General features: G+C 59.9%; 64 protein-coding genes and 2 pseudogenes (1 of these 66 only partly in view). 10 read left to right on the top strand and 56 right to left on the bottom strand.

Features of this window, described 5'->3' with window-relative positions; translation table 11 throughout:
- Positions 1-136, top strand: a pseudogene (locus HKD24_RS06090) (IS5/IS1182 family transposase); the annotation flags it as partial.
- Positions 137-239: 103 nt separating this feature from the next.
- On the opposite strand, the gene HKD24_RS06095 reads toward HKD24_RS06090, so the two are convergent.
- The 46 genes from HKD24_RS06095 to HKD24_RS06320 all read right to left on the bottom strand — a co-directional run bounded on the left by HKD24_RS06095 (position 240) and on the right by HKD24_RS06320 (position 35,852).
- Entirely contained in the window at positions 240-695 is a 456-nt protein-coding gene (locus HKD24_RS06095; protein ID WP_194259478.1) for a hypothetical protein, read from the bottom strand.
- A gap of 27 nt (positions 696-722) precedes the next feature.
- Entirely contained in the window at positions 723-3,110 is a 2,388-nt protein-coding gene (locus HKD24_RS06100) for a hypothetical protein (RefSeq protein ID WP_194259479.1), read from the bottom strand.
- On the bottom strand, positions 3,107-3,487 hold the full coding sequence (locus HKD24_RS06105) for a hypothetical protein (protein WP_194259480.1): 381 nt from the start codon (positions 3,485-3,487) through the stop codon (positions 3,107-3,109). Before HKD24_RS06105 ends, HKD24_RS06100 begins: the two co-directional genes overlap by 4 nt.
- Positions 3,484-3,816, bottom strand: coding sequence for a hypothetical protein (locus tag HKD24_RS06110; protein WP_194259481.1), 333 nt, complete (start codon positions 3,814-3,816; stop codon positions 3,484-3,486). Before HKD24_RS06110 ends, HKD24_RS06105 begins: the two co-directional genes overlap by 4 nt.
- An 8-nt stretch (positions 3,817-3,824) precedes the next feature.
- On the bottom strand, positions 3,825-4,706 hold the full coding sequence (locus HKD24_RS06115; RefSeq protein WP_194259482.1) for a glycine-rich domain-containing protein: 882 nt from the start codon (positions 4,704-4,706) through the stop codon (positions 3,825-3,827).
- Positions 4,706-5,320, bottom strand: a complete 615-nt coding sequence (locus HKD24_RS06120) for a putative phage tail protein (protein ID WP_194259483.1) — start codon at positions 5,318-5,320, stop codon at positions 4,706-4,708. Before HKD24_RS06120 ends, HKD24_RS06115 begins: the two co-directional genes overlap by 1 nt.
- Positions 5,320-6,564 (bottom strand): hypothetical protein, encoded by a 1,245-nt coding sequence (locus HKD24_RS06125; RefSeq protein WP_194259484.1) that lies wholly within the window; start codon positions 6,562-6,564, stop codon positions 5,320-5,322. Before HKD24_RS06125 ends, HKD24_RS06120 begins: the two co-directional genes overlap by 1 nt.
- A complete protein-coding gene (locus tag HKD24_RS06130) occupies positions 6,561-7,649 on the bottom strand; it encodes a baseplate J/gp47 family protein (protein ID WP_194259485.1) in 1,089 nt (362 codons plus the stop codon). Before HKD24_RS06130 ends, HKD24_RS06125 begins: the two co-directional genes overlap by 4 nt.
- Positions 7,646-8,140, bottom strand: coding sequence for a phage GP46 family protein (locus HKD24_RS06135; RefSeq protein ID WP_194259486.1), 495 nt, complete (start codon positions 8,138-8,140; stop codon positions 7,646-7,648). Before HKD24_RS06135 ends, HKD24_RS06130 begins: the two co-directional genes overlap by 4 nt.
- A 54-nt stretch (positions 8,141-8,194) precedes the next feature.
- Positions 8,195-8,752: a phage baseplate assembly protein gene (locus HKD24_RS06140; RefSeq protein ID WP_194259487.1), complete on the bottom strand. Its 558-nt coding sequence runs from the start codon at positions 8,750-8,752 to the stop codon at positions 8,195-8,197.
- The gene (locus HKD24_RS06145; RefSeq protein ID WP_194259488.1) at positions 8,749-10,068 is read right to left on the bottom strand and encodes a phage baseplate assembly protein; all 1,320 of its coding nucleotides are present in this window, start codon (positions 10,066-10,068) and stop codon (positions 8,749-8,751) included. Before HKD24_RS06145 ends, HKD24_RS06140 begins: the two co-directional genes overlap by 4 nt.
- A complete protein-coding gene (locus HKD24_RS06150; protein WP_194259489.1) occupies positions 10,065-11,471 on the bottom strand; it encodes a DNA circularization N-terminal domain-containing protein in 1,407 nt (468 codons plus the stop codon). Before HKD24_RS06150 ends, HKD24_RS06145 begins: the two co-directional genes overlap by 4 nt.
- A gap of 1 nt (position 11,472) precedes the next feature.
- Entirely contained in the window at positions 11,473-13,578 is a 2,106-nt protein-coding gene (locus HKD24_RS06155) for a phage tail tape measure protein (RefSeq protein WP_194259490.1), read from the bottom strand.
- Positions 13,579-13,713: 135 nt separating this feature from the next.
- A complete protein-coding gene (locus tag HKD24_RS06160; protein ID WP_194259491.1) occupies positions 13,714-14,106 on the bottom strand; it encodes a hypothetical protein in 393 nt (130 codons plus the stop codon).
- On the bottom strand, positions 14,103-14,462 hold the full coding sequence (locus HKD24_RS06165) for a phage tail tube protein (RefSeq protein ID WP_194259492.1): 360 nt from the start codon (positions 14,460-14,462) through the stop codon (positions 14,103-14,105). The genes HKD24_RS06160 and HKD24_RS06165 overlap by 4 nt, the downstream gene beginning before the upstream one ends.
- 3 nt (positions 14,463-14,465) lie before the next feature.
- A complete protein-coding gene (locus HKD24_RS06170; RefSeq protein WP_194259493.1) occupies positions 14,466-15,965 on the bottom strand; it encodes a phage tail sheath subtilisin-like domain-containing protein in 1,500 nt (499 codons plus the stop codon).
- Complete coding sequence (locus HKD24_RS06175) at positions 15,965-16,177, bottom strand: DUF2635 domain-containing protein (RefSeq protein WP_194259494.1); 213 nt, start codon at positions 16,175-16,177, stop codon at positions 15,965-15,967. The genes HKD24_RS06170 and HKD24_RS06175 overlap by 1 nt, the downstream gene beginning before the upstream one ends.
- Positions 16,174-16,752 carry a hypothetical protein gene (locus tag HKD24_RS06180; protein ID WP_194259495.1) on the bottom strand — a complete coding sequence of 193 codons (579 nt, stop codon included), beginning with the start codon at positions 16,750-16,752 and terminating at the stop codon, positions 16,174-16,176. Before HKD24_RS06180 ends, HKD24_RS06175 begins: the two co-directional genes overlap by 4 nt.
- The gene (locus HKD24_RS06185) at positions 16,749-17,171 is read right to left on the bottom strand and encodes a gp436 family protein (protein ID WP_194259496.1); all 423 of its coding nucleotides are present in this window, start codon (positions 17,169-17,171) and stop codon (positions 16,749-16,751) included. The genes HKD24_RS06180 and HKD24_RS06185 overlap by 4 nt, the downstream gene beginning before the upstream one ends.
- Positions 17,171-17,437, bottom strand: coding sequence for an HI1506-related protein (locus HKD24_RS06190; RefSeq protein WP_194259497.1), 267 nt, complete (start codon positions 17,435-17,437; stop codon positions 17,171-17,173). Before HKD24_RS06190 ends, HKD24_RS06185 begins: the two co-directional genes overlap by 1 nt.
- A gap of 8 nt (positions 17,438-17,445) precedes the next feature.
- On the bottom strand, positions 17,446-18,381 hold the full coding sequence (locus tag HKD24_RS06195) for a Mu-like prophage major head subunit gpT family protein (RefSeq protein WP_194259498.1): 936 nt from the start codon (positions 18,379-18,381) through the stop codon (positions 17,446-17,448).
- A gap of 3 nt (positions 18,382-18,384) precedes the next feature.
- Complete coding sequence (locus HKD24_RS06200; protein ID WP_194259499.1) at positions 18,385-18,834, bottom strand: hypothetical protein; 450 nt, start codon at positions 18,832-18,834, stop codon at positions 18,385-18,387.
- The gene (locus HKD24_RS06205; protein ID WP_194259500.1) at positions 18,834-19,778 is read right to left on the bottom strand and encodes a phage protease; all 945 of its coding nucleotides are present in this window, start codon (positions 19,776-19,778) and stop codon (positions 18,834-18,836) included. Before HKD24_RS06205 ends, HKD24_RS06200 begins: the two co-directional genes overlap by 1 nt.
- 204 nt (positions 19,779-19,982) lie before the next feature.
- A complete protein-coding gene (locus tag HKD24_RS06210) occupies positions 19,983-20,492 on the bottom strand; it encodes a phage virion morphogenesis protein (RefSeq protein ID WP_194259501.1) in 510 nt (169 codons plus the stop codon).
- Between the two features lie 134 nt (positions 20,493-20,626).
- Positions 20,627-21,847 (bottom strand): phage head morphogenesis protein, encoded by a 1,221-nt coding sequence (locus HKD24_RS06215; protein WP_194259502.1) that lies wholly within the window; start codon positions 21,845-21,847, stop codon positions 20,627-20,629.
- Positions 21,840-23,570 carry a DUF935 domain-containing protein gene (locus HKD24_RS06220; protein ID WP_322783288.1) on the bottom strand — a complete coding sequence of 577 codons (1,731 nt, stop codon included), beginning with the start codon at positions 23,568-23,570 and terminating at the stop codon, positions 21,840-21,842. The genes HKD24_RS06215 and HKD24_RS06220 overlap by 8 nt, the downstream gene beginning before the upstream one ends.
- 2 nt (positions 23,571-23,572) lie before the next feature.
- Positions 23,573-24,016, bottom strand: coding sequence for a hypothetical protein (locus tag HKD24_RS06225; protein WP_194259503.1), 444 nt, complete (start codon positions 24,014-24,016; stop codon positions 23,573-23,575).
- Positions 24,013-25,578 (bottom strand): hypothetical protein, encoded by a 1,566-nt coding sequence (locus tag HKD24_RS06230; RefSeq protein ID WP_194259504.1) that lies wholly within the window; start codon positions 25,576-25,578, stop codon positions 24,013-24,015. The genes HKD24_RS06225 and HKD24_RS06230 overlap by 4 nt, the downstream gene beginning before the upstream one ends.
- Complete coding sequence (locus HKD24_RS06235) at positions 25,575-26,147, bottom strand: DUF3486 family protein (protein WP_194259505.1); 573 nt, start codon at positions 26,145-26,147, stop codon at positions 25,575-25,577. The genes HKD24_RS06230 and HKD24_RS06235 overlap by 4 nt, the downstream gene beginning before the upstream one ends.
- 3 nt (positions 26,148-26,150) lie before the next feature.
- Positions 26,151-26,465: a hypothetical protein gene (locus tag HKD24_RS06240; RefSeq protein WP_194259506.1), complete on the bottom strand. Its 315-nt coding sequence runs from the start codon at positions 26,463-26,465 to the stop codon at positions 26,151-26,153.
- Positions 26,466-26,585: 120 nt separating this feature from the next.
- Positions 26,586-26,885, bottom strand: coding sequence for a hypothetical protein (locus HKD24_RS06245; RefSeq protein WP_194259507.1), 300 nt, complete (start codon positions 26,883-26,885; stop codon positions 26,586-26,588).
- Positions 26,885-27,271, bottom strand: coding sequence for a hypothetical protein (locus tag HKD24_RS06250; RefSeq protein ID WP_194259508.1), 387 nt, complete (start codon positions 27,269-27,271; stop codon positions 26,885-26,887). The genes HKD24_RS06245 and HKD24_RS06250 overlap by 1 nt, the downstream gene beginning before the upstream one ends.
- An 83-nt stretch (positions 27,272-27,354) precedes the next feature.
- Complete coding sequence (locus HKD24_RS06255; protein ID WP_194259509.1) at positions 27,355-28,059, bottom strand: glycosyl hydrolase 108 family protein; 705 nt, start codon at positions 28,057-28,059, stop codon at positions 27,355-27,357.
- A 58-nt stretch (positions 28,060-28,117) separates the two neighbouring features.
- Complete coding sequence (locus tag HKD24_RS06260; protein WP_194259510.1) at positions 28,118-28,615, bottom strand: helix-turn-helix domain-containing protein; 498 nt, start codon at positions 28,613-28,615, stop codon at positions 28,118-28,120.
- Positions 28,612-28,857 carry a hypothetical protein gene (locus tag HKD24_RS06265; RefSeq protein WP_194259511.1) on the bottom strand — a complete coding sequence of 82 codons (246 nt, stop codon included), beginning with the start codon at positions 28,855-28,857 and terminating at the stop codon, positions 28,612-28,614. Before HKD24_RS06265 ends, HKD24_RS06260 begins: the two co-directional genes overlap by 4 nt.
- On the bottom strand, positions 28,854-29,177 hold the full coding sequence (locus tag HKD24_RS06270; protein ID WP_194259512.1) for a hypothetical protein: 324 nt from the start codon (positions 29,175-29,177) through the stop codon (positions 28,854-28,856). The genes HKD24_RS06265 and HKD24_RS06270 overlap by 4 nt, the downstream gene beginning before the upstream one ends.
- On the bottom strand, positions 29,170-29,577 hold the full coding sequence (locus HKD24_RS06275) for a gp16 family protein (protein ID WP_194259513.1): 408 nt from the start codon (positions 29,575-29,577) through the stop codon (positions 29,170-29,172). Before HKD24_RS06275 ends, HKD24_RS06270 begins: the two co-directional genes overlap by 8 nt.
- Complete coding sequence (locus HKD24_RS06280) at positions 29,577-30,254, bottom strand: hypothetical protein (protein ID WP_194259514.1); 678 nt, start codon at positions 30,252-30,254, stop codon at positions 29,577-29,579. Before HKD24_RS06280 ends, HKD24_RS06275 begins: the two co-directional genes overlap by 1 nt.
- A 7-nt stretch (positions 30,255-30,261) precedes the next feature.
- Complete coding sequence (locus HKD24_RS06285; RefSeq protein ID WP_194259515.1) at positions 30,262-30,870, bottom strand: DUF3164 family protein; 609 nt, start codon at positions 30,868-30,870, stop codon at positions 30,262-30,264.
- A 10-nt stretch (positions 30,871-30,880) separates the two neighbouring features.
- On the bottom strand, positions 30,881-31,144 hold the full coding sequence (locus tag HKD24_RS06290) for a hypothetical protein (RefSeq protein ID WP_194259516.1): 264 nt from the start codon (positions 31,142-31,144) through the stop codon (positions 30,881-30,883).
- The gene (locus HKD24_RS06295; RefSeq protein WP_194259517.1) at positions 31,141-31,698 is read right to left on the bottom strand and encodes a hypothetical protein; all 558 of its coding nucleotides are present in this window, start codon (positions 31,696-31,698) and stop codon (positions 31,141-31,143) included. Before HKD24_RS06295 ends, HKD24_RS06290 begins: the two co-directional genes overlap by 4 nt.
- Positions 31,695-31,958: a hypothetical protein gene (locus HKD24_RS06300; protein WP_194259518.1), complete on the bottom strand. Its 264-nt coding sequence runs from the start codon at positions 31,956-31,958 to the stop codon at positions 31,695-31,697. Before HKD24_RS06300 ends, HKD24_RS06295 begins: the two co-directional genes overlap by 4 nt.
- A complete protein-coding gene (locus HKD24_RS15570; RefSeq protein ID WP_194259519.1) occupies positions 31,946-32,632 on the bottom strand; it encodes a transposase in 687 nt (228 codons plus the stop codon). Before HKD24_RS15570 ends, HKD24_RS06300 begins: the two co-directional genes overlap by 13 nt.
- Positions 32,629-32,847: a hypothetical protein gene (locus HKD24_RS06310; protein WP_194259520.1), complete on the bottom strand. Its 219-nt coding sequence runs from the start codon at positions 32,845-32,847 to the stop codon at positions 32,629-32,631. Before HKD24_RS06310 ends, HKD24_RS15570 begins: the two co-directional genes overlap by 4 nt.
- A 5-nt stretch (positions 32,848-32,852) precedes the next feature.
- Positions 32,853-33,851, bottom strand: a complete 999-nt coding sequence (locus tag HKD24_RS06315; RefSeq protein WP_194259521.1) for an AAA family ATPase — start codon at positions 33,849-33,851, stop codon at positions 32,853-32,855.
- Positions 33,852-33,884: 33 nt separating this feature from the next.
- Complete coding sequence (locus HKD24_RS06320) at positions 33,885-35,852, bottom strand: transposase domain-containing protein (RefSeq protein WP_194259522.1); 1,968 nt, start codon at positions 35,850-35,852, stop codon at positions 33,885-33,887.
- A 96-nt stretch (positions 35,853-35,948) separates the two neighbouring features.
- Between HKD24_RS06320 and HKD24_RS06325 the strand changes: the two genes are divergently transcribed.
- Positions 35,949-36,260 carry a hypothetical protein gene (locus HKD24_RS06325; RefSeq protein WP_194259523.1) on the top strand — a complete coding sequence of 104 codons (312 nt, stop codon included), beginning with the start codon at positions 35,949-35,951 and terminating at the stop codon, positions 36,258-36,260.
- A gap of 81 nt (positions 36,261-36,341) precedes the next feature.
- Here HKD24_RS06325 and HKD24_RS06330 read toward each other — a convergent pair whose 3' ends face one another.
- From HKD24_RS06330 to HKD24_RS06340, 3 genes are read right to left on the bottom strand one after another with little or no spacing between them, the layout of a single operon-like run.
- Positions 36,342-36,794, bottom strand: coding sequence for a hypothetical protein (locus HKD24_RS06330; RefSeq protein WP_194259524.1), 453 nt, complete (start codon positions 36,792-36,794; stop codon positions 36,342-36,344).
- Complete coding sequence (locus HKD24_RS06335) at positions 36,791-37,684, bottom strand: ParB/RepB/Spo0J family partition protein (RefSeq protein WP_194259525.1); 894 nt, start codon at positions 37,682-37,684, stop codon at positions 36,791-36,793. Before HKD24_RS06335 ends, HKD24_RS06330 begins: the two co-directional genes overlap by 4 nt.
- Positions 37,681-37,986 (bottom strand): helix-turn-helix domain-containing protein, encoded by a 306-nt coding sequence (locus HKD24_RS06340; RefSeq protein WP_228124216.1) that lies wholly within the window; start codon positions 37,984-37,986, stop codon positions 37,681-37,683. The genes HKD24_RS06335 and HKD24_RS06340 overlap by 4 nt, the downstream gene beginning before the upstream one ends.
- Positions 37,987-38,185: 199 nt before the next feature.
- Between HKD24_RS06340 and HKD24_RS06345 the strand changes: the two genes are divergently transcribed.
- From HKD24_RS06345 to HKD24_RS06360, 4 genes and pseudogenes are all read left to right on the top strand, one after another.
- A complete protein-coding gene (locus HKD24_RS06345; protein WP_194259526.1) occupies positions 38,186-38,974 on the top strand; it encodes a LexA family transcriptional regulator in 789 nt (262 codons plus the stop codon).
- A gap of 32 nt (positions 38,975-39,006) precedes the next feature.
- Positions 39,007-39,666 (top strand): hypothetical protein, encoded by a 660-nt coding sequence (locus HKD24_RS06350; protein ID WP_194259527.1) that lies wholly within the window; start codon positions 39,007-39,009, stop codon positions 39,664-39,666.
- Between the two features lie 233 nt (positions 39,667-39,899).
- Positions 39,900-40,001 (top strand): annotated as a pseudogene (locus HKD24_RS06355) (IS5/IS1182 family transposase); the annotation flags it as partial.
- Between the two features lie 380 nt (positions 40,002-40,381).
- On the top strand, positions 40,382-41,473 hold the full coding sequence (locus HKD24_RS06360) for an AI-2E family transporter (RefSeq protein WP_194259528.1): 1,092 nt from the start codon (positions 40,382-40,384) through the stop codon (positions 41,471-41,473).
- Positions 41,474-41,481: 8 nt separating this feature from the next.
- On the opposite strand, the gene HKD24_RS06365 is transcribed toward HKD24_RS06360, so the two are convergent.
- Positions 41,482-42,408, bottom strand: a complete 927-nt coding sequence (locus HKD24_RS06365) for a LysR family transcriptional regulator (RefSeq protein WP_194259529.1) — start codon at positions 42,406-42,408, stop codon at positions 41,482-41,484.
- 113 nt (positions 42,409-42,521) lie between these two features.
- Between HKD24_RS06365 and HKD24_RS06370 the strand changes: the two genes are divergently transcribed.
- Together HKD24_RS06370 and acnA are read left to right on the top strand one after the other, a co-directional pair.
- Positions 42,522-43,544, top strand: coding sequence for an isocitrate/isopropylmalate dehydrogenase family protein (locus HKD24_RS06370; protein ID WP_194259530.1), 1,023 nt, complete (start codon positions 42,522-42,524; stop codon positions 43,542-43,544).
- A 33-nt stretch (positions 43,545-43,577) separates the two neighbouring features.
- Positions 43,578-46,271: an aconitate hydratase AcnA gene (gene acnA, locus HKD24_RS06375; RefSeq protein WP_194259531.1), complete on the top strand. Its 2,694-nt coding sequence runs from the start codon at positions 43,578-43,580 to the stop codon at positions 46,269-46,271.
- A 116-nt stretch (positions 46,272-46,387) separates the two neighbouring features.
- On the opposite strand, the gene HKD24_RS06380 is transcribed toward acnA, so the two are convergent.
- The 3 genes from HKD24_RS06380 to ahpC form a co-directional block, all read right to left on the bottom strand.
- Positions 46,388-47,020 (bottom strand): LysE family translocator, encoded by a 633-nt coding sequence (locus tag HKD24_RS06380; protein WP_194259532.1) that lies wholly within the window; start codon positions 47,018-47,020, stop codon positions 46,388-46,390.
- Positions 47,021-47,067: 47 nt separating this feature from the next.
- Positions 47,068-48,639 carry an alkyl hydroperoxide reductase subunit F gene (gene ahpF / locus HKD24_RS06385; protein WP_194259533.1) on the bottom strand — a complete coding sequence of 524 codons (1,572 nt, stop codon included), beginning with the start codon at positions 48,637-48,639 and terminating at the stop codon, positions 47,068-47,070.
- A gap of 126 nt (positions 48,640-48,765) precedes the next feature.
- A complete protein-coding gene (ahpC, locus tag HKD24_RS06390) occupies positions 48,766-49,329 on the bottom strand; it encodes an alkyl hydroperoxide reductase subunit C (protein ID WP_194259534.1) in 564 nt (187 codons plus the stop codon).
- A 249-nt stretch (positions 49,330-49,578) separates the two neighbouring features.
- Here ahpC and HKD24_RS06395 point away from each other — a divergent pair, with 249 nt between their 5' ends.
- Together HKD24_RS06395 and HKD24_RS06400 are read left to right on the top strand one after the other, a co-directional pair.
- Positions 49,579-50,508, top strand: coding sequence for a hydrogen peroxide-inducible genes activator (locus HKD24_RS06395; RefSeq protein WP_194259535.1), 930 nt, complete (start codon positions 49,579-49,581; stop codon positions 50,506-50,508).
- A gap of 115 nt (positions 50,509-50,623) precedes the next feature.
- Positions 50,624-52,063: a hypothetical protein gene (locus HKD24_RS06400; protein ID WP_194259536.1), complete on the top strand. Its 1,440-nt coding sequence runs from the start codon at positions 50,624-50,626 to the stop codon at positions 52,061-52,063.
- 36 nt (positions 52,064-52,099) lie between these two features.
- Here the strand turns inward: HKD24_RS06400 and HKD24_RS06405 are convergent, their stop codons facing one another.
- The 3 genes from HKD24_RS06405 to HKD24_RS06415 form a co-directional block, all read right to left on the bottom strand.
- Positions 52,100-52,564 (bottom strand): hypothetical protein, encoded by a 465-nt coding sequence (locus tag HKD24_RS06405; RefSeq protein ID WP_194259537.1) that lies wholly within the window; start codon positions 52,562-52,564, stop codon positions 52,100-52,102.
- A 99-nt stretch (positions 52,565-52,663) separates the two neighbouring features.
- A complete protein-coding gene (locus tag HKD24_RS06410) occupies positions 52,664-53,923 on the bottom strand; it encodes a cation:proton antiporter (RefSeq protein ID WP_194259538.1) in 1,260 nt (419 codons plus the stop codon).
- A gap of 133 nt (positions 53,924-54,056) precedes the next feature.
- A protein-coding gene (locus tag HKD24_RS06415; RefSeq protein WP_194259539.1) for an SMP-30/gluconolactonase/LRE family protein crosses the window boundary here: on the bottom strand, positions 54,057-54,786 show its 3' portion. The gene runs 452 nt beyond the window's last position; only the last 730 of its 1,182 coding nucleotides appear in the window; its start codon lies off the right edge, out of view; its stop codon occupies positions 54,057-54,059.

Below are 54,786 nucleotides of genomic sequence, written 5' to 3' on the forward strand. Positions count from 1 at the left end.
GAAAGGGATAAAGCCCTGCATTCCAGGACGAAAATCTCGCGGAAAGCCGGTCAAATACGACAAGAGAAAATATAAACGCCGCAATCGCATCGAGATGATGTTCGGACGGCTGAAGCGCGACAGTCGGTTTGGAACTAGCGGACAGACGGTTTGGAACCCCTTTGGGACAAAACGCGCCAGCCTTTAACGACCATCTAAGACGCGTTTTATCTACCAATTAGACCCAGAATAAATTCCGATCAGCCGTGCTTTGGTGCGGCAGATGCAGCCTGATCCCCCGTCACAACAGTCACGTCTGACGTTGTGATCAGGGTATTCTGTGCGGGCGCATCCACCGGCGGATAGCCCGGTAGCGGATCGAACGCCGTTTGCGGCCTGTTCTGCGCGGCTTCCATCTCATGCACCTTCAGACGCGCACCGATCGCGGCGGCATGATATTCGATCAGCACGGCTTCGCGCTGGTAGAGAATGCGCCACGTTGCCTGCATCTGTGCGGCATAGGTCAGCACGCGTTCTGTCAGAGAGCGTTCCCGATCCAGTGACAGGCGCATCCGCTCGGTTTCTGCCTGACTGGCATCAATCGTGTTGCGCTGCGCCTGAAGACGGTTTGCTGCGGCCTTGGCCCACCACCCTCCAACTGCAGCAGCTCCCCATTCAACTGTGGAACCCCACTCATGCCAAAGTTCAATCAGCATCAGACCGTCATCCTGCGCCAGAGTTGATCAGTGCCCCGGAGCGTATCCCAGAGCGTCAACCCATTTTGTGCCGTTGAAGTTGACGGAGATGCCGAGCGTTTTATTGGTGTTCGCAGTCGAATAGCAGTCCGTGCAGAAGGCCCGCGCCCCGGTCGGAGCCGTGGCAGGCAGACTGGCGTAACCCTCCGCTGTATCCGCAAAACCGGTGTAACCGTTCTGACCTGCGCTGTTATAATCAGCAACAGCCACCCAACCCTTGTTATTGGTCACATAGGCGCTGTTCGGCTGTGTCCCGCCAGCCGTGTCAGTGCCCTGCAAATCCAGCGACTTGCCTGTCTGCACGATGATGTTGTCGGTAGCGATCAGCCCGTTGAACGTGCTGCCCCACGCTGTCGCCATGATGTTCCCACCGGTGATTGTCGTGCCAGTAACAGGCGCTGCAAAATCTGTGGCGGTGTTAAACTTCATGTGGCCGCCGTTGTCGGTTTGGAAATACAGGTTGCCGCCGCTGTCTGCGCCTATATGTGCCTGCGACGTGGTTCCCGCCTGAAAATACGCATTGGCACGAAAATAACTCGTGCTTGTGCTGATAAGCGACGATGCCGTGAAGTTGCCTGTTGCGGCACCATCTCCCTCGATCTGGATATGGCCGCCATTATCAGATTGCAGATACAGGATACCGTTTGCATCCGACGCGATATGCGCCTGAACCGCAGACCCGCTGGTAGGGTAGTAGTAGATCGTCCCATTTACCTGCACACCGGGAACCGTGATGCGGTCATTCGTCACACGAAGAGCATCCGCGCCGGTGTTCGTGACGACATCCAGACCGCCGGTGTTGCCCTGATAGCCCCACACAAGACGCGCAATCGCGCTGCCGGAGCTGCCGAGACTCCCCTTGGTCCCATCCACGTTGCCGCCAAGGTTCAGAGAAGTAGTCGTCCAGCCGGATGATGCATCTGTTTCGCGGTTCAACCACATACCCCAATGCATGTTGTTGCCGTTCGCAAACAGGTTATATTCGAACGCTTCCGCCTTGTTGTTCAGGGCCGTCCCGAGCATACAGCCGCCCGGAAGATGGTAGCCACCACTGTCGATTGCGTTCGATCCGCAAGCGTCTGCGATTTCCAGATAGTTGGGGAGGCTGTCAGCCAGCAGCAGACCGTAGCTTTCGCTGGTTAGAATGTTGGGGTTCATGTTGGAACCGCCCAAAGTCCAGCCGTGAAATGACACGCTGTGGTCAGGCGTCTTGTCTGCGTTGGACGTGTTGAAATCCATTTCCTCGCCCTCGAACTGTCGGACAGAGGATGTCGCAGGCTGCCCCGTATCGCCCGTGCGAGAGCCGTCATAGGTCATGTAGGTGTTCCGCCCGAACATCTTGGTCGGGGCGCCGATGAACACATAGGGCGTGGTGTAATTCTGCCAGTAATAGCTTTCGAGCGATGTGGTGCTCGGAACGTCACCTGCGGACTGCGTACCTGTGGCCGCCCATCCATAGACCGTGATTGTCAGCCCATCGGAGGAAACGCTCTGCACGATACCGGCATAATAATCTTTCACAGGAAGCTGCGCGTCCCCGATCACGGTCGGTCCGCGTCCGGGGACGAGAGAGTTCGTGGAGATGAACATGCCCTGCTTGACGTGCAGCAACTGGTCCGGTGTCAGCGCGGTCGAAAGCACAACCGTGTTCTTCGTGTAGGACGCGACCGGGAGCGCAAGACGCGCGTTCTGCGTTCCGGCTGATGCGAAGAACGCCGCTACGTCGAAACCCGACGAGACATAGCCGCCCGAATAGTCGTCGCCGGAGAGAGCCGCGACGAGCTTGTTCTGGAATGAGGCGTCCGTGTAAACGCAGAGCGAACACCCCGCATTGTAAGGGCCGGAAGGACTGCCACCAACAATAAGGTTGACCGGAAAGGCCGCCCAGTATCCGAGAGGGCTGCCAGCCAGATTTGGCTGTGGATATCCACCGAGGTAGACGTCGGAATTGCCGCCAAACAGGAATGGCTGCTTTGTGGTCGGATCCACAGCCTGAGGATCCAGACCGAGTCTAACCGAAGGGATGGCGGCCCCGCCAAGCAACGGACCTGCGGCAACAGGCTCTGCCATGCTTCCAGCAGCGTTCAGGCCTGCCACGCCGTTGGGATTGTTGACGAGATCCTTGGTCACGGCATTCTGCACCCCAGCCACCGCAGCGTTGACCTGGGCCATGATGTCGCCAAGGTTCTGGCCACCGATGACCGTAGTCGGATCAAGAGCCGCGAAATGGGCGATCCCGTCTGGTCCGATTTTCCAGGTCGAGTTCGTGGCCTGCCCCTGAATACCTCCGCCACGGGTCTGCACAGGTGCCTGGGCCAGAGCAGTCCCGGTGAAAAGGAGAGCGATGGCCGACAAGCCGATAAGACGCAGATTCATTGTGCAACTCCCAGCGAGCCCGCCTGTGAATAGATTTCGTTTGTCCCGGAAACCGGCGTGTAATCGGCCGTACTGTCCGGAACCGGTGTCGGAAGGGTCAGATTGCCTGCGCCCGAAATGCCGAGGCGCGGCTTGCCGCCCAGAATGAGAGACCCACCAACATCCAGAACAGCCAGCGATGCGCCGCCCAGTGACTGCGCAATCGCCTCAGCCAGCCCGGTAACGGAGATCTGGGACCCGTCACTGAATGTGAAAACCAGCTCGGCAGTATCGGCATTGAAACCGATGGCAGTGATCGTCGGAGCTGCGTCCTGCGCCGATCCGGAAGATACGGTCACGGCCGCTGGCGTACTGTTTGACGTCGCATCAACACTCATGAGGTCGCTCCCGGCCGCGTAATCGGAGCGGCCACAATGATCGAGAAAGTTTCGGTGAACTGGATGACACCGTCCGGACGGACAAAGTGCAGGTCACAGAACAGCCGGCCGACCGGCCAGCCTGTGGTTCCGGTGTCGCTCCAGAGGTTCACGACCCCCACACGGCCAACCGGAAGGCGGCTTTTCAGCGTGTCCACCTGATTGCCCAGGGCGTCCCGGATCTGCGACGAGATCTGATAACCGGACAGGCCCACCACCGCGCCATTCCGGTCGCTGATGGTGGCATGAAAGACGAAGGTCTGGCCTTGCTTGACGATCAGGGCGCTCATGCCGGGCCTCAATACGTCAGCCACAGCGCGCCCGGGCCGCCGTTGCCTCCGCGATCCGTGCCTGTCCCGCCCGATCCGCCATGGCCATAGGCCGTCGCATCAAGACCGACCGACGCATTCCCGTTCGTGACCGCTGGCCCCTGACCGCCAAACGGCACGCCACCGAAGCCACCGATGGCCGTGGTGGCATTCTCGTAAATGCCGTAAGAGCCGCCGCCGCCAAACAGGCCAACGCCATTAAACCCGGAACCCCACGTGACCGTGCCGCCAGTTCCACCGGCCGCCTGCTGGCCCTCCTGGGAGTTCGCGCCGCCCTTTCCGCCACCAAGTGTTACGACCTGCGCGCCGTTCTTCAGGATGGTGAGGCTGCCGCCATCCGTGCCGCTGGTGCTGTTGTTGATGCCACCAAGACCGGCCATCCCGATCGTGCCGGATATGACATCGCCTGGCACAACGGAAAGGTAGAAGTCCTCAAGGGACGCGCCTGATCCGCCGCCACCGCCAGCGCCTGGCGCGGACGAGCTGTTGCCGCCACCCGCTCCGGCCCCTGCACCCGCTGCAAATCCTTTCAGCCGGATCCGGTAAACCCCTGGCGGAACCGTAAAGCTCCAGGCGACGTTCGAACCCGTCGATCCAGCATTTCCCTGATAGAAATTGGTGCGGGTCAGTGCCGTCGACGCCAGCGCGAGGAGTGCTTGCCAAAGCTGGGTCTCATCCCCGGCATTCGGTGCCAGACCCGCCTGCCTTATGACGTTGACGATCTCGTTTGTCGGTGGATTGAACACGGCAGCGCACAGATCTGTTCCATCCTGCTGGCCCGGCTCGACGTCGGCAAACTGCCGTCTGCCGGATGCGTCGACAATCGTTCCTGCCGCTGTCGGGTAATCCATCAGATCCAGTTCCCATTGACTCGAAAATAGACGGTAGTGTCTGCCGGAGCGGCCGCACGAATGGCCGTGACAAGGCCGGAGTTGCTGGCGTCCAGATCTACGATCCAGCAGAAACGCAGCGTGTGCTGGCTGGCCCGGGCTGCCCCGCAACGTGCAGCTCCGCAGATCGCCGGCTGCGGCTCGGTGATCGAGACTCCAACGCCGAACGATGCGCCCAAAGCCACAAAGTCCGAGATCCGGGCACCCCCGGTTCCAATCCACCGCGACTGCAGCAGTTCCTGCCACTGTGTCGTCGTCAGACTGCCAGTATCGCGCCCGTCCGGATCTGGTCCGAGCAGGGTTTTATAGTCGTCCAGAAGAACAACACTGGTCTTAGGAGAAATCTCCTGCCTCAGCGCAGCGACGTCCGCTTCCAGGACAGCACGAGGCTCAGAGAACGCCTGAATGAGCGCTGCCAGATTAGGGCCGCCCCAGGCACTTCCTGGCCCAAGGAGGGAAAGCCGTTCCCAGGCAATCTGCTCGGCAGTGCGGGAGCCTGCGGTCCCCGTGTCCTGCAGAAGCTGACCGGCGGTATCGACCACCGGGAAACCCTGCTGATCAACGATCATGGTCATCAGCCACCCGCCTGTGCAGCGCTGAACAGCGGAATGCGGTAGTCGGTGCCGTTGATATTGATATGAAGCCAGCCCTGGGGCACCTCGTTGTTCGCCAGCGACGAACCCGACCCGGTCACAGGTGATGTGATCTGCAATTCGCCGCCATCAGCCGGATACAGCCCGAGATTGCCGGACCCCCCAGAACCTTCCGCGACATACAGCCCCGCAGCCTGCTGCCCGACCCCTGCCTGAACCTGAAGGGTGTTCGTCGGAGTGCCGTCGGGCATGATCACCGAGGCAACCGCATTGCCCTCGGATGTGGTGATGCTGACACTGCCGTCCTGCGCGATGATGCGGGATCCCTTGGTGGCGGTCTTTACCTGACTCTGGATCGTGAAGCCGCCTTCCGCGCCCTGCACGTTCTGAACGGTTTCGGGCGTACACCAGCCGATGATGTGCCCGGGAGCCAGATTGACGGCCATGCCCGCGCCATCGCCAGACCCGCTGTCATCTCCCGTCAGGGATCCGGCAGCGAAGATGACACCTGTCCGGTAACGGTTCGGGTTGGAGACGAGTACAATCCCGGCTTCGGCGTCGGAGGTACCCGAGGTCTGACCTCCGCCGGAACCAAGCTGGATGCCATAGGTTCCGCCGCCATTGTTCGGATGAAACGGCGTTGACTCTCCGGTCGGGACACCACCGAAATTGACGGCCTCCAACTCCATGCCGAAGGTGGGCTGATAGTTGACGCCCGCCATGCGCCATGCCTCGCCGTAATAGGCGTAGGCCGTTGCATTCGTCGGGTTGGTGGTATCATCCGCTACGCCCCAGCTCGCAATGCCGATCGAACTGGGCAGATAGCCCAGCATTGCCTTGTTGGCGGCAACCTGACTGGTGTGTGACGCAGCGAGAAACCCGATGCTGCCAAACCTGGTGAGGCTCGCAGCAGTCGCTCCCCAGACCGGCCATGCCCCGATGGATGTGCTTGCCATCAACGCTGACAGCCAGTCCGTCTGCGTCGTATCGCGGGTCGAGGATGCCTCATTGTCGGCAGCTGCGCCGATGAGCAGGCGATCGGCCCGACGGGAGATGCCCGCGCCACGATCAGCGTAAAACTGCCCCGATGCCTCACTGGTGGCCGGGGCTCCCGCGATCTGGCCCAAGGTAATCGTCACCGTCTGTGTGCCCTGAGCATCTGACGCCACGAGCAGTTCATTGCCGGTTACAGCGGCCAGACGTGGATATCTCCAGAAACCGCTCATGATGCGTCTCCCCAGTTGATCGCACCCAGAACAGGCTGCTGGTTTGCTGCCAGCGTGAAATCCTGGGTTGGCGAAACGAGCGTATTTTTCTGTCCGGCCGCCGTTGAAATCTGTGCCTGAAGCGCTTCGACGTAGACACGGCCGCCAAGCCCGACGCTCAGGTAATATGGCGCCAAAGCGTCCTGAACGGCCGTTCTTGCGGCGGCCGTATCCGGGTTAAGCTGGATCTGAGGGTTCTGTGGAACGACCTCGGCCGCATAGACCGTGGCATTGCCCCGAACGGGTCGCTTTGCATCAATCGCCGCCTGCATCGCCGTGACCTGGGCCGGTGATGGCACAGCGTAATCAGAGGCAAGGAACAGGATTCCAACGGTTCCCGGCCCCGTATAGGCAGGCACGACATTGACGACGAGCGCGCCTGCGTCCTTCGCCCATTTCGTATAATCCGCAACCGTCCCCGCGCCTGGCGGGTTCCGGATCTCGTCGATAATCCGCGCCCGCCAGCTTTCCACGCCCTCCACCGGTGCGCCGCCTGTCAGTCCGTTCTGATCGGACACCACAGTCCCGATGCCACTGACCGGTGACACAAGCGTTGCGACGGTATTCGGGGCCAGATTGCCTGCAACATCCGTCACCGTTGCCGTGACTGCCACCGAAACCGTAGCGCCCGCAGCCACCGTCACGGCGTTGTCGGTCGTCCACTGGACGGTTCCATCCACCGTGATCGCCGTCCCGGCCGGGACCGTGACAGGCGCGGTGGCCGTTGACGCCATCAGAAAATACCCGACAGCCGCTGTGGCTCCGACGCGGGGCACGCCCCAGATCTTCGCATGCTGGGGGAGCAGACCCGTGCCGGGCGTGACGGTCGCCGTCGTTACCATCAGCTCCAGCAGCTGATCGCGCAGATAGAGATAGATCTCGTAATCCGTCAGGCCGGCAAGGATCGCCAGTGCGCTTTCAAACGTTGCCGGCGCCATCGCATCCAGCGTCACCGTCGTACCATCACTGGCTATGAACTGCTGTGCGCTCAGAGCCGCGATGAACCGTTGGGCCAGAGCAGATGGTGTCGGGATCTGCGCGCTCACAGGGTCCGCACCTGCGTTGAAACCGTCACACCCAGAGCACTGACAGTCGCGGTCAGCAGATCCCGCCGGTTCGTGCTCCACTGCGCAGTCACACTGATATCGATGCCGTGGTAGTCCTCGATCGCCGCGACGCCTTCCGTCAGGGCCTCGACAATTCCTGTCCGGGTCGCCTCGTCGCGTTTACCGCGGTCGTAAAGCCATGCACGTGTTCCCAGCCTCTGACCCGCTGGCAGAAGAATGTCTCCAGGCCATCCCCGCCGCGAAAACGTCGCAGTCGTTGTTCCGGCCGGAGCTGTCTGCATGTCGGGTGTGATGTCATCGGGATCCGCACGGCGGTCCGTGCCCAGGGTGATCAGCAGGGCGGACGCCGGCGTGCGGTCAATACCGATCCGCCCGCGTCCGTTGCCGGACGGCGCGATCACGAGATCACATTCGCCCGTGAGCGGATTGATCCCCATCTGCATTGTGCAAAACTGCGTCGTCGTAGGCATTCGGGCATCATGCCCGCGAGCGAGTTCCGCCTTCAGGGATGCCAATGCACCCCGTTACTTTGGTTTTCCGCTCGTACCGTTTCCGCTCATAACCTGCGTGGTGAGGTGGTTCTGCAAAGATATGGATCCTGCCACGACATCGTCACCGGCCTTGATCCCCTTGCTGACGATCAGGCCTCCCGTGATCGTCACACCCTCGGGCGTGACATCCAGAACCGTCTGACCGCCTATTGAAACACGCATCTCTTCCAGCGCGTCAATGCGGACAATTTTCCCACCCTGAAGATAAACCTTCTGCCCGGTCGCATCATACAGGATCGTCTCACCCTCCTGAATGCCGCTCATCCGCGCCGCAGACGGATTGGCCGGAGGCAATGCGAAGAGATCAGACGGATCTCCGCCGTTCTGGACGACATGTGTGACAGCCCCGTCAACCGGAGCATGACTGGAAAAGCCGAATGGCTGATGAACCGGAACGGATGAGCGCTCCTGCCCGTAATGCATCTGCACGGAAACCGTCTGGTCCGGACCGGTATCATTCACGTCCTGGACAACGCCGCGGAGGGTCTGCGACCGCTGTGCGTAATGCAGTTCCGTCAGCGGATCACTCATGCCGCCCCTCCGTAAGACTGCGACAGCCGCGTACTGCGACGCCCCGATGTCGCCGGCGCATCCGCTTCTCCCGTCAGATCATAGGCGTCGGGCGGAACCACCGAGATCCGCGTCTCTTCCAGATTTCCCTGCGCCACCCATGTCACAGCGCCGATCAGCATGTCGCCATCAATGCCGTTGTACAGATCCCGCACCGGTACGAGCTGATTGGCGCGCCACAGTTCATGCGCGGCATTCAGAACCCCGGGCACCGTGTAGACATAGGCCGTGGCATGCGCCCGGGCGGTCCGCATGCGCCACAGCGCCTGATCCTGCAGCGTCCAGGGATCGGAGCCTTGCCGTGGTGGCGTCGCGGTCCGTTTCATCCTGCGGCTTCCAGCGCGATACGCCGATCCGGCCGGTGCATCCTGGGCTGTTCCCTGTGCCGTGCTGTCGAGGGCAGGATTGGCACTGTCCTGTGCCGCCACAGATCCGCCCGACTGCGATTTCGCCAGGTGAACGATCGGCCGGTAGCGATGCACATCCGGGTCCACGCAATGACCGTACTTGCAGGATGCTCCCAGTTCCTTCTTTGACAGACCACCAGGAGGCGAGAATGCAGAGGGGGCTGAAGACGCATTCAAGGCCCCCTTAGTGCCCCTTGAGAGGCTGTTGAACTGCCCCTTGACCCAGGTGTCGGAATGACGCTGCGACACCCGCGCTTCCATGCGCCGCACATTCCCGCCCGGCCAGACAAGCCGGTCCTGCGCCCGCGTCTGTCCCGCTTTCGTCAGGATCAGACCCGAAATACCGTCCGAAGTCACCAGAACGCCACGTTGACGTGACAGCCGCTCGATCGCGCCCAGCACGGTATCGGAAGGCTCCAGCGCCACAAGCGTGAAAGGCGCGCCTGTCTCGATCTGACGATCAATGGAAATCCCGAAAGGCTGGGTCAGGTGGCCCACCACCGTCTCCAGAAGGATTTTCCGATACTCGGCCGGCCCGGTGGGATTGGCGGCACAATCCACCAGATCGCCCGTGACATCCCGCCCCGAAGCCACCGTCCGGAGCGACCGCTCATCCGCCGTGACGTTCAGGGCCTCGACATACCCCCGGAGCACCACCACGGAAGCAATCTCGATCTCGATGCGGTCATGAACCCGGACAGTCGGAGAAAAACTGTCACCGTCAGGGACGCTCTCCACAAATTCCAGCCGAAAGACGCCGGAGATTTCTCCAAGATCCACCCCAGCTTCGCAGGACGTCCAGTTATGAATGATGTGCCCGTTGATCCGGACAATCCAGCGCCGCCCGTGAACCGTGACTGACTGGCTCATGTCGACTGCTCCAGAACCTGAATGTCTCCTGGACCTACAAGCGCCGGATGACCGATCGCATTCCGGCTGATCAGGTCGTCGAAAATGCCCTGCACCTGCGAAACATCATCCCCCGCCACCGCATAGGCCAGCGCCCATCCGGAAACGGTTGCGGCCACCGGAACCGCCACCACCCGGGGCAGCCGTCCGACCTGCGAGGAACAGTCTGCTACCAGAGCCATGCGGGCCGACTGGACGCTGCCCCACAGCCCCGACAGCGAAACTGACGATCCGGCGGACGCCGCATTTTCCAGATCTGTCTTCAGGGCATCAATGGCCGCGATGAGCTGATCCCGTGCTGCCACGGCATCCGCGCCGCTCACGAACTCCAGACCGCCCCACGCCCCCAGCATCTGCGAGACGATCAGCGCCCGCGCCGCCACGCCAAGCGTCAGAGCCTCGGCCGGGACGGTGGACGTATTCGACAGCGTGTCCGCAACCGCGCCGATCTGCACCGCCGCTGACAACAGCAGCGCCATGACGGTGGTGGCATCGACGATCTCGGCCGCATCGCCCGTGATCTGCTGTGCCGGAGCGACGACCGAGAGGGACGGATCCGTGATTGCGGTCACAGCCGCAGCCGGCACAGCCGCCAGCGCCGCCGTCACAGCATCAGCATAGGCCGTATCTCCATTGCTGCTCGGCACGCTGACGCCTGCGGCCAGAACGGCCCGGGCCTGTAAGACTCCGGTCTGAAGGGGCTGCGGCGCGCTGGCTGTCAGGGCGTCCCACACGCCGGACGCCTGCGACAGAAACGATCCCACAACCCCGGAAAGCGCCAGAGGAATGGCGAGCGGAGCCAGAACAGCCTGGACCGTCAACGTCACATCGTCGACAATCGCGTCCGCCTGTTCCAGCAGATTGGTCAGCGTGTCAGTGATCCTCTGGAGCAGACCGCCAGTCGCAGAGGGCTCGGGATCCCGAACCAGCGTGACCTGAAACTGCGCAATTCGCAGCCGTGTCGCCGAGAACTGGATCTCGCCCGGCTCCAGAACACGAACCTTCAGTCGCCCCCACCACGGATGCACCAGCGTCTGCCGCCCGGCCTTGAGCAGAACCTTACGCATGCGGTCCGCCCGCAGGACATAATCGTCACCCGCCAGATATCCCGTGATCCGGATCGGCTGATCGATCGTGCCGAAGTCCTGGAATTTCTGATCCTCGACCGGCCGGTTCGGGAACAGGAACCGTGACACGCGCCGCCCCGCCGCCTCACGGCTGTCGATGATGTCGAACGTGACACCCCCGAGTGCCGCCGTCCCCAGAAGCCGGGACAGTTCACCCGACACCAGATTGCCCCCGGCCGCACCCGACAGCACATTGGCAAAAGACCCAAGCCCCAGAGTGCTGAGAGTTCCACTCATGTCAGGGCCTGTTCATCATGCGGCCGCCTGACGGCAGCACCGTTGCGTGGATCGCCGGATGCGGAGACGCCGTGACATGCAGCCCCGGAGCGTGGGTGATATCGACCTTCAGGGGAGGATGGCTTCCGCCCGGATTCCATCCTGGTCCAGTCGTCGGCACGACCAGCGGCCCCGACATCGAGGACGAGCCCGGGAAATGGGGGAACATGTGTGTAAACGCACCTGACACCATGCCTGAAACCCGGTCGCCCCAGCCTGATATCCAGTGCTCGAACGAGACGAACATTCCTTTGATGTGGTCCCAGTTGTGATAGATCGCGTATCCGGCCGCCGCCATGCCAGCCACAAAGATTCCGACTTCGAACGTCGCCGCCAGTCCGGCGACGCCGATCCCCTCGAAGGCTGTCGTGATGATCGCGCTACCCGCTTTCATCGGACCAGCCGCAGCTCCCAAAACTCCCACTCCTGTTCCAAGAGCCAGCGCACCAGCCGTCACCGTCAGAAATGCAGTGTCGACGCCAGGGGCTTTCTTGTCGAGTTCGTCCCATGCATCCAGCAGGTGATGGAACCCAGTGGTCAGAACGTCCATCGTTGGAACGAATCCGGTCCCGATATGACGTCCAGTCTGGGTCAGACTATCCTCGAACGCGTTGAGCTGCGTCAGCTGTGAATTGGAGCGCGCCGTATCATAATCATCCTTGATCATGGCTGGGCTAGTCCCACGGATTTCGTCTCGATAGCTCCTGTAACTCAGAATATTTCCAGAGAGAGCGCGCGCAAACCCCTGATCCTGCTGGTTCGCAAACAAGGATGTCACTACCCTCAAGCGCTTCTCCGGGTCGTGGATGGCTGCAATTTCGTCAATGAAATGTTCAAGTGGATCTCGACCAGCCTTAACATCCGTGACGATCTGATGAACTGAATCGACATGGAGAACTTTCCCCATGCGCTGAATGCCATGTTGAGATGTCAGCGTTTGCATGAAATTCGTCAGATCGGCTGTCGCAGATCCTGCCTGACCAACAGACTTGCGCGCCACTGCAAGCATTGCACCAAGATCTGCAACATCGCGAAGCCCGTGCATTCCCAACCCCCCTGCATGGGCTGCCACTTCTGGGAAAAGTGGAGCGAGCTCTGACATATCGAGTGCAGAAATCTTTCCGACCCGCGCCAAATCAGCCAGTCCTTGCGGCAGCTCGGAACTGTTGATTCCCAGGCTGTGTTCAAGAGAAAATGCAGTGCGTCCCACAGGGTCTGGCCGAGCATTATAGGCAGTTGAAATTTCTGCAATTGTCGGCAAAAACGCCCGCAGTCGCTGTTCTGAGTAACCTTCCATGCTCAGGAAAGAACTGCTTTCCATCAGCTCACTGGAATTCTGACCATAAGCTCGCGCCATTCGATCAATGTCGCGCTCCCACTCCTGAGCAAATGTATAGTCAGCCGTACCATGTTTCCCGAGCGTGATGCCGATATGTGTGGCGTTGTTCTGGTAATCAGCCGACGCGTGGATGGGTTCGATAAACATCAACCCTGTTCCAGCAGCTCCCATCAACTGCATGCCGGAGTGCTCGGCCGCATGGCCGAATTCATGAACAGAGCCCCAGACCCTGCGCCCATACCCCGGACGTTCCTCGCTTTCGCCTGGCGGCGCATCTCCGGGGAAACGCGGCGCACCGAAACCCGGTGTCCGGGATGCCCGGTCGATCGCGGCGCTCGTACGCTCGGCCGCCTCGGTCACGGCGTTCAGCCCGATCACGGCCGCATCGCTGCCAGTTCCGGTCCGTGCCAGGGCCGCGTCAAGCACACCTGCGCCCTCGGCCGCCATCTCCATGGCGCTGCCAGCTTCGGTGGCCGCCGTGGCTGCAACTTCCAACCCTTCGCCCAGCACCGTGGCGGCAGACGTGGCCTGTTCCAGCGTTTCAGAAAGAGCAGTGGTCTGTTCCACACAGCGCGGAACGGGCTCCCAGACCTCATCAAAGGCCGGGTTATGCGCCAGTTTGTCCAGGAACGAATTTAGCCGGTCGAGACCCTGCTCGATCTTCTCGACCGGGCCGGACATCTGATCGACCAGCGTCAGTTCAAACTGTGCCGTCAGACTGCCCGACATGATCCGCCTCTTGCTTCAACTTCGCCCGGACTTCCTGTGAATACTGATGGCCGGACGCGCACCAGAACATCAGTTCACCCAGCCGCAATGCCCGAAGGTCAGAGCGGCCGAAGTGCAGATTATTGGCAATCCCGACTAAACTGACGTTCCAGTCTGGGGGCCATCGCTGATAAAAACTTCGATGATGAGGACCGCCTTTTTGTAATCGCGCGCCGTCATACTGCGCAGAAGGTTCTCCCCCGCCGGACCACGACGTCCGGTGGATGCGCAGAGCAGAAACAGGGTTTTCGTGCCGGGCGTCCGATACTCGGTGCTGTCGATCAGATCTCCCGCGGTCAGTTCCTGAAAGACCAGCTCCGGAATATCGACCTTCCGCGTGCTCCCTCCGGAAGTCTCGGAAAAGGATACGGGCCGCCCCAGAACCATCAGAACGGAACCGTCATCCTGCCAGGAGCAGCCAGACGGCAGCTCCGGGCGGCCATCAGCGACAGGCGGAAGCTCAGTGGAAAGAGACATTTTGCGGGTCATGCGGAAATCTTCTGATAGGTGCTGAGGGACCAGGTGACGGGCGCCTGACCGTTGTCCTGGACATCGGGGAAGGAACGCACATAGGCGTCCGGGAAGACGTAGGTGGTTCCGAGATCCGTCTGGATCTGAAGCTCGCCTTCACCGAGGGCCGGATCGAACGTGCTTTCGTCGTCCTCATTCGTGATCATGACCGTTGCCTGACACATCCCCTGCTGCCAGGCCTGGGAACGCAACGTGCGGTCCGTCGCGTTCTGGTCATTGTTCTGCATGCCCGGCAGACGCCATCTGACGCCCTTCTGAACGTCATATTTCTTGCCGCGCCAGTAGAGTTTGGCAATGCCGAGTGTTGAAGCCATGATTTACACCTGTACCTGAAGGATATTGGCCATCACGATCAGGGAGCCCATGGGCATGATCGGCAGCGTTGCGTTGACGCGGTTGCGGTTGGATGCATCCCGCTCGAACACGGCCTGCGGTCCCAGCGTCGCAACATCATCGATCCAGCCTTGAGCCTGATACAGCAGAGACTGCGCGATCCATGAGGCCTTCAGCGTCCGGAGGGTCGCCACTCCGGGAGCATTTTCCAACGAGGACCCTTCGTCCGCGATCTTGGCGTTGTAGTAGGTGGCCTCGAAATAGGCGTCCCACTCGTATCGCACCCGCGCTCCGATCGCCGGGATCATGACATCCCACGGACCGGTCGCGACCTGTGACTGCGGGTCCATCTGACGGGTCGTAATCACGCGCTCGAACGACATCGTTCCGTCGCGGTTGATCTGCAATGTCGTGCAGCCCGCTTTCAGCAGGACGTTGCGCTGGGTCGGACTGAACTGGTCGGCCGGATCCGGAGCAAGTCCCGCCAATCCATTCAGCGGAAGCCCGCGCAGCTGACGTGCCGGATCGTTGTTCAGTGACTGCGCGCCCTGTGCGGCTGCGATGGCCGCCGCATTCCACGTCGACCATCGTGGCGCTGTCTCTCCGATCAGGACGAGATCCTCGCTCGTAGAGAAGGCCTGCGTCAGATTGAGGATCTGTCCCTGCGTGCCACGGAACGCGGCCCAGATGCGCAGGTCCTGCGCAACCATGGCGTTCTTGCGCGTCTTCGCTTCCTGAACGGCCGCGCCAAGATTGGCCTGATCGTTCAGCTGGAGGACCATGTCCGTGTACCAGGTTCCACCCAGTGCCTGGAGTGCTGGCGTGATATCAGGGGAACCCGCACCGTTATTGTTCCAGGTGATCGCCACAGAGATCCCGGGAACCTGATCCGACGACGCGGATGAAATGCGCACGTCGAAATCATTGGTGAATGCGCCTTTCTCCCAGCTTTGCACCGTAACGGTTACACCATCGGTACCCAGCGTGGCGGAAAGGCCGGTTGCGGCTTTCAGGTCAGTCGTGGCGACATTGGCGGATGCAGTATTGCAGGCCGCGACAAAAGCGTTGGCGACCTGCGATGCCGTCATTCCGGACGTCACTGCATATGAGATGCGTCGGCCGCCCAGCACCGCTGCGCCTGTTGCTCCCGACGTGGCAGCACCGGAGAATTTCAGCGTGACGGTAGCGGCGACAGCTCCGGTCACCGGTGCCACACCCACAGCATCAACCGCAAGCGTCGGTACTTCCTTGGAAAACGCGCGCAAAGCCTGTGCCATGGCCGAACCAACACCGAAGAGCTGTACGGCCTGCGTGGGCGTCACATCTGTATAAACGGTGTTTGGCGTGGCTGCTCCACCACTGATCTGCCCCACAATCACACAGCGCAGCGGCATTCCTGCCAGCGTTCCCTGTGCCGGGACATCCTGAATTTCAGTGTAGGAACCCGGAACCTGCCAGTCCCCTGGGATTTGCTGGAAATCCATCACTTCTTCTCCGCAGGAGTGTCGGTCACCGGCTGGACGACTGCCGGAACGGCAGGTGTCACAGCCTGATCGACCGAAACGATATCGCCGTCCCTCAGCGCACGCGCCCAGTACGGATCGGCCGGATTGACCTTGAATTTCTCAGGGACAAGCTGTCCTGAAGGCGTCACGACACGACGCCCCTGCGCTGGTGCGACCAGAATTGCCGTCACAACGTTTCTCCAGAAGAGCTGTCCACCATGGTGCTGGACAGCGATGTGAGTGTATCGAGCTGCTCCAGAAGTTCCGGGCTGTCGAACGCGATATCCGGCACCGTGATCTGAAGCTGCACCGAAGCAACGCCGTTCGGGATCCAGTCCTGGTCTCCGGCTGCGGCCAGTTGCTGAACACGGCAGGATCCAACGCCGTCGACCCGGAAAGCATGGAGCCCCATACCCGCCAGCGCCCCCAGTCCCAGCACACCCGGAAGCGTCCCGTCACCGAAATACGCCTTCCGTCCTGCCTGCTGCCTTGTCAGCAGGATCAGCGCGAACTGGGCATCCCCCCGGAAGCTGGCTCCGGCACGTTCCGACGGACGACACCCCATCCATCCGAGCCCGACCATCGGCATACGCCCGGTCAGGTTCTCCCAGTCCCGTGCGGATGCCCGGGGCGGGATCACGACATGCGTATAAACTTTGGGGTCAAACAGTTCCTTCAGCCGCTTGTCGATCGCATTGAACAACACGGCCAGAGGACCGCCCGAGATCAGGGCGTCAGGATACTGATTGTCAGACAGTGACCTCACCACAGCGCGCCTCCGCCCTGCATGGGTCTGCGTTTCTGGATGCGAGACCAGGACGACGATTCATTCGCCGCCGTCTGTCCATCCAGCGTGACGGTGCCTTTGGCGATCAGCGTCAGCCATGCCAGCGCATCCTTCTGATCAAGGCGCATCTGCTCGGTCGGTTGGGAAGCACCGCTCTGGGCCAGATCGAACCGCGCGATCTTGCAGCAGGCATTGACGACACTGGCCGGAGCGTCCTGAAGCGGTACGGCGAAGCGCCGGTTCAGGAAGCTGTCGATCAGCGCCGAGGCATCCGTCAGCGCCTGACTGACGCGTGCCTGATCAATGGACTCCCCGGGCATGCCCTCGGGTGTCGTGTTGTTGATCAGCTCACGCTCCCCGAAGCGCTGGATCAGGTCACTGACGGATGCGTAGGCCATCAGAGAACGCCAAGCACTTCCAGCAGAGGTTCTGCCTTCAGTCTCCTGACCTGTTCGGAGGTGAACGCCTCCGACGCGTAAACCGCGACGGCCGGATGCTCGATCCCGGCCCGACGCAGGCCGGGCTGCCGACAGACAATGATGATCTGCCCGGAGACAGCATCTTCGCGTTCGTCATTACCCGAGAAAAACGCGACACGCGGTTCCGGCCCGATATCCTGCTGTTCGGGAGCTTTTTCGCCTTCGGTGATTTTCTTGGCAGTCATATCCGTCCTCACAGATGCGGGCAGGCGACCGGTTCGGCCGTGCCCTTCCAGGGGTTGGTACCGGACACCCATGTCTTGCCGTCGGGTGCCAGGACCGGAACCTGCGTCGAGGTCATCAGACCATTCGCATCACCCCGCAGCGCAGACGGCACCATCAGAATGTTCGGGACGATGCCGTAGGGCGTGCCGTCGATCCGACGCTGTCTCGCCATGGCCGCCAGCGCATCGCCATAGGACTGGGAGTTCAGCGGCCGCGTGGACGCATAGGCCAGCTGCCAGAGCCCGAAGCCGGCATTGCATCGGCCATCCGTGCCCCAGATGTATTCCTTGCTGCGGAAGACGTTGTCGTCATCGAGTGCCGTCTTGGACGTAATGCCGAAATCGCGACGCTTCTGGAAAATCATCGGCTTCAGCGGACGCGTGGTATCGAACAGGAACCACATCGGTCCAGCCGTCTCACCGGCCTTCGGCGTGCTGATATTGGCGTAACTGATGATGTTACCGTCCGCATCCGCCGTCTCATGGTCCGTGTCGAAGAAGTTCTGGCCGTCCCAGCACTTCGTCGTCAGGCCTGCCTTCAGCAGCTTGAAAACCAGAAGGTCCGGGAAATCGGCCGCGTTCTTGCCAAGCTGCTGGACGCCGATGTTGAACATCCCGAACTGATCGTCCTCGATGTCGTCACGGTCGATGGAAATCGTGCCTTCGAACGTCTTGTTCTCAATCGCGAAGCCACCGGCCTTCATGCGATGGATCACACGATCGCCCAGCCATTCCCGGATCCCGGGAATTTCATCCAGCTTCGGATAGAAATTGGCCTTGGTCGTGGACGGGATCACCATCGAGATCTTTTTGAACATCGACGGCGCGGTCTGCAGGAACTGGTTGAACTGGGTCTGCACACCCACGTCCAGGGACTGCATGAAGGCGCTGGAAATTTCGGCCATGGATCAGATCTCCGTGTAAGGCGTGCCGTCAGCGTCGATGCCAGCGAAGACACCAACCTGGAGACGGGCCGTGCCGCCCTCCGGCGTTTGGGTGAGGGAAACGGTCTCGTCATCGACCGCGTAAACGGGCTTGCCCTTGTCCGCCCATGTCGGGGCCGTGTCCGAGAACGGCAGGGCATAACAGCCGGTCAGGCATTCAACGGCGGTACCGCCCCCGACGCCCGGGCCAGTTCCGGGGAAGCTGGCAGTGTTGATCTGCATGTGCCGGGCAAGACCGAGGATGGCGACCAGTGCGGACGGCGTCCCCGTGGATCCGGCCGGCACCAGCGTCCCATCCGCACAGACAGCGGCGATGGAATTGCGGAACAGGGTAAAACCTGCGGCCACCGTCCCGGAAAATTGCGGGGAACGTGGTCCCATCTTCTGACGAAGCGTGCGATCAGCCTTGAGCATCAGGCGTCTCCCCGCATCTTCTTCATGGCGTCAACGCTGACACCCAGAAGACTAGCAACCTGCGTGTCGACATCGCTGGCCCCCGGCTTGCGCTGGGTGTGGCGCTCGATCGTCTTGCCGAGCTTCGGCAGGCCGGAAATGATCTTCTCCGCCGAGGCCGGGTTCTGCATGTGCAGGTTCACCAGTTCCCCACGCATGTCTTCGGTAATGACAGCGCCATTGTCTGATGCGGCTTTAACCGCAGCTTCGGCAGCGGTGCGGGACGCGTTTTCCGTCAGCGTCTTCACCTTGTCATTCAGCGCGGTGATCTGCTGCTGCGCATGCGTCTCGACGGATGTCGTCTTCGCCTTCAGCCCGGTGACGATGGCCTCGACCGTAGGCGAGCCCGAAAGGCCGGCGATCGTGACGACCTGCGTGTGAAGCTGAAGCGCTTCGCCCGCACGGTCCAGGGCCGCTTCCAGCTCTGCCTGCGGGGTGGATTCCGGGAGGCCAAGCCTCCGCGCGATGTCGGAGGGGTTCATCCCGTGCTCCTGTGAGTGAAGATGGGTCAGCGTCAGATTGGGAACATTGGTCAGACTGGCGCGGAGGATCCGCGTGACGTCGCTCCCGGCTGCGGCGAAAGCAGGCGAGACACCCTCATAGGACTTGTCTTCCATCAGGGCCTTGCCCCGCTTGTTCCAGTCCACACGACCCCAGATCCCGTCTTGACGGGACTGAAGCTCCACGATCCAGCCAACGGCCGGAGCGCTGCCGCCCTTTTCCTGTGCCAGATCGGTGGAATGGTTCTCGTCCAGGACGAGGCGCTTCTTCCCCTGCATGGAATTCAGGATCAGCCTGTCGGCATCCGCGACCGTATAAGGGCCGCGACCATCGACGCCACGGAACTCCCCTGCCGGAAGCAGGTGGATCCATTCAGGCGGCGCGTCGCCCCCGGGAAGGGCCATGTGGAGATGGAGGTGTCTCATCCCGGCAAGTATCGGCGGGATTTCATGTCTCATTCAGGGGCGTCAATGCACCCCGGAGAATTCGCCCGAGACGGGCGTCAGGGGCTGCCTGTGCCTCCGGTTCTACCCGAAAGACTGTAAACGCGCTGTAGACCCGTCTTAAATCGTTTTAAACGCGTTCAAGAACCGGATCACCCTTTTCATTCAGCCCCGACGCATCGCACGCCGAAGAAAACCTTCCAGCGCATCGACCACATCCTCTCTGTCGTGCTCTGTGAAGCCCAGGAAGGGTCTTGCCGGGACGAACACGCTGTCGACATGGAAAAGATGACCTCCCATCTCGAAAGACAGATGATTGCCCTTCTTGGGCTGGATTACTGCTCCGAACTGGTGAACAGGCGCATAAACCTTGTTTGAGCCCCAGACCAGAACGTTGCCTGTCGCCCGTGCCGTCAGCGAGCCGTAAAGGCCGGAATTGAAGTCGGGCCCACGGAGAATGCCAGGACCTTCCTTGGTCAGCGCATACAGCGGATTGAGCGGTTCAAAAGGAACGCCCTCCGGATCCACCTGCTGCTCGATACGGTGCCGCGTGGAACGAAGGACGATCTGTCCGGCCGCCTGGAGCACGGGCTCGGGGTTACGGCCGATCGCCGCAATGCCGTCCAGTGCTGCCGTCACGGGCGCGAAACTGCCTTTGAGCGTAATGCTTGCCATGCTTGCAATCCTCTCCCAGACGGCGTTACTGTGCGGCGCTGACGCGCTGTGACACGGTGATAATCTACCTGCCGTAGCACTGCCCCGTTCAGGGGCAGGAGCGCAATGTGGGAAGTGGTAGGCCCACCGGTGCGTCAGTTTTCATCATAATCGGATAGATCAAAGTCCTGATGATAGAACGGCTCTGTCTGTCGCAGCATCCGGGCGACTTCTTCGGTGCGCGTCCGCAGGAACGACTGAAGATAGATGCGTTGTCCGTCCCGGGTCCGCTTGATCACCAGATTATACAGCTTGCCCCCGAGGCCTGAGATCAGGCGCACATGCAGCGGCTTCGGAAGTTTTTGGGCAATAAGCGGCCGCTGTAGGAGTTCCGGCAACTTCACGTAATCAGAGAACATCTCAGGATGACGGGGATCGTTCTTGCTCAGCGTATCGTGTGAAAGAAAAATATCTGGTGTGCTGGATCCCAGAACGTGCTGGATCTCATGAGGTAGCGTTCCGGCCGTGACTTCGCCCCGCGCACCCGACTTCAGAAGTTCCGTGACATCCTGTGCCTGCTGCGCTTCCCGCTCGACTGGCGGGACATGATGCACCGACGTCGTCCCGATATGCGTGCGCGGTGCAAGCGGAGCCTGTTTCGCCTGCGCGACCTTCCGCCCTTCAAGCCATGCCTTGCCCGGGTTGTAATCGAAAGACGGGTCGATCCCCTTGGGCACCATCTCGGTCTTTCCGGTCGCCGGATTTCGCCAGGGCCGCAGATCCAGCGCCGGCGCTTCTGAAATGGTCCAGTTATTCCGCCGGAGGTCAGAGCGAGTCACCGGCTCGACCGTGCAATGGCACCGCCATCCGTTCGGCGGAAAATGCGTGTCCCACCACGGATCGTCATTCGCCAGGACAAGGCCGTCCCAAGCAACGTGTTCCGGGCGTGGATGCGGACAGGAATGATGCCGATATCTCCAGGCCGGGAAAATATCCCGCGCTTCCGGCGTCGCCATCTGGGCATACTGCCCTGCCGCATAGGCGGTCGCGAGATTGGTATCGTAGATGATCTTCGCCCGCCATCCGGGATCACTGCCGTGTTCCCAGCCATGCTTCGCGACGATGCGGTCAAAATCCTTCCGGAAGTCCGCCAGCGTAGTCCCACTGGTCAGGGCCGTGTTCACCGCTGCCTTGAGATCGTTCAGTAACGCCTGAGACGTAGCTCCTGCCACCGTAAAGGCTCGGGCATGGGCTTCTCCCATGACCTCGCCAAAGCGCTCGGATGGCAGCAGGGCTTTCTGGCGGAAGAAACTGATGGCATCGCTCGGTGCAAGGCCCGCACCATCCAGCAATGTCAGATCGAGACCATCACCCACGACGATGCATCTGCTGAAGCATCTGCGCCTGGCCCGCCATCTGGGCAATCGCGATGCCGTTGGCCATGGCGTCCTCGAACTCATGTGCCGGCAGATCGAGCGCTCTCAGATCCCGCTCAAGTTCTTCAAGGCTTCCAGCCCGCTCCATGACCTGACGTGCAGCGTTCGTCATACGCGCCAGACCAGCCGATGCATCCCGGGCAAGGCGCTGCGTCATGAGTTCCACCAGCTGCGGTCCCTCGGACTGAACATGGAGTTCCAGGAGGCGACCAAGCTGCATGTGCAACGCCGTCTGTTCCGGCTGTTGCGCCGGCATCGTCTGGGGCTGCTGCTGCGGATCCTGCGGCTGGTGAATGCTGGGCGGCGTCACGGTGCCGGGCTTGTCCCGTGCTGGCTCGACCGTCGGAGCCTCGACCTGCGGCGGTTCGACCGGCTGCGGTGTCGCCGTCTGCCCAACCACGAGATCGCCTTCCTCGGGCGGCGTAAGCGCAAAGCGGTCATACAGATCCTGCGCACGGATTTTCCAGCCCTGTGGTCCTGCATACTGGATCGCCTCGATCAGTTCCTTCAGCGTGGGCTCATCCGGCCGGCCGATGCTGACCAATGGATATTTCACCTGCGGTCCGAAGGTGAAATCCACCATCGACTTTACGCACTGCTCATTGATCGTATGCGACAGCAGGAGCGCATCTGCCCGCTCGATATCCTCCTGGACGAGACGGTGTGTGGAACTGGACGCATGCGCGCCCTGGTGACTGTCCGCCGTTCCCGTCTGGCCCAGCACCGCTTTGGAAACCTGTTCGTCAAACCAGCGGATCCGCGCAAGGTGCAGTTCGTGCGATCCTGCGCCACCTTTCGGCTCGATGAACTGGACTTCCATGCCTTTGGGAATAATCGCCGCGCAGGATCCGGCAATATCAGTCACAGCTTCCCACAGGACCTCTCGGTCTTCCTGGGAACTCTCGGGACCATACGTGCCGATCCGCATCGGCAGACCGTAGTTCTGAACGAAGATCGACCAGTCCCGCAGGGTGAACATCTTGAACATGACAGCCCAGGCGACTGCGCGCGTCAGGCCGCTCTGGATCGTCAGGCCCGACCAGCTCGGATGCCGATGCACGACGAAGGACCGCTCGCTCATGCTTTCCTGGCCGAACAGTGGAGGACCGCCTTCAATGCCTGGCGCGAACTGTGACCCTGTGTCCGATCGCAGATTGATCGTCTCGCCGTCCTGATAACTGATCTCGAACCAGCGCTGCGGCCGGAACATGAAGTTCCCCGGCCGATTGTTCCCCGGCTCCAGTTTCCAGTCGATCTCCAGAACGCTGAAGCCCTTGCCGATGGCATCCAGCATGTCGAACAGGTTCCGCCGGAGCAGACCGGTTTCCACCCAGTCCCGGACCCAGTCCGCGATCTTCGTCGCCTTGCGCCCGTCATCAGCTGGCGCGACCGTGATCGGCAACTGGGACACCGACCGCTTGCGGGTGCTCAACACGCCCAGATAGTGCAGATCCCGCCGCTCGATCTCGGCTGCGATCATCTGCCAGGCCAGACTGTCCCCCAGATCCGCCGCCTGCATCAGACGTCCGAGCGACCCCGGGTTCATTCCCGCCATCGGTGTGCTGACCGCAGCCGGCCGCATCCCCACCATGGTAGGGCCAGCGCTCTGGCGTTTCAGCATGGCGGCGGGGATCGGCCGGCCTGAGGCATCGAGGAGTGCCACTGTCAGGATCCTTTCGCGCAGACGCGCACCTGGGCACGCAAACCGGCATAATCGCGGATATAGCGATGGGTTACGGGCGTTTTAGCAGCGTCTAATTCCGCTTTAAGCGCCAGATCGTCCGTCTTTGAATAGGTCACCAGAACCGGACATGGCGTTGTCGGACGCGCCGCACAGGCAGAAAGCCCGAACGGCAGGAGGACCAGAAGCAGCATGAACGTCCCATTGCTCAGCGCCGCCCCCAGGGCTTCATCCGTTGGCGCCGCATCCGTCTGCGCCTGGGACATGGCCCGCTGCGCCGTCGCCTCTGCCTGCGCGGCCTGAGCTGCCTGTTCCGCATCCTTGGCCTTCTGCGCTTCACGGGCGAGGATCGAGACCCACACCAGCACCAGACACAACACGACAATCACCGCACACGCCGCGAAAAACGCGATTTCCCAACTCGTCACAGCAGTCTTCCCCGCACGCCATAAGTGTCCAGACCGGTCCGTCCCCTGAACCGTTCCTCCCGGATCTCCCGCTCTGCCGGCCAGGACGTGTCCGCCGACGCAGTCTCTGACTGGATGGAATAAGGAGAGGGCGCAGCCTGATAGCCGTACTCTTCAGGATCCGCGCGACTGGCGGCATAGGCCATGGCGATGGCCACAGCAGCGTCCCCATGACGCTTTGCCTTGCCGGATCCGGCGCGCTGATCAGGAACACGCGCAACCCCGCGCACCATTTTCAGGGAGCGGATATCGTCATGAATTTCCTGATCCCGTGGCAGCGTGATGGTCGCGTCTTCGAATGCAGCCTTCAGGGGAGGCATTTCTTCGCGATACCAGTTCTCTGACATCTTCACGGCTTCAATGCGAGATCCGTATCGCTGCACCGTGACTTCGGCCAGATAGGCACCATTGCCAGTCGCATCCATCTTGCCCGCCCGCAGACGTGGCAGACGATCAAGAATGAAATGCAGGATCTGCTTCTGCTGCTCGAACGGCACGTTCCGCAGTTCCACCACCAGAACGGTGCTGCGCGTCGTATCCTTCTCGATCGCCATGAACCAGAAGACTGTCAGATCTCCCGAGCGTGCAAAGTCCCCACCGAAAACATGCGACTTCCGCTGATCGAGCGTGTCCAGAATGTCGGCAATCTCTGCCACACAGAAGGCACGCGTCTCGATCTCCCGCAGCCGTTCCGCCAGCAGGGCAAAGGCTCCCTTGCACTCCCACCTGATGACGGGAATTTCGGGTACCGATCGCGCCTCGATCAGGGCAAGAGGAATAAACGCTCCCGAACTCGGGTTCGGAATACAGAACAGCTCTTCGTCAGCGTCCGCGCCATAGAAACTGATCAGATCATCGCGCCATTTCTGCTGCGCTTCTGGGGACCACTCTTCGCCTTTGCGGATGCACATCTTCTTGTAGAGACCGTCGTCGAGCGCATCATCGAGCGTCGTACGCAGGAGCTTGTAAGGCTTTTTCCCTGAGAGGATTGCCTGGACGAGGACGTTGAACGGATTGGTATCCCCATCATGCGTGCTGATGATCACGACCCGGCCGCCCCACATCAGCAGCGCGATCGCTGCCTTCAGCAGTTCTTCCAGATCATCATGGAACGCGGCCTCGTCGATAATGACCAGTCCCTGCATGCCTCGCAGCGCCCTCGGGCGGGACGGCAGAGCAAGGATCTTGAACCCGGATGCATAATCGATCCGGAAAACCTTGGTGTCTTTCTCCGGGTTTTCCGGGTCGTGCCAGAAGCTTTCATGAACTTCCGACGCGGCCGCTTCCATGACAGCCGTATGTTCCGCGCAATAGTCGATGAATTCGCGCGCCATTTCGAGGTTGTACCCGAGATAGAACACGTCCATTCCGCCGGCGTTCTTGGCTTTGGCGGCCGTAAGATCAGCCCCAAATGACGCAGTCCAGGAGAATCCCGTCCGTCGGGACTTCTCTTCGACCGTGACCGGCTCGGTCATCATGCACAGCAGGAACTCCGCCTGGCACTTCAGGAAGATGCCGCTCATGTCGTGATCAGTCCTTCCATAATGGCCTTGGCCGTCTCTGCAGACAGCCCCTGGCTGGCCGCGACCCTGCCGATATTTTCCTTGGCCTCGGCCGCCAGCTTTTCACGAACCTGCTTTTCCACTTCGGTCCGATACTCGGCATCGGTCTTGCTGGCCTTCGCCAGATGCTCCAGAGCCTTTGCGACGAGCTGGATGCCCATGGGGTCGCGTTTGGCAAAGGCCTGACCACCCTTGGAAAGCTCGGTTTCCTCTCCAGCCTGCGCTTTCATGAACAGGTCGAGAATGACAGTGTGCATCAGTTCGATATTGAGCTGCGCGTTCCTTCCGACCTCCGCCGCCCCCAGCTTGCCGACCAGAGCGGCTGCCACGTCCCGGGAGCGGCGCATCTGCACGCCCAGCTTGTCGAGCCCCTGAATATGTCGGCCAAGGGCAGAGCGGCTGATCTCTACCCCTTCCAGTTCAGCCAGGGCGGACAGGATCTCGTCGATCGTGAACCCTGCGTCACGCAATTGCCCGATGCGCTCGCGGATCTGATCCGGCAGACGATCAACCGAGGACGGACGTGCCATGACTTACAGCGGCCTCCGCGATGCGACACCCGGAACTTGGCGAGTATTATCGCGGACCTGAAGTCCTTCAGCCGTCAGCGTCGCGACCCACAAGGAACGCCCGGGAGAGACGTTCATACGGTCCAGGGTGACGCAGCCTTCGCGTTCCAGGTATTCCAGATCCTCGCGGATATCCTCGACGCCAGCAGGTCGCCCCATCGTGTGAATGGCCATCAAAATGATGTCTGCATTCAGGCATCGGGTCGCCATCTGAGCGATGGCGTCCAGAACAAACCAGCGCCGATCTTCAATCAGCGAACGTCTTACAGCGGGGTTCACAGCCGCTCTCCTCGTGAAAGATGTGTAGGGGGAAGGCAGCTTGTTCCCTCAATCGAAGCGCTCAGAAGAGCGCCGAAGGCAAATGCCACCAATGCAGTCAGGACGAGGAGGCGCTGAAACTCACCCATTCTCCATGTGCCCTTTGATGATCGTGTGCAGCAGTTCCTTGACGTTCTTGATGTCCCCGTTCTGGGACTGCTGCCCGGAAATTACGCTCTGCATCATCTGCTCTAGGCGTTGTGATCGTTCCTGGTCGTCTCGACGATTTCGTTCCAGAGCGTCAACCCGACGGTCGAGGCCATGATGCCGCAGCCACGCAATCACCACCCCGAACGTGACGATTGCCCCCAGAAGGAAGAGGACAATCGCCAGCCACGACGGAAGAATTACGCCCGCAGCCACTGAGGCTGCGTTCGTCATCAGCTCGCCGCAGTACCTGAAGCAGCGGGAGTAGCGGTCGTGGCAGTCAGCTGCTCAGCTGGCACCAGCGCTGTCGCCAGCTCATAAATGGCCGACTTGATGTGGATCTGAACGGCTTCCACGGTCGGGACACTGAAACCGGCCGCCTTGGCCAGTGTCGAGAAATCGGCAATTGCCGTCTGGACGATCGGCTGTTCAGCTTCGAATTTGTCAAGCTGTGACTTCAGCTTGTCGATGCCGTTGTCGGTCGCGGTTACGGCCGAACGCACCGCCTGGCTGGCGATCTTCTGGTAAGCCGCGCCCCTGCCAGCGAGCAGGCTCGTCAGGAACGGGGTTGCCAGTCCGAGGACGGAAGCGACGGTGGCAGTATTGAACTTGAGACCCATGACGGGCTCCTCGTGTTGTATGGCACCGCGTTCACGTGCCAGATGAACCGTGCTGCCGCGCGCGCCCGCAACGGCCGGAACCGTTACGTCCAGTCGGGAGCGGTGAGCAGTCTGATCGCTGCATCCACACGGGCATTCAATCGGGCAAGCCAACCACCGCCATACTGCGCAAAACCTCTGAAACTGCGGTACGCGGCCTCCTGCTGAGAGGCGACCGCATAGATCAGCACGCGAAGGCGCGCGGCCTGCGCCTGAACAGCCTGAAGCGTGACCGGCCCGATCGTACCGTCTGAGGCGACCCCGACATCGTCCTGCAGCCGCCTACGGAAGCGATCGTTCAGCGCCCACGCCATCGTGTTGGCCGGAACATGCAGAAGGGCTTCAAGCGTGTCCTCGCCTATGTCGCCATCGATCTGAGGGGCGTCCAGACACAAGACCCGCTGAAGCTGTTTTGAAGCCCGTGCCACGCCGCTGTTGAACGCAAAATCAAACAGCAGCAGATCCACGCCCGACGGAAGCTGATCGCCATTGACGGCGCGCCAGTACAGAGCGCGTGCAATGGCTGTGAAGTCATCCTCGGTAATGGCCTGCATGACCGCTGTCGTGACCATGGAAGCATCGCCAAGCCAGCGCACCATGACAGGCGCGCTGATGCCACGCATTGTTCCGACAAGGTTGCCCTGTCCCATGACACCGGACGTCCAGTTCCCGGCATCAAAGCGATTGTTCTGATACAGCCCCTCGCGGGAAGACGTGAACTGTGCGGCGATATCGAAATTGGTCTGCATGCCCGCAGACTAAGGGGACGAGAGTTTTTCAATCAGGGGCTGGAAACAGCCCCCCAGTTCAGAGCGCGAAGCCAAGCTGCCTGTCATCGCGAAAGATCCGGCTGCGCAGGTCATGATCTTTCTCGGCAGGCATGCCCAGAGCTTTTGAAACATAGGAATGCCGACAACCCACGCGTGACGCAATATCGCTGTTTGTCAGCCCCTGACAATGGAGCAGCGCAATGCGCCAGCGCCGACATAGGGGAACATCATATTTTTCCCCACCGCAATGAAGACAAAGCGCCTCGGCAACATCCTGCCCGTAAAGGGTGCTGAGCTTTGAGCCTTTTGCTTTGGTCGGAACCCAGATCCGTCGGCCACCACTGCTTTCGACGAAAGACAATGCCTCCTGTTCACCAACAGCATCGACAAGCCATTTTATGGTGGCAGGCGGCACCACTTTCATAATTGAATTTCCCCTGATTTCTGCGCGCTGTAGCTCACACTGTACCACGCCGGAAATAATCATGCAGACAAAAAAAGAGCCCCGGGAAAGGGGCTCTTTTCTGATCGTCATTTGAGGTCATTCATTATGCCAAGTATTCCGCTGGCATGTCGTCTGCATTCCGTCGGAGAGATATCCCCGGCGGCTGCCAGCGCGCTCAATCGCACCTGAAGATATCCAATTTCCAGATGTATTAGATCCCGGTTCTTCTCCAGCCCGCCATTCAATGCGGCGGAAATTTTCTGACGAAGACCGATCAAGCTGCTTTCCAGATTCATCAGTCTTAAACGCTGCTCAGGAGACAAATCTGTCACTTCGCTTTTGCTCCCTTTCTCAGACGTTCGCACCCGCCGATTTCAATAAGCCGATCCACACATCCATCAATCCGGAACTGGAAGCGACCAAGCAGCATGTAAACCTTTCCTCTGTTTTCCTGCCCCCATTCCTTGGCCGCTTCCAAAAGCATCTCGTCAATCAAGTCCCGAAGCTTTTTCTTTCCCTTCTCCTCTGTGCGAAAATCAAACGTCCCCATCTTTTCCAGACGCTTGCGCAAATCCTGTCTCGTGCGTTTCATGAAGTCGGACGTCGTGCAGTCCAGAAGCTCATCAACTTCCGTGAGCATAGGGTCATCCATGAGCCCGTTTCCCCCAATCCTTCAGCGCCTCGATCACGACACCGGCCTGTGCCCCGGACATGAAGTTCGGATCATCGACACCCGTCATCCGTTTCACGAAAGCCCGCAGGCTTTCCCGTGAGCCGCCGGAACGGAGCTTGTCCTGGTCTCCGAGATCCTTCCACAACGCAAAGACCTTTCGGACTTCCGGCCGGGAAGACATTGCGGGCTTCCTGGAAGGACGGAAGCCGTCCTTCCTGAACCCGTCCAGAACCTTGTCCAGCTCGGCAATGCTCATGTCCCGCATGGACCGTTTTCCGGTCTCCCGCTCCAGCCGATCCCGAAACGCATCCTCGTCCAGGCAAAGCTGCTTACGGGCGATGGAGAGTTTGGCGTAGCGCCCTTTGCGATTATCAGCCATCACACCGCTCCCTCGAGTGTGAGGGCGGGGCGGTTATCATCCATGAAGCGCGTGGGGGCGTGAATAACAGCCCGCAATGATCCTGGATGTATTGCCGAGATGTATGCTTTTAACTGGAGCTTCTCCGCCTCCAACTCCGCAATGCGGGCTTCCAGCGCGGCGACGTTGGCGGGGCGGTCAAAGAAAACAAATTTATTTTCTGGCGTATAATAGTCGTCGGCCAGCCAATCTTCCTGAGTGTATTCCCATAGGCCACCACCATCATGCTGGATAAAGAAGCGCGGGTTATTGCCCTCCGCATCCTTCCGGCGCTGTTCCGCCGCACCTCGGGCTTCGGACTCTCTGTTGTAATTTTCCGCCGTCTTGATCGCCATAGGCGTTGGGCCGTTCGGGAACATGCAGGCAAGCGCTTGTACCTGCTCCTCTCGGCTTCGCTTCGTCTCAGTCGAAACCTCTTCAGGCCAGCTCACGGTCTGGCCACCGCAGGTTTCCCATGTGTCACGATTAACGGAAAACCTAAGGCCAGATGCGGTTTTGAACACTCGGAATTCTGGCAGATCATTGGGAATAATTACGAATGGCGCCTCGCCAACTTTCTGAACCAACAGCTTCTCAAACGTCACGACGCAACCCGGACGGATCGCATCGAAGTCCCGTTCTTTCGAGATGTTTTTCATTACACCCTCACAGCGACGAGAAATTAAGGTCGATCTGTTTCCACGGAGAGTGAGGCGTATCTCGCTCGTGGAAACGCATGTACCGCTTGCTTCCGGCCGTAATGACGGCATCGGAAATGGCGTCTTTCGCCTGAGGCCATTTCGGGTGCGAGAGGTTGAGCTGTCGGAGCGACAACACCCGTTCCGTACTGATTTTTCCTGTCTTTGAATTGCGTGCGAAAGCGTTGCCCACGATGGCGCGCAGATCGTCGGAAGCATCCCCGACCAGATCGTCCAGGATTTCGTTCATCAGCACGCGGGCCGCCTCGATCGCGGCCGTGACGGACTGATAATCCGTCACTGACACCTCGACCTTCCGCACACCGTCAATGGCTTCAATGCGCAGACCGCCCCGCGATCCGCCCAACCGCGCACCGTAGCTTTCCAGAACGATATCCAGATAGGCGTCCACTTCGGCGTAAAGCTTCAGTTTCTCGTCCCGAAGCAACTCCTGAAGCGTGCGGGCCTGATCCACCAGCTTGTGCGCCGTGTCATGCGCAAGAAGACGGCGCGGGTCGATCCGACGTGCCGGAATTCGGGAACCGTCCCAGGCTTCAATGATTCGTTCGTCTGTCATGATTTTACTCTCAATTCACGGAAGGATGGGAAAGCGGCACGACCCGCGCTTCCACGGAAATGGCCATGGCCGTGAGGCAGGCGATCGCAGCCGTCCAGACGAGCTGCTCGTCCTGGGCGGAAAGCGGTCCCGGCAGCTGATGATCCAGCTTGCCCACGGCTGTTTTCAGGACGTCGATTTCTCCCGCCAGCGACAGGGAAGGCGTTTTCAGGAAATGCGCCCGGCATTCGGATCGAAGAGCGGACGTCACGCCATCCAGCGATGCGTCCATCATGCCAACTCTCCTGTACCGGCGCCGCGTGACAGGAGGCCGCGCGAGATGTGCAGCATGCGGAATTTTCCGGTCACCATTGCTCGGATCTGTGCTTCCAGAGCTGCGTTCCGACGTTCCAGCTGCTCCGCCCTATCGGCCTTGGCTTCGAGATCCTGCGCGAACGCTTCACCCTGCGTCTGGCTGATGGCGACAATGCCCAGCCCGCGCACCGCCGCCGCATCCCGGCGAAGCTCCTGCGACAGCGTCTCATAGAGAACCCGGCACTCAGCCAGTTCATCGGTATCGAGATCCTGCGCCAGTTCATTCCGGACATCTGACAGCAGACGGTCTGAAGGCAGACGTCCCAGAAGCCGGATCGCAATACGGCGCGCAACCGCGTCCATCACTCCGTCAGGGCCAACCCGAAGCATCCCTTCAAGGGCGTCTTCTACGGTTGCCTCAACACTACAGCGGGAAAACAGGTCGATCAGCACGGACTGCACATAAGGCAGCTGCGCAATATCAAAATTCGTAACCTGGGAAGCGGATTCCCGAAGCATGGCAACAGCGTTCATGACGCATCTCCAAGGGCAAGCACGTCGCCCACAGTCAGGTTTTCGGGGTAGTAGGCGACCGCATCGATAATGATCCGTTGCCCTGCTGAAGGACGTTTGATCGGATTGTTGGCGCGACTGGTCTTCAGATACGAAACAGGCCAGCCGCGCGGCAGTCGGTTGAAGTAGCTCGCAACAGTGCGACGGCCATATTCGGCACTCACCCCGTGCGTTTCGGCCAGTTCAACACCGATCTGCTGGATGGATTTCACGCCGCGCATGGCATGTCTTCCTCAACTGGAGCGATAATCGGAAACAGCCCGCGTGCCGCCAGCAGCGCACCGGTCGGATGCGACCGGAACTGATCCTCGGTTACCATCAGCCACAGATCACCGTTGCGACGTTCCATGAGGTTCGCCAGGACACGGTCCATCACATCAATCTGGGCCCAATGGATCAGACGATTACGCAGGCGTCGGTACGGCACACCGTATTCGGCCGGTACGTCGCTCCACCGCAGGCCATGACGCAGGACATGCACGATCGCGCTCAGAACATTCCGATCATCAAGGCGGCCAATCCCATGCGGGAGCGGCAGAAACGGCTCGACCCGTTCCATCTGCTCATCCGTCAACCAGATCGTCTGTTCTGGAAGCTGTCCGGCCGCCACTACCGGGGGCTTAACCCGATAGCCCGCACAGATCGCCCGACCGGATTCCGTCAAGGTGGCGAACCCATCTGGATCCAGCACGGTCGCACCGCAGGCCAGAAGGAATTCCCATGGCCCGGGCTCAGGCAGAACCGTCACGATCCCGTCTGTCATCCGCCACCGGAACTCCCGTGACCCGCGCTCATGCCTCACACGTCCATGCTCACGCAGAAGCCAGAGGATCGCCTTCTGGCTCGGCGTTTTTCCCGCGCGCTCCAGGCGCGGGGCTGCTTTCACCACATTCACGAGAATGCCTCCTCAAGAGCGGACAGCACCTGAAAGACGCGCAGGTCCCCATCCAGTGATGCGAGGAAATCCCGGATCACAGCCCGGGCTTCAGGGGAAATGCTGGCTGTCACCTGACGTTTGTCTGTGATCTGGAGGAAAACCTCGTGGATCTCGTCGTCCGTCCTGGCTTTGACAGCCTCGTCCTGGGACACATTGTTCGGTTTGCGTGCCATGGTGCTCACTCCCTCCCTGCGTAGGAGGGGAGTTCACCGTTCGTCAGAGAACTCCAGGCAGACTGGATGTCGCGTTCGGTAATCTGATTTCGTTCGTCAGATGCTGCGATCATCGACGCATAGCGCAGCGTCTTGTTCATGGAGCGAAGACCACCGGGCTGCCCGGCAATCCAGCGGCAAATCTGAAACAGGCCCGTGTCTTCAATTCCCCAGGCATCAAAAATCGCCCGGGTATCTTTCGCCTGTGGCTGCTTCCGGTTTTTACGCATGCCGATACGAGAGAAAATCTGCGCATGAGAGGTATCGCGGGACATACCCTCAATACGGCCTTTCAACGGTTCGTTTCCCATGAAGACCAGACCGATCTGCGCCCGGTCGTTGATTGTCCGCAGCAGATCAATGGATTCCGTCTGGAGGTGCTGGGCCTCATCCACAATAATCAGCCCGTGTGAACCCTGAACGCGCCGGATTAGGCTGGCCATCATGCGCGGGCCGCGCTTTTCCGCCGCGTCGACGATCTCCGTCAGTTCCCGCAAGACAGCCGTGGGCGAGCGCATGGAACTGTCTGCCGTCATCATCCAGACATTTGGCGTTTCCTTGCGGTACGCCTCCGCAGACATGGTTTTGCCCACACCTGCATTACCCGTGATCAATCCAATGTCAGGACCGGTCTGGGCATACTCGAAGACACTGCGGAAGATGATTGCGCTTGGTGTCTCAAGGAAAGAGGGCTCCCGTGGCATCAGCTTGCGGACTTGACTGCGCGTCCGAAGGCTCTCCAGCCATTTCTGTGCCTTCTCATCAATATTGTCGTTGCGACCGGTGTATTTTCCATGCAGCCACAGGCCTAACGTCCCCTTGGGGATGCTGCTCATCTGGGCCGCCTGGGCCAGCGTCAGTCCTTCCGCCTCCATATGCGCTTTGAAACGAAGAGCCGTTTCCGAAGGCGCAAAACTCTCCTGTTCGCCGCCCATAGGGGCTGCGTTAATAACCGTTTCACTCATGATTTATTGACCTCTAAGTCGTGTTTTACTTGTTCATCCGGATATCAACTTCCGGCCTGATCTATCCCCCATGAAATTCAGGATCTTTGCGGCCTCGACTGCATCCTGATCCTCATCGTCGTCTTCAAACTGCATCGGCTCTGGTGCCAGGGCCGCATTCCCGTGAAAGCGCGGCGCCGGCTGGAAGGGCGTGACAATCTTGGCTTCCATCGGCTCCGGTTCGTCTTCCAGCATTGGAGCGGACAGCGCCGCCAGTTCCTTGAGGGACAGCGTCTTCGTTGCCTCAAGCTGCTCCTTCGCCGCCTTGACGAATTTCCGCCGTGCCCGGCCGTGTTCCTGCGCGGCTGTCTTGTCCGAAAAGCCCACCGCCGCGATGCAGTCTGCGGACACAACAAACGTCCCGTCCGCCCGATACACATGCAGCGGTTCCTGCAACGCCTGCGGGTCAAACCGCACCACACAGGGCTGCCCACGCAACGCCATCAGTTCCTCCGCCCAGAAGCGGTTTCCTTCCAGCGTGATCTCGCCAGTTCTGCGATCCGGCTTGATGCTCTCGGCAGCCATCAGCCACAGACGGCGCTGCTCCGCTGTCGCCTTGACGATCGGACTGGCCTCGTAAGACGCCTTGAACGCCTCCATGAAAGACAGCTTTCCACCGCACACTGCAGACCGCCGCCCGGTGCGGGCATTATGCTCCCGGATCTCCGCCGCAATGGTCTCGGTGAAGACGTCGATGGGAACAGCCTTGGACGCATAGTTCTCCGGTTTCGCCATCGGATTGTTTCCCGTCCAGGCACCAGCAAACTTCGGGTGCTTGGCTGCGCCCTGGGCCAAATCACGCCATGCCCGCTCGATCGGCTTGGACTGGCCCGAGTAGGGCGTCGTCCAATGCACCTCGACGCCAAGCTGCGTCATGATGCCCACCGGCTCGTCTTCCTTCACCTTGAAGCGGAACCGGTTCGGAATACCGCCCGTCATCCACTTGGAGGCAAAGTTCCGGCCGTTATCGAGGTAGCACATCTTCGGAATGCCGTAGGTCTCGACCATGTCGCCAAAGGCCAGACGAACCGTCTCGGCATTCTCGGACTTGTCGATCCGCCAGGACAGGATCATGCCCGAAAACAGATCCTGAAAACCCACCATGACCGGGCGTCCGATCGTACCGTCTTCCCACTTTACGAACACATCCCACCGATGACCATCTGCGTTCACCGCCTGAAGGGCATGGAACACATCGCGTCGCCGCTGCTGCGCCGGATAGAGCCGCTTGAGCGCGTCCACGCCCTGACGAGCCAGAACCAGAAGCTCAGGTGCAAGCGCCTGCATCCGGCGAAACATGGTCTTCTCGGAAGGCATCTTCCATCCTTCCTTGTCGGCTACCCGTTTGGTGCGCCGATAGCAGTCCGTGAAGTTCGGCTGCTCGACACGCAGGTAATCGGCTTTGAGCATTTCCCATGCTTCCGGCGAGCACTCGGCAGCGTTCCCACCAGCGCCATAATGAGGAGCCAGCGCCGGAAGCCAGTCACACCGGTTCAGGCCCCGAAGATCCCGATACCAATTATTGATCGTCGTCTTCCCGACGCCAGTTTCATGCGCCACCATCATCACGGCCGTAGTCTTGCGCGTGCCACTCGCCACCAGCGCCTCAACAGCGTTGATGACTTCCAGAGCGCGCTCTGCTTTGCGCCGCAGCGCCTCAGGCATAGCCTCATAACGCCGCCACAGATCTTCGCGCTCACGCTTCTCCGTGAACGCTTCCGTCCTGGCAGGCGCTTCCGCAACCGCCAGCTTGACGCGTGCGGAAAGAGGCAGGGCATAAGGCGTAAACTCAAACCCTCCGCCGCGCCCCTGACGACGACGCCATGTCTGGCCTTCACGCTCTGGCGCAAGCCAGTTCTCACTCTCCGCGCGGATCTGGATTCCGCGGGCCGTGCCAGGCATTCCCGGCAGAGCCAGTTCCGCAAGCTGTGACGCCGAATACCAGGAATGAGAAACACTCATACGCGCCTCCCGAAAGCTGCTGCTGGGGCCAGTCCTTGCCAGACTCGCCCCAGCTTCCCTCCATTGGATCCTGCACACACACCAAAGGAGGAAACTGTGTCCGAACCACTTCTAAGAAATGAAATTAAGCGGCTCGAAGGTGAATTGAATGCGATGCGCAGAGAGCTAGAGGGCGTAGCTGCGCAAGCCATGCTTGGTTCTCTCATTTCTTCTGCCATGCTCCGCAATATTTCCGACCAAAGCGAAACCAACCGCCGAGCAGCACTAGCAATGCTAGAGCACATCCGATCAGAGCTGTCCGCAAAAGTGGGCGACAGGATTGAGGGGCTGCCGGAACTTCAGCTGGCACTGGCCCAGCTTGCGTCGTTGCAAACGAAACTGAAGACGAGCGAAACACATCGCGGATAAAAACATTCCATGCAGGGTCTGCTGCCATTCTGGCAGCAGACTTTTCCGAGAGCTGAGATATCAGCGGATAATGATCTGTCATTACCAACGCCCCCCTCTAACAGCCCCACGAATAGCCCTTTCTTTCTTGGCCAGATCGCGCCTATGCTCCTGCACCGCCGCAAGTTCGATCATCGGTAGGTAACGGCGGTCGATGACACTGAACCCGTGATCGGCCGCCACAAATTCCAACAATCTCCGGTCTCCTGTTGCGCTGATCAGCGCATTGAACCGCGTCACTGAAATCTCATGCGTGTCCCGTGCTACGGACGCATAGGCATTGAGAATGTTCAGGCTGATTGTGCGCCCCATATGCTCGCTCATCCGCGTAGCAATCTCCGCCCGCGAATACCCGCAGCCGTCCAGAGAAACCGAAATTGCCCGTGACAGACGCCCACCGTAGGAATTTGCCCGGATCATCTGCGGGTCAAACGCCGCCACCGTTTCCGGCGGAGACCACGCCAGCAGGTCAAACTGCTCTCCAGTCCTGATCATGCTGCCACCTGCGTTTTTGCGAAGCCGGGAAAACGAGGTGCGAAGTCTTCGACGATCGTCTGCTTCTCGTAATCAGACGCCTTGTCCCATGCAGCTCGGCACGCAACGGAAGGCATCTGCGCTGCCGCATACTCGACGATCTGTTCACGCTCTTCCGGATCGCACTTCCGCCAGAAAGACAGGAACTTCTCCAGCTTCTCTGGTGCAGGTGGCTTCGGCCGGTTTTCGATCTGCCGGACGATTTCGCTTACTTTCCGAACGTCTGGCCACTGCGAAATATATTCGGCAACCTTGCGCTGCAAATCTGGTGTCAGCTTCGCCAGTTCATCAAGCTGTGACCCGCTTTCCGCCAACCATGTTCCTGCGATGGACTGACGCACATCCGCGGCAAGCGCCTGATATCGCGCAACAGCGCGCTGGATAGAACGCTCCGAAACACCCAGCCGCTCAGCCGTCGCTTCACTAAACCGACCGACCAAGTCGCCAAGCTTGGCGACTTGGTCAGAAACCCTGTCACCGCCGTGTTTGGTCTCAGGGTAAAGCGCCTCATAGACTTCTTTACGGCGCGCTAGAAAGGTAGCGCGATCCAGCGGCGTCAACTCACGACGGATCAGGTTTTCGTCAATTTCCAACAGCTGCGCTTCGGCTTCCGTCGCCTTGACGACAGACGCAATCGCAACCTCTTTCCCGGCTTCCTTCAACGCTGCGATACGATGGCCACCGGCAATCAGCGCATACTTCTCGCTGCGTCCCATCTTGCGAACCCAGACCGGTGTATCCTGTCCACGCTCCGCAATCGAAGCTGCCAGAAATTCCACCCATGCCGGGTCTACCGTCCGCAGACGATCACCAACCTCGATCTGCGACAGCGGGATCTCAATGACGTTCATGCCGCCACTCCGTTTCTACGAAGATCAGCAGGGGATTCCTCAATAGAAATACGACCAGCACGAACGGAGACGGGCGTGCCGTCATACAGAAACCACTCGGGCCATACATCATGCGGCAACATGTTCAGATCTTTCGCAACCTCCCGCTGGATCGGCAGGGAATATCCCTGCTGGCGGATCGCGTTCGAAACGGCATGAACCGTTTTGCCGATCTTCTTTGCGTAAGCACTCAGGCTGCCGTATTTCATACGGAAGTGCGCCACGATCTCCTCGGGGTGCATTCCTTTTGGCTTTCGTGCCATGATAACTCTCCTCGACCGGGGCGGTGCCAGCCGCCCCTTTTCTTGACCCCCATCACCGGGAACTTTCGCGGTCCCGTTTGCTCGATAGGATTGACGGTGAGAATACACGATCCGAAACTCTCAGCAAGCACGAAGTCTCGTTTCGTAGTTTTTTTGGTGAGTGTTTTTGTGGATAAGTCCGAAGAAGGGCTGTTTCTCAATGTCTGAAAAGCCAAAGAAATCTTCAGAACAAGATTTCGGAGTTTCGGATCAGAACTCCGAAATCGATACTCCGAGTGAGCGGCTTCGGAGAGCCGTAAAAAACGCTGGCGGCAATCAGCAGGTCGCTGCACGCGCAAATGTGCCGCTGGCGTCTTTGAACGCCTACATAGCGGGACGTGAGATGCGTATTAGTGCAGCATATAAGTTAGCAGAGGCCTGCGGCGTATCTCTGGAATGGCTAATTACTGGTGCTGAAAGCGGATTAGTGCTGCCTCCCATCATGCGTGGAATTGAGGCAATTATAGATGGGAAGACTGGAGAGCCGCAGCCGCTCACGGAAGTCATCGAGTTCCCGAAATATGAGGTTCGGCTATCCGCAGGGCATGGATCAATAGCCCAGTATACTCAGGAAATTATTCCGTCATTCCTTGCTCTGCCTCGCTTTTTGCTTCCCAAGGAAATCATCGCACTAGCTCCGCATCTAATCGCCGTTGACGTCTCCGGCGACAGCATGACGCCAACCCTGTCCGATGGAGACACGCTCCTCGTAGATACACGCGTCCAATCTGTAATCTCCGGGAGCGTCTATGCCATCCGTGCGGATGACGAAGTCCTAGTCAAACGCCTAAACCGACACTTGGACGGCAATATCGAGGTTATAAGTGACAACCCGCGCTTCAAGCCTCAAATAATAGAAGCTGAAACAGCTCGTCGCCTCTGGGCTGACGGAGAAGCTCCCCTAAAAATTATCGGAAAAGTACTTTGGAGAATGGGATCGGCCATTTAATGACCGCTCCAAAATATAGGAATGTCACTCCGATGATTGAGTTGTTCAATCTTGGCGCATCTTTATCTAATCCGAAGCCGCTACCTTACAAACTTGAAGATAGACATCAGTTTTCACCTGACGAAGCCGATTTCGATAGAGTAAAAAATCACTCGCAACTAAGATTTATATGCCTGAAAGGATATCAAAATAGGATTGATGAAGTTGCATGGCTCGACATCATGTCTGGAGACCCGAAATATTTACGGGATTTTGTTCGCAATCATCTATTTCTATCAGAATTTCACTGGCCATGGATGGAAGATGTGGTTGCGGATTTCGACAATAAGGGAGAACGCCCAAAACTCTGGAAAAGTTATGGCGTAGACAAACAGGTACAAGTCCCTGTGGATGTATTTTTTCGGGCTTGGGTGGGGCAGGCTACCATGATGACCCGAGCAATCTCAGACATGCGTAACTTTAGATCTATCCTAGAATTTGATTCTAACGCGCGCTTCATTGCGCGTCTTCCTTGTGACGGCGCGTCTCTCATGGAGCAAGAACTCTGCCATGAACGCAATGAGAGGCTTATGCAGGCTGTTATAGAGGATGACCTGGACGGATACCTATCCGGATATCCATTAGATTATTGTACCGTAGATTATTTTTCGGAACGACAGGCGAAACGGCTTCTCGATCTTAAAGCGCACTAAAACACTTCTTAAAACGCCCCTCAATCGAGGCCTCTAAATTTCGGCTTCGGTTCCATATTGATTGTCTCTGCCACCTGACCTGGAACGGCGAAACCGAAATCGCGTCAGGGGGTTTATTTCCGGGTTGTGCGCATAGGCCGCCCGGAAAAGCACCGTTTTAGATCCCGTCAGATCCCGCAACGTCCCGGGCAATCCCACTTCCTAGTTCTCCCATACCGACTGTCCCCCTTCAACGGCTCAAGGACTGGCGGCGTATTGCAACACGCTATGACAGATGCCCGAATGTCTTCTTCTCCGCCATCTGCCTCGCCGCAACCGTCATCTTCTGGCTATGAGTCCTGAGCCTAAACTGTGAGATATTATTCTCTTCCAAAGTGGCTGAAATTATAATCGCGCACACTCAGAAAAGATTCAGCAATGATCCTTTCGAACTACATTCATGAAGAATATCGGCAGACATTCGTAGTTAATTATTCGATGAACTTGCGAAAAAATGATCTACGCTATGCGATTTTTCTTATCTTATGCCAATATAAGCCTTCCGTTTTCGGTGTTCTTACGGAGACTGAATTAACGTCTTTCCTAAATAGCAATGAGCCCTGAAACAGCGTTTCATGAAAATATCTATCCATGGCTTTCTTTCATTCAAAAATCCACCTACTCTAATCATCTTTGTTGAATTTCATTTTGATTTCAGCCCGAAAGTGATGACCTGATGCCAGATCTTTTCCAGAATGGTTCACGGGACAACACCCGGTCCGTTCTGGTTGCCCTACTGGCGAGTGCGATTGTCATCAGCGCCATCTGGATCCTCAAACCGTTCCTGCCTGCCACGATCTGGGCCGTCACGATTGCGGTGACTACCTGGCCCATGTTGCGGCGCCTTCAGACCCTCGTCGGAAACAGCCGCAGAGCCGCCGTTTCCCTCACCATTCTGATCGCGATGCTGGTCTTCATTCTACCACTCTGGCTCGCCATCACGACGGTTTCCAGCCATTTTGGCGATATTGTCAGCCTGCTTTCTTCATCTTCGACCCTTCATATTCCAGACGAGCCCAGATGGCTCGCGCGCCTGCCACTGGTTGGCCCGCATGTCGGACAGTTCTGGACCCGCCTGCAGCACATGCAGTTTCCCGAGATGGTCCGGCAGATTATTCCCGCTCCGGAAACTCTGATCCACACATTCCTGGCCTATGCGGGCAGCTTCAGTATCTTGGCCCTTCAGTTCATGCTCACGCTGATCATTCTGGGCGTCCTGCTCATGCGTGCTGAAGCGGCAATCTCAGTTGCAGAAAGTCTTGTCACGATTCTGGCAGGCAGCCGCGGCAAGGAAATGCTCCAGCTCGCCGCCTATACGATCAGGGGGGTCGCCTTTGGCGTGACCGTCACCGCAGTTGTTGAGTCCGCCGTGGCCGGGATCGGACTGAAACTTGCCGGTGCACCCTGGGTCAGTATCCTGACCGCTATGACCTTTATGGTCTGCCTGCTTCAGGCCGGGCCGGGCGTCACACTGCTTCCGGCTGTGGTCTGGGTCTACTTCGACCGTGGCCTGGCCCCGGCAGCACTCCTGCTCGTGGTCACCATCATTACGATCATCATCGACAACGTCCTGCGCCCGTTCCTGATCCGCAAACAGGCCGATATTCCGCTCATTCTCATCATGCTCGGCGTGATCGGAGGGCTGGGCGGACTGGGACTGGTCGGTATTTTCATCGGCCCCCTCATCCTGTCTGTCGCCTATACACTGACCAAGAGCTGGATCAGTGATTCACGCGCAAAGACCCCTTCTCTCACGTCAAACTCCTGACGCCGTACTTATCCTGCCTTTACGGTGCCATAGGCCTGCCGGATGCGCCGTGCCTGATGGATGAAATACAGCTTGGCGCCCGTCATCCGCACTGAGCGAAACACAAGATAAAGCGGTGCTGTCAGAGCCGTGCGTGAAGACAGGGGAATATAAACCACCTGCCCGGCGTGATGCTGCTGCATGGACTGGGGGACAAGTGAAATGCCCAGTCCCCCCGCCACCAGATTCAGAGCGGCCAGAAGCTGCGGGCCTTTCTGGCGAATACGCGGCGTAAAGCCCGCGCCCAGACAGGCATCCACGATCGTCTTGTATAGACCGTTATTGTACTGGCTCTGATACAGGATGAAGTCCTCGTCCTCGAGTTCAGCCAGTTTCAGACCTCCCGCAGGCGCCTCTTTCGCCAGCCTGTGCGTCCGAGGCACAGCCACCACCATCGGCTCTTCCACAATCAGTTCGACCACCACATCCGACACATAGGGAATGGACGTCCGGACGAAAGCGACATCCACGGTATCTTCCCGCAGCGCTCCCAGAAGCTGGCTGGAATTGCCTTCCGTTAGTGTCAGCCCCACATCCGGCCAGGTTTCGCGGAACTGCCCCAGCAGGTCAGGCAGGCTTGGATGACACAGCGCGGAGTTCGTGAACCCGATCGACAGTTCTCCGGCCTCACCGCGCACGATCCGCCGGACATCCTCGACCGTCTCATCCATACGCTCGATGACATCATATGCCCCTTTGAGCATGCTGCGCCCTGCCGACGTCAGGCGCATACCACGGGCATGACGCTCAAAGAGCTGGACCCCAAGCTCCTGTTCCATACCCTTGAGAAGCCGGGTCAGCGGAGGCTGCTGGATCCCGAGACGCTCGGCGGCACGCGTCAGGTTGCGTTCTTCAGCAATGGCGATGACGGCATGGAGATGTCTGAGTTCGATCATTCCATACCTTTAAGGTATGATGAAACCTTCCCGCAAACATTGGTTTCCACCATGAAACCCCTTTAAGGTCCCCCGCGTCACAGACACATCCCTTGACCGAACAGGAACGCGCCATGACCAAGACCATTCCCGCCACGCTCATCGCCGGTGACGGAATTGGCCCGGAAATCATGCAGTCGGTCACGACCGTCATGGATGCCCTCGGCGCCCCCTTTCTCTGGGACCACCAGAGCGCAGGCGTGGGCGCATTCGACCAGCACGGTACGGCCCTGCCCGAGGCCACGCTCGACAGCATCCGCCGCACCGGCCTCGTGCTGAAAGGGCCGCTGACCACGCCTGTGGGCAAAGGCTTCCGCTCCATCAACGTCACATTGCGTCAGGCGTTCGACCTGTACGCGAACGTACGCCCGACGCAGACGATCGTGCCCGACGGACGGTATGAGAACGTCGACCTGGTCGTGATCCGCGAGAACATCGAAGGCCTGTATGCCGCGATGGAGCATTACATGGCCGTGGATGGCGACCCGGAGGCCGTGGCTTACGGCGCCGGGTTTAATACCCGCGCCGAATGCAACCGGATCGTCCGCTTCGCCTTCGAATATGCCGTAAAGAACAACCGCAAAAAGGTGACGCTCGTCCACAAGGCGAACATCCTGAAGATCCTGAGCGGCCTGTTCCTGCATGAAGATCGCAAGGTCGCTGCGGAATATGAAGGCCGCGTGGCACTGGAAGAGCGGATCGTTGACGCCTGCGCGATGGAGCTTGTGATCCGTCCGGAGAACTACGACGTCATCGTCACGACCAATCTGTTCGGCGATATCCTGTCCGATCTGACTGCCGGTCTCGTAGGCGGTCTTGGTATGGCGCCGGGTGCGAATATCGGCGAGAAAATGGGCATCTTCGAGGCCGTGCACGGCTCCGCGCCGGACATCGCCGGACAGGGAATCGCCAATCCGCTGGCACTGATGATGGCGGGCAGCATGATGCTCGCCCATGTCGGACGGCAGGACCTGTCCCAGCGTCTGGACGGCGGCATGAAGCAGATCCTTCAGGTTGAAGGTCTCCGCACCCGCGATCTGGGCGGCAAGGCTACCACGCAGGACGTCACGCAGGCCCTTCTGCGCGCCATCCAGTAATTTTCTGACAGCCCTCCAAGGAACATTCCCATCATGAAACAGGTTGGACACGACCTTCTGGACTGCCAGCGCGACCTTTCGATCGAGGGGCGCTCCTATCGCTATTTCTCCCTACCCGTCGCGGCTGAAAAGCTGGGCGACATTTCGCGCCTGCCCGTCAGCCTGAAAGTGCTGCTCGAAAACGTCCTGCGCTTTACGGATGGCTCGACCTATCGCGTCGAAGACGCGCAGGCGATCGTTGACTGGACGAAAGCCGCCCACTCCACGCAGGAAGTCCCGTTCAAGCCCGCGCGCATCCTGATGCAGGATTTCACCGGCGTCCCGGCCGTCGTCGATCTGGCGGCCATGCGCGACGGTATCGTCTCGCTCGGCGGTGACCCGCAGAAGGTCAATCCGCTCGTGCCCGTCGATCTGGTGATCGACCACTCCGTCATGGTAGACGTCGCCGGGCGCAAAGACGCGCTTCAGCAGAACGTCTCGCTGGAATTCGAGCGCAATGGCGAGCGTTATGCGTTCCTGCGCTGGGGTCAGGAAGCGTTCGACCAGTTCCGCGTCGTCCCGCCGGGGGCTGGCATCTGCCATCAGGTCAATCTGGAATATCTGTCCCAGGTGGTCTGGACGGGAACGGTTGGCGACGTCACCTACGCCTATCCCGACACGCTGTATGGCACGGATTCCCACACGACCATGGTCAATGGCCTTGGCGTTCTGGGCTGGGGCGTCGGCGGAATCGAGGCCGAGGCCGCCATGCTCGGACAGCCGATTTCCATGCTCATCCCCGATGTCGTGGGTTTCCGGATGGAAGGGCGTCTGCCGGAAGGCACGACCGCGACCGATCTGGTCCTGACCGTCACGCAGATGCTGCGCGCCAAGGGCGTAGTCGGCAAATTCGTGGAGTTCTTCGGTCCGGCGCTGGATCATCTGCCGGTCGCGGACCGTGCGACCATCGCAAACATGGCGCCGGAATATGGCGCAACCTGCGGCTTCTTCCCGGTCGATGCACTGGCGCTCGACTATCTGCGCCAGACCGGCCGTGACGAACACCGCATTGCGCTGACCGAAGCCTGGCTGCGCGCGCAGGGCATGTTCCGCGACGCCTCCACGCCGGAACCGGTCTTTTCGGACGTTCTGACGCTGGATCTGGGCACGATCACGCCCTGCATTTCCGGCCCCAAGCGCCCGCAGGACCGGATCGAACTCTCCGCCGCCACCCCGGCTTTCGAAAAGGCTCTGACGGAGACGCTCGGCGTCAAACCGGACGATATCCACAAGACCGCTCCCGTCGCTGGCACTGATTATGCGATCGGGCACGGCTCCATCGTCATCGCCGCCATCACGTCCTGCACCAACACGTCCAACCCCGCCGTTCTGGTCGCCGCCGGACTGGTAGCCCGCAAGGCCAGAGCACTCGGCCTGATGCCGAAGCCCTGGGTTAAAACATCCCTCGCACCGGGCTCGCAGGTCGTCACGGATTATCTGGATCGCGCCAATCTGAGTGCTGATCTGGACGCGCTGGGCTTCGAGACGGTCGGTTATGGTTGCACGACCTGCATCGGCAATTCCGGCCCGCTGGCGAAGGAACTGGTGGACGCGATCGAAGGCAATGATCTGGTCGCGACCTCGGTCCTGTCCGGCAACCGGAACTTCGAAGGCCGGATTTCGCCCAATGTCCGCGCCAACTATCTCGCAAGCCCGCCGCTGGTCGTCGCCTATGCCCTGCTGGGAACGATGCGCGAAGACATCACGACGGCCGTTCTCGGACACGCAGCCGACGGCACGCCGGTCCATCTGCGTGATATCTGGCCCACCAACCACGAAATCGCAGAACTCGTCGGCTCCGCCGTCACGCGCGAAGCCTTCGTCGAGCGTTACAGCCACATCACGGAAGGCACGAAGGAATGGCAGGCCCTGGCCTCTGCCGGAACCTCGGCCACCTATGACTGGCAGCCGGGCTCGACCTATGTGCAGAACCCGCCCTATTTCGATGGGCTGACGGCCGAACCCGCACCCACGAAGGACATCAGCGGCGCACGCATTCTGGCGCTGCTGGGCGACAACATCACGACCGATCACATCTCCCCCGCCGGTGCGATTGCACCATCATCCCCGGCGGGCGTGTATCTGCAAGAACATCAGGTTGCGGTGAAGGACTTCAATTCCTACGGCTCCCGTCGCGGCAATGACCGCGTCATGGTCCGGGGCACCTTCGCCAATATCCGCATCCGCAACGAGATGGCCCCCGGAACCGAAGGCGGCGTCACACTGCATCAGCCGGATGGCGCGCAGATGTCCATCTATGATGCCGCCAGCCGTTATGCGCAGGACGGCGTGCCGCTCGTGGTGTTCGGCGGCAAGGAATACGGCATGGGCTCGTCCCGTGACTGGGCCGCGAAGGGCACGCGCCTGCTCGGCATCAAGGCCGTCATCGCGGAGAGCTTCGAGCGCATCCACCGCTCCAACCTCGTCGGCATGGGCGTCCTGCCCCTGACCTTCGAACCGGGCACAACGCGCAAGACGCTGGGACTGGACGGAACGGAGACGATCGCCATTCACGGCATCGAAACCCTGACACCGCGCCAGACCCTGACCATGACGATCACCCGTCAGGATGGCAGCACGCAGGACGTCCCGCTGCTGTGCCGTGTCGATACGGTCGATGAGGCTGACTATTACCGCAACGGAGGCATCCTGCCCTACGTCCTGCGGGGAATGGCTTCAGCGAACTGAGAAATGGCGGGGCTTCGGCCCCGCCATTTTAATGATGGGCGATGCCGTAAGACACGACGGCACAGGTTGCTCCCACGACGAAGCAGATCATGAAGAGATAGGTTTTGGTCATCGGGTCAGGCTCTCCTGCTCAGCGCCAGTTTAAGACTGAACGCCAGAAAGATACTGCCCGTCAGCCTGTCCATGCGCCGCACGACCACCGGGCTGGAAAGAAACCGGCCCAGCGGCACGGTCAGGGCGACGAGAAGCGCCAGCCACGAGAAAGACAATATGGCCTGAATGGCCGTCAGCAGGAGCGAAAACTCTTTTACGTTCACATGCGGCGGAATGAACTGCGGCATGAACGTCATGTAGAAAATGCCGACCTTGGGATTGAGCAGATTGGTCAGCAGGCCCCGGCGAAACGCCGCGCGGGCATCGTCATGCACAGGCACCGTTCCCGCTGTCCCCAGCGAGGCCCGGGGATGCAGGATCAGCCCGATCCCAAGCCAGGCGAGATAAAGCGCGCCGGCCCATTTGACGATGGTAAACGCCGTTTCGGACGCGGCCAGCAGCGCGGTCAGTCCGAATGCTGCCGCCAGCCCCCAGATTCCCAGCCCGAGACAGATCCCCGTAACGGCTGCCAGACCAGCCTTCCACCCGGATGTCGTTGCGGTTCGCAGCGTCATGGCCGTATCGAGGCCCGGCGTGATCGTAAAGACGGCAGCCGCAGCCGCAAATGTCAGAAGGGGGATCAGATATGGATGCATGATCGAAACCTACACCGCGTTCTGCAAATCCCCAATCCCCCGCTTCTTCAACCCGCTTTTGCAGTCACCGGCAGCCGGATCAGATAATCGAAGGCTGCCAGAGACGCCTTCGCGCCTTCGCCCATGGCAATGACGATCTGCTTGTACGGCACAGTCGTCGCATCGCCTGCCGCAAACACGCCCGGAACAGACGTCCCGCAGTGGTCGTCAATGACGATCTCGCCATACGGGCTGAGCTTCAGCGTCCCCTTCAGCCACTCCGTATTGGGCAGCAGACCGATCTGTACAAACACGCCATCCGTCTTGATCTGGTGCAGGCCGCCGTCCCCATCACTATAGGTCAGGCCGGTGACTTCCTTGCCGTCACCCTCGATCTTCGTGGTCAGGGCGTTCGTCAGAACCGTGATATTCGGCAGGCTCAGCAGCCGGTCCTGAAGCACCTTGTCCGCCTTGAGATGCGCGCCGCGCTGCAGCAGCGTGACATGCGAGACGATCCCCGCTAGGTCGATCGCCGCTTCCACGCCACTATTGCCGCCGCCGGTCACCACAACCGGACGCCCCTTGTAGAACGGACCGTCACAATGCGGGCAGTACGCCACCCCCTTGGTGCGATACTCGTCCTCACCCGGCACACCCAGATGCCGCCAGCGCGCACCCGTCGCAATGATGACCGTCTTCGAGCGCAGAATCGCCCCACTTTCCAGCACGATCTGGTGCAGACCGCCGGTCTGCTCCGCCGGGATCAGCTTCGCCGCCAGCTGCGAGGCAATGATCTGCACGTCATACTGCCGGACATGCGCCTCAAGTGCTGCCGAGAGTTTCGGGCCGTCCGTTTCCGGCACGGAAATGAAGTTCTCGATCCCGGCCGTATCCATGACCTGACCGCCAAACCGCTCGGCCACGAGGCCCGTGCGCAGGCCCTTTCGTGCGGCATAGATCGCCGCCGCGTCACCGGCCGGCCCCGCACCAAGTACCAGTACGTCGAACGGGGCCATATCATTCAGCTTCTCTGCCGAGCGGGCAACAGAGGCCGTATCCAGCTTGGCGAGAATATCCGCCACTTCCATTCGGCCCGACGCAAAGGGCTCACCGTTCAGATAAACCTGCGGGACCGAGCGGATGCCAAGGCGCTCCACCTCATCCTGGAAATCTGCCCCATCGATGGCCGTGTGATGGATCTTCGGATTCAGCACGCTCATGGCATTGAGCGCCTGCACCACATCCGGGCAGTTCTGGCAGGACTGGGAGAAATACGTCTCGAAATGGAAGTCCCCGTCCAGCGCGCGGATCTGCGCAACCACATCCGCTTCGATCTTCGGCGGATGCCCGCTGACCTGAAGCAGCGCCAACACCAGAGACGTGAACTCGTGCCCCATCGGCAGACCGGCAAAGCAGACCTGCACATCCGTGCCCGGCCGGCGGATCACGAAGGACGGGATGCGGGTGCCGTGCCCCTTGTCCGAGAAGGTCACCTTGGGAGACAGGCTGGCAATATCTTCCAGCAGACCGCGCACCTCATTGGAGCGGTCATCCGTGCCAAGGGTCGCCTCAAGCACGACCGCATCACGCAGGTACTCCATATAGGCGCGCATCTGGGTTTTCAGGTCGTCCTGAAGCATTGGGTTTCTCCGGATTTCGGGGGTTGGAATATCGAACCGGAAGACTGTCCGGTGCAGCCGCCTCCATGAAGGAGGCGGAAGCTGGTGGAACCCGTAGGTCCCACCATTATCAGATCCGGTGCCGGATCAGATCTTGCCGACGAGGTCGAGGGACGGCTTCAGCGTCTCGCCGCCTTCCTTCCACTTGGCCGGGCAGACTTCACCCGGGTGGCTTGCGACGTACTGGGCAGCCTGGATCTTGTCGAGCAGCTCGGCAGCGCTACGGCCAACGCCACCAGCGGTGATCTCGATGTACTGGATCTTGCCTTCCGGATCGATCAGGAACGTACCGCGATCGGCCAGACCGGCTTCCTCGATCAGCACATCAAAATTGCGTGCGATCGTGCCCGTCGGGTCACCCAGCATCGTGTACTTGATCTTGCCTATGGCCGGCGAGGTGTCGTGCCAGGCCTTGTGCGTGAAATGCTTGTCCGTGGAGACGGAATAGATTTCAACGCCCAGCTTGTCGAAAGCAGCCTGGTTGTCGGCGAGGTCTTCGAGTTCTGTCGGGCAGACGAACGTGAAGTCGGCCGGATAGAAAAAGAAAACGGACCACTTGCCGAGAACGTCGGAGTCCGTGACCGTGAGGAACTCACCGTTGCGGAAAGCATCGGTAGAGAAGGGCTTCAGCGGGGAGTTGATGCGAACCATCAGACTGTCTCCTGACCTTGGGTTGATGTTGTGTTGCGGACTCTGTGTCCCACAGAAAGAGAGGGACAGGAAACAGTTCCTGTCAATATGACTGATCGCCAGAACCGAATTGACGAGATGAAGATATCAAGACTCCCGATCAGGATGCATGCCCCCGTCATCCTGAACCCTGAGTATTCCGCCGCTATTTCTTCATGACAGGCAGAACCGCACTTCCCCATTGGCGTATTCGGTCATATCTATCGGGGCATGAGCTACGTCCCCCTTTCCGGCCTTTCCCTGCGCGACATCGAATATGTGGTTGCGGTCGATGACCTGCGCAACTTCTCCCGCGCGGCGGAACGCTGCGGCGTCAGTCAGGCGGGGCTGTCCGAGCAGGTCCGCAAGCTCGAACAGCTTCTGGATGTCACGCTGTTCGAACGCTCCCGGCGCCATGTCGCCCCGACCCCTGATGGCGAACGCCTGCTGGCACTTGGGCGCGACGTCCTGGCAGCAGCCCGCAACCTGCTTGAAGTCGCCCGCGCCCAGACCGGCCCGATGGAAGGGGCCCTGCGGCTCGGCGTTATTCCCACGCTCGGCCCGTATTACATTCCCGGCCTTCTGCCGCGTCTGCGGGAACACTATCCGTCACTCAGCCTGCGCCTGCGCGAAAGCATGACGAACACGCTGGTTCATGCCCTGCGCAACAGCGAACTGGATGTCGCGCTGATGGCGCTTCCCGCACCATCGGATGCTCTGGAAAGTGCGCCCCTTTTCGAGGAAGCCTTTCTTGCCGTGTTCCCGAGCACGCATGAACTGGCAAAGAAACCCAAACTCTCCCTCAGCCAGCTCGGACGTCCGGATCTGCTCCTGCTTGAAGACGGGCACTGCCTGCGCGATCAGGCCCTGTCCATCTGCCCGACTGTCCCCCGCGACGGTGAACAGCGCCTGGCCACCAGTCTTGAGATGCTGTGGTACATGATCGGCGCCGGTGAAGGCTTCTCCCTGATCCCCCAGCTTGCCCTGCGCAACCGCACGGATTTCGAGGATCTGATCACTGTCCGCAGCCTGCCCGAGCCCGAAGCACGCCGCACGATCGGCCTGACCTGGCGCGCATCGGACCCGCGCGGTCCCGTCTTCCGCGAATTCGCAGCCTATCTGCGCAGCATCACCCCGGAACACTGCCACGCCTGCACCTGAGGCCGATTGAAAGAGTTCAGACGTGTCCGGACAGGCACACCCTTCCCAGCCAGCCTCTCAAAAGCAGTGCTTCAGACCATCAGCATCCGGTGCCGGATATCCGGATCTCATAGGCATGGCTTACGGCTTTGTCGTCAGTGTCATGGTCATCGTGATCGGCCTGCAGGCCTTCATTCTTCCTGCCGCAGTCTGGCAGGGGGACGAATATGACTATTTTTCCAATATCCGCGAGCATGGTCTGGCCTTCCTGTCTGACCGGATGCTGCACTGGAGCATGCGTCCTTTTTCCGAAATCGTCATTTTCGGCTATGGCAGTCTCGTCAACCTGCTCCACCGGCCGCTGACCTGGGTCTTCCTGGCCCTGACCTGGCTGTTCTGCGCCATAGTGGCGTTTCTGCCCTTCCTGCGTCAGGCGCGCATCCCGATCCCGGCCCGGATGCTGATTACAGCGTCCTTGGCGACTATTTTCATGCTGGGTCATCCATCGGCCGATCTTTTCTACTGGCCCATGGCAACAATTGCCCATCTTCCCGTTCTGGCCGCAGCCTGCGGACTGGTCCTGCTGAACATCGCAAAAATCCTGTCCGGCAGAGCCGAAGCCCTGCTTCTGACACTCGCCATGACGTCAAGCGAAGCAGGGCTTTTCCTCGGCACGCTCTGGCTGAGCGGACGTGGTTTTCAGGCGCTGTTTTTCCGTAATGATCTGCCAGACAGGCAGCGAAACTGGCTGTTTCTGCCCGCAGGAATATGGCTCTGTCTGGCCGCAAGCATGATTTTCAACCATCGCGTAAGCATTGGAGGCTTCCCATACACGCCTACGCACGGGCATGTCTGGGCAAGTTTCGCCGCATCTTTCGGCCCGCTCCTGAACACGCTGGTCGGGCTCCAGCCGGATGAACTGAGCAGGGGCAATACTTTCACCGGATCTGCGATTGCGGCCGGGCTTACGCTGAAACTTATCCTGACCGGTGCATTGACCGCGCTCTTCATGACCTGCGGTATCCGTCCGGCCCTCCGCACTCTGATACTGCCAGCCATCGCACTCGTGGGTACAATGTATCTGACGATCGCCGCGGCGTTTTACGAATTCGGCTTTCTGTGCTGCCAGCGCCATGAAACCTTCCGGCTGGACCTCTCCTTTCTGCTAATCGTTCTCCTTGCAGCAGCCCTGAGCACGAGACTGTCAGAAAGACTGACCTTTCTATCGCAAAACAGGACTTTCGGAAAAATCTTGGAAGGGAGCGCCCTGGCAGGTCTGCTGGTCTTTACCGCATGGACCGGATACTGGCGGCTGCCTGGCATATCACTGGCCATTGCGGGCCTTCCGCTGGAAAAGGCCGCCCATCAGCGTCTGTGGGCGTCAGGCCTGTCTGGCGGAACGGACATGATCTATCCGCAGGGCACAAGCTCGCCTGCGTTTTATTACTGGTACTGGGAGCCCGGAACCTATCACGCAGGTGGACCCGGCTGGGACGTCCAGTCTGCCATGCGGTATTTCGGCAAGACAACGATCCACGTCCTGCCACCCTCCAGTCTCCCTTCCGTCCCCCAATAGGGAGACGGAAGGTGACCGGATGCTAAAACAGGATGTTTACTGCGGCGCGTTGCAGCGATGGGTCGATCTGGGGAAATCCGAACATTCGCCTTTCCCGGCATCCCACCCGAAATCCATTTCCGGGCCAGCCATCCCGTTGTTCTGAAACTCGGTTGTGACCGCGCTCAGCTTCGTCACGCGACCGCTGCCATACACCAGATCGACATAACCGTTCCGGAAGCCCGGCACCTTGCCTACGCCTTCGAAATAGGTCGGCTTGCCGTCTTTTCCCGGCACGCCGAACAGCTTGGTCACCTGAGCCGGGGTCGCATGTTCAAGCTTGCGCAGGAACTCCGGCGTCAGGCTCTGGCAACTGACTTCCGGGCGCGGGTCTTCACCCACATTCGACTGCCAGCAGGCCGTCTGCCCCGCCAGCGGCGTGGCGGATGCCCCGTATGGCGCAAGCCCGGCGCCCAGGGCCGCAGCCATCATGAAACCCGTGAAATGCCTCAAGCGTACCATCTGAACTTACTCCAACAGAACTCTCTATTTTCAGAACCTATCACAGCACCCCGGTGGAACCCACCGACCCTGCCGAACACCTTTTGCGGAGGTGCAACGTCAGGCTGACGTCACCGTTTCAGGATACAGCCAGCGCACCACGCGCCCCATGGTCAGTCCCTGAACGATGATCGTGAACACCACGACCCCGTAACACACAGGCAGCAGCGTATCGCGCAGCTCCCCGGCCGGAAGCCCCAGAGCCAGCGCAACAGAAATTCCGCCCCGCAGCCCACCCCAGGTCAGAACCCCGAGCGCGCGTCCCCGCTCTCCCGGTTGCAGATGCACGGGCATGGTGGACAAGAACACACTCGCGCCCCGCACAAGAACCGAGAGCGGGATGACCACCAGCATCGTCAGGAAGGGTGGTAGATGGGGTTTGATTTCCAGAATTTCGAACCCGATCAGCAGAAACAGAAGCGCATTCAGTATCTCGTCAATGAGGTTCCAGAATACCACCATTTCCTCACGGGATTTCGGCGTGATGGCCCGATGACCCGCCTTGCCCGCAAGACTCATGCCCGCCACCACAACCGCAATGGGACCGGACATGTGCAGTCCGTTCGCAAGGCTGTACGTTCCCGTTGCCAGCGCCAGCGACCCCAGCAGATCGATCTGCATGTCGTCCACACCACGCAGCAGCAACAGGGTCAGCCAGCCGGTAACTGCGCCGAGCAGGCCACCTCCCACGGCTTCAACCAGAAACCGGAATACGAAGTCCCCGATCGAAACGGAGTTGGTTTCACCCGTCGCCAGTCCGATCATGGTGCCGAAAATGACGACACCCACACCATCATTGAAGAGGCTTTCACCCGCAAAGGTCGCCTGCAGGGCCGGGGGCAGTCCAAGCCGGCGCAGCATCCCCACGACCGAAACCGGATCCGTCGGTGCAAGCATCGCCCCCAGCAGCACACACCAGCTGAACGGCACTGCAAGTCCGCATATGGGAAAGATAAGCCAGGCCGGAACCGCGAGCAGCCCCACAGCCAGCGATGTCCCAAGAATTGCCAGCGCCGCAACCGATTTGCCGCGCGACACCAGCAGCCCCAGATCGACCTGCATCGCCCCGGCAAACAGCAGGAAGGACAGCGCCCCGTCCAGCAAAGTCCGGGGCAGATTGATCGTTCCCAGCAATGTCTGGGGAACCTGCTGAAGGTCGTAGCCCGGAAACAGCGGGTTCAGGATCATGACAATCAGGGAAATGACCATCGAAATCAGCAGGATTCCGATGGTCAGCGGCAGCTTCAGGGTGCGGTAATTGATGATTCCAAGCAGTGTTGCGACAGCCAGCAGCAGAGCAAACAGCCCCAGAGAGTTCATGGTCGCATTTCCCCCTGGCGCCGGCTCAGAACATGCCGGTCCGCCCGCAAACAGATTTCCTCTGCTTAACTGCTGAGGGTTGCCTGAAGTTGCTTCAGCAAGAGTTTCTCACGATGGCCTTACCTGTGGATTTTCAGCACAATGCCGCGCCCTGCGTGTTCAGCATGAGACGATACAGGCTACCTGCGGCACACATGTAAAGCTCGTTCCGCTTGAGACCGCCAAAGGTCAGGTTCGACACCCCATGCGGCAACCGGATGCGCCCCAGAAGCTTGCCAGCCGGGCTGTAGCAGAACACACCGCACAGCCCGTAAGGTCCTGACGCGCCACACCACAGATTCCCGAACACGTCCGCCTTCATGCCATCAGGCACAAGATGCTGTCCGTCCAGCGTCATGTCACAAAACACGCGGCCGTTCTGCGGACGACCATTGACCATATCGAACGCCCGGATCTTCCGGTCCCCGCCCGGCCCGGTCAGGCCGGGATCGGGCGCTGTGGAAATCACATAAAGCGTTTTGAGATCCGGCGAGAGGCACAGCCCGTTTGGTCCCGGCACCTGCTCCTCGGTCAGCACTGACTCAAGCTGACCATTCTGTGGATCAATGCGAAATGTATGGTCCGCCTGACGCTTTGCACTGCCGAACTGGGTCGTGGCTTCGGTGCCGATATTCCAGCGCAGTTTGCCTTCACGGTTGGCACGGCCTCCCGGTGCATCCGGATGCCCTTCCGCAAGACAGTCGCCATAGGCCGGATCGCTGAACAGGATGCTCCCATCCGCCGGATTGACGATGATATCATTCGGCGAATTGAGCCCCTGCCCCTCGAACTTATTCGCAAGCACCTTGCAGGTTCCGTCCTGT

The organism is Gluconobacter vitians, from assembly GCF_015244565.1.
Taxonomy (GTDB): domain Bacteria; phylum Pseudomonadota; class Alphaproteobacteria; order Acetobacterales; family Acetobacteraceae; genus Gluconobacter; species Gluconobacter vitians.

Excerpts from the sequence above, each read along its gene's own strand:
- HKD24_RS06350 (WP_194259527.1), top strand. The coding sequence starts at position 39,007 with ATGATTGAGTTGTTCAATCTTGGCGCATCTTTATCTAATCCGAAGCCG.
- HKD24_RS06345 (WP_194259526.1), top strand. The coding sequence starts at position 38,186 with ATGTCTGAAAAGCCAAAGAAATCTTCAGAACAAGATTTCGGAGTTTCG.
- HKD24_RS06260 (WP_194259510.1), bottom strand. The coding sequence starts at position 28,615 with ATGACGATCAGAAAAGAGCCCCTTTCCCGGGGCTCTTTTTTTGTCTGC.
- HKD24_RS06230 (WP_194259504.1), bottom strand. The coding sequence starts at position 25,578 with ATGAGCGGCATCTTCCTGAAGTGCCAGGCGGAGTTCCTGCTGTGCATG.
- HKD24_RS06145 (WP_194259488.1), bottom strand. The coding sequence starts at position 10,068 with ATGAGCCAGTCAGTCACGGTTCACGGGCGGCGCTGGATTGTCCGGATC.
- HKD24_RS06195 (WP_194259498.1), bottom strand. The coding sequence starts at position 18,381 with ATGGCCGAAATTTCCAGCGCCTTCATGCAGTCCCTGGACGTGGGTGTG.
- HKD24_RS06190 (WP_194259497.1), bottom strand. The coding sequence starts at position 17,437 with ATGACTGCCAAGAAAATCACCGAAGGCGAAAAAGCTCCCGAACAGCAG.
- HKD24_RS06105 (WP_194259480.1), bottom strand. The coding sequence starts at position 3,487 with ATGAGTGTTGATGCGACGTCAAACAGTACGCCAGCGGCCGTGACCGTA.
- HKD24_RS06185 (WP_194259496.1), bottom strand. The coding sequence starts at position 17,171 with ATGGCCTACGCATCCGTCAGTGACCTGATCCAGCGCTTCGGGGAGCGT.
- HKD24_RS06295 (WP_194259517.1), bottom strand. The coding sequence starts at position 31,698 with ATGAACGCTGTTGCCATGCTTCGGGAATCCGCTTCCCAGGTTACGAAT.
- HKD24_RS06140 (WP_194259487.1), bottom strand. The coding sequence starts at position 8,752 with ATGAGTGATCCGCTGACGGAACTGCATTACGCACAGCGGTCGCAGACC.
- HKD24_RS06100 (WP_194259479.1), bottom strand. The coding sequence starts at position 3,110 with ATGAATCTGCGTCTTATCGGCTTGTCGGCCATCGCTCTCCTTTTCACC.
- HKD24_RS06135 (WP_194259486.1), bottom strand. The coding sequence starts at position 8,140 with ATGCCTACGACGACGCAGTTTTGCACAATGCAGATGGGGATCAATCCG.
- HKD24_RS06405 (WP_194259537.1), bottom strand. The coding sequence starts at position 52,564 with ATGGTACGCTTGAGGCATTTCACGGGTTTCATGATGGCTGCGGCCCTG.
- HKD24_RS06205 (WP_194259500.1), bottom strand. The coding sequence starts at position 19,778 with ATGGCCCTTCCCGGGGGCGACGCGCCGCCTGAATGGATCCACCTGCTT.
- HKD24_RS06115 (WP_194259482.1), bottom strand. The coding sequence starts at position 4,706 with ATGGATTACCCGACAGCGGCAGGAACGATTGTCGACGCATCCGGCAGA.
- HKD24_RS06335 (WP_194259525.1), bottom strand. The coding sequence starts at position 37,684 with ATGAACGTCATTGAGATCCCGCTGTCGCAGATCGAGGTTGGTGATCGT.
- HKD24_RS06315 (WP_194259521.1), bottom strand. The coding sequence starts at position 33,851 with ATGAGTGAAACGGTTATTAACGCAGCCCCTATGGGCGGCGAACAGGAG.
- HKD24_RS06255 (WP_194259509.1), bottom strand. The coding sequence starts at position 28,059 with ATGCAGACCAATTTCGATATCGCCGCACAGTTCACGTCTTCCCGCGAG.
- HKD24_RS06360 (WP_194259528.1), top strand. The coding sequence starts at position 40,382 with ATGCCAGATCTTTTCCAGAATGGTTCACGGGACAACACCCGGTCCGTT.
- HKD24_RS06110 (WP_194259481.1), bottom strand. The coding sequence starts at position 3,816 with ATGAGCGCCCTGATCGTCAAGCAAGGCCAGACCTTCGTCTTTCATGCC.
- HKD24_RS06340 (WP_228124216.1), bottom strand. The coding sequence starts at position 37,986 with ATGGCACGAAAGCCAAAAGGAATGCACCCCGAGGAGATCGTGGCGCAC.
- HKD24_RS06310 (WP_194259520.1), bottom strand. The coding sequence starts at position 32,847 with ATGGCACGCAAACCGAACAATGTGTCCCAGGACGAGGCTGTCAAAGCC.
- HKD24_RS06275 (WP_194259513.1), bottom strand. The coding sequence starts at position 29,577 with ATGGCTGATAATCGCAAAGGGCGCTACGCCAAACTCTCCATCGCCCGT.
- HKD24_RS06410 (WP_194259538.1), bottom strand. The coding sequence starts at position 53,923 with ATGAACTCTCTGGGGCTGTTTGCTCTGCTGCTGGCTGTCGCAACACTG.
- HKD24_RS06155 (WP_194259490.1), bottom strand. The coding sequence starts at position 13,578 with ATGTCGGGCAGTCTGACGGCACAGTTTGAACTGACGCTGGTCGATCAG.
- HKD24_RS06270 (WP_194259512.1), bottom strand. The coding sequence starts at position 29,177 with ATGGATGACCCTATGCTCACGGAAGTTGATGAGCTTCTGGACTGCACG.
- HKD24_RS06165 (WP_194259492.1), bottom strand. The coding sequence starts at position 14,462 with ATGGCTTCAACACTCGGCATTGCCAAACTCTACTGGCGCGGCAAGAAA.
- HKD24_RS06210 (WP_194259501.1), bottom strand. The coding sequence starts at position 20,492 with ATGGCAAGCATTACGCTCAAAGGCAGTTTCGCGCCCGTGACGGCAGCA.
- HKD24_RS06250 (WP_194259508.1), bottom strand. The coding sequence starts at position 27,271 with ATGGGTCTCAAGTTCAATACTGCCACCGTCGCTTCCGTCCTCGGACTG.
- HKD24_RS06095 (WP_194259478.1), bottom strand. The coding sequence starts at position 695 with ATGCTGATTGAACTTTGGCATGAGTGGGGTTCCACAGTTGAATGGGGA.
- HKD24_RS06370 (WP_194259530.1), top strand. The coding sequence starts at position 42,522 with ATGACCAAGACCATTCCCGCCACGCTCATCGCCGGTGACGGAATTGGC.
- ahpF (WP_194259533.1), bottom strand. The coding sequence starts at position 48,639 with ATGCTTCAGGACGACCTGAAAACCCAGATGCGCGCCTATATGGAGTAC.
- ahpC (WP_194259534.1), bottom strand. The coding sequence starts at position 49,329 with ATGGTTCGCATCAACTCCCCGCTGAAGCCCTTCTCTACCGATGCTTTC.
- HKD24_RS06290 (WP_194259516.1), bottom strand. The coding sequence starts at position 31,144 with ATGATGGACGCATCGCTGGATGGCGTGACGTCCGCTCTTCGATCCGAA.
- HKD24_RS06300 (WP_194259518.1), bottom strand. The coding sequence starts at position 31,958 with ATGCGCGGCGTGAAATCCATCCAGCAGATCGGTGTTGAACTGGCCGAA.
- HKD24_RS06120 (WP_194259483.1), bottom strand. The coding sequence starts at position 5,320 with ATGACCATGATCGTTGATCAGCAGGGTTTCCCGGTGGTCGATACCGCC.
- HKD24_RS06365 (WP_194259529.1), bottom strand. The coding sequence starts at position 42,408 with ATGATCGAACTCAGACATCTCCATGCCGTCATCGCCATTGCTGAAGAA.
- HKD24_RS06150 (WP_194259489.1), bottom strand. The coding sequence starts at position 11,471 with ATGAGTGGAACTCTCAGCACTCTGGGGCTTGGGTCTTTTGCCAATGTG.
- HKD24_RS06285 (WP_194259515.1), bottom strand. The coding sequence starts at position 30,870 with ATGACAGACGAACGAATCATTGAAGCCTGGGACGGTTCCCGAATTCCG.
- HKD24_RS06170 (WP_194259493.1), bottom strand. The coding sequence starts at position 15,965 with ATGGATTTCCAGCAAATCCCAGGGGACTGGCAGGTTCCGGGTTCCTAC.
- HKD24_RS06320 (WP_194259522.1), bottom strand. The coding sequence starts at position 35,852 with ATGAGTGTTTCTCATTCCTGGTATTCGGCGTCACAGCTTGCGGAACTG.
- acnA (WP_194259531.1), top strand. The coding sequence starts at position 43,578 with ATGAAACAGGTTGGACACGACCTTCTGGACTGCCAGCGCGACCTTTCG.
- HKD24_RS06400 (WP_194259536.1), top strand. The coding sequence starts at position 50,624 with ATGGCTTACGGCTTTGTCGTCAGTGTCATGGTCATCGTGATCGGCCTG.
- HKD24_RS06200 (WP_194259499.1), bottom strand. The coding sequence starts at position 18,834 with ATGCTCAAGGCTGATCGCACGCTTCGTCAGAAGATGGGACCACGTTCC.
- HKD24_RS06245 (WP_194259507.1), bottom strand. The coding sequence starts at position 26,885 with ATGACGAACGCAGCCTCAGTGGCTGCGGGCGTAATTCTTCCGTCGTGG.
- HKD24_RS06160 (WP_194259491.1), bottom strand. The coding sequence starts at position 14,106 with ATGACCCGCAAAATGTCTCTTTCCACTGAGCTTCCGCCTGTCGCTGAT.
- HKD24_RS06380 (WP_194259532.1), bottom strand. The coding sequence starts at position 47,020 with ATGCATCCATATCTGATCCCCCTTCTGACATTTGCGGCTGCGGCTGCC.
- HKD24_RS06395 (WP_194259535.1), top strand. The coding sequence starts at position 49,579 with ATGAGCTACGTCCCCCTTTCCGGCCTTTCCCTGCGCGACATCGAATAT.
- HKD24_RS06235 (WP_194259505.1), bottom strand. The coding sequence starts at position 26,147 with ATGGCACGTCCGTCCTCGGTTGATCGTCTGCCGGATCAGATCCGCGAG.
- HKD24_RS06280 (WP_194259514.1), bottom strand. The coding sequence starts at position 30,254 with ATGAAAAACATCTCGAAAGAACGGGACTTCGATGCGATCCGTCCGGGT.
- HKD24_RS06330 (WP_194259524.1), bottom strand. The coding sequence starts at position 36,794 with ATGATCAGGACTGGAGAGCAGTTTGACCTGCTGGCGTGGTCTCCGCCG.
- HKD24_RS06125 (WP_194259484.1), bottom strand. The coding sequence starts at position 6,564 with ATGAGCGGTTTCTGGAGATATCCACGTCTGGCCGCTGTAACCGGCAAT.